A 56,665-nucleotide genomic window follows, 5' to 3' on the forward strand; every position below is an offset into this window, starting at 1 on the left:
CTCAACGAGCGGATGACGGCTTACCTGGAGGAGCGGGGCCGGGCTCCCGGCATCCGCTACCAGGCGGAGGGGCGGCTGGCGCAGACCGCCGCGATGCAGCACTTCCTGCTCGGCCGCAGCCTGGACGCCATCTCCAAGGGCCGCGGTCTCCAGCTCACCACGGACAACATCCACCTGAACAGCAGGGGCGCCGCCATGATCGCCGACCTGATCGAGGGCTTCGCGGCCCGCTCGATCGCACCCCACTAGCCCCGTTCCGCCTGGGGGAGCTCTTGGCGGGTGGGTTATTCGGCGGCCGCGAGCTGGCCGCAGGCGCCGTCGATCTCGCGGCCGCGCGTGTCTCGTACCGTCACCGGCACGCCGTGGAACTCCAGCCGCCGCACGAACGCCCGCTCGTCCTCAGGCCGGGAAGCCGTCCACTTCGATCCCGGGGTCGGGTTGAGCGGGATCAGGTTGACGTGCACGAGCTTGTTCCGGACCAGCTTGCCGAGCAGGTCGGCCCGCCACTCCTGGTCGTTGATGTCCTTGATCAGCGCGTACTCGATCGAGACCCGCCGCTTGGTCTTCGCCGCGTACGCCCACGCCGCGTCGAGGACCTCGGACACCTTCCACCGCGTGTTGATCGGCACCAGCGTGTCACGCAGCTCGTCGTCGGGCGCGTGCAGCGACAGCGCCAGCGTGACGGGCAGCCCCTCGTCGGCGAGCTTGCCGATCGCGGGCACCAGCCCGACGGTGGAGACGGTGACGCCCCGGGCCGAGATGCCCAGCCCGTGCGGCGCGGGCTCCACCAGCCGCCGCACCGCCCCGATGACCTGCTTGTAGTTGGCCAGCGGCTCTCCCATGCCCATGAACACGACGTTGTTCACCCGGCCGGGCCCGCCGGGCACCTCGCCGGCCGCCAGCGCCCGGGCGCCGGCGACGACCTGCTCGACGATCTCGGCGGTGGACATGTTGCGGGTGAGGCCGGCCTGGCCGGTGGCGCAGAAGGGGCAGTTCATGCCGCAGCCGGCCTGCGAGGACACGCACATCGTGACCCGGTCGGGATAGCGCATGAGCACCGACTCGACCAGCGCCCCGTCGAACAGCCGCCACAGCGTCTTACGCGTGGTGCCCCGGTCGGTGGTCATCTCCCTGACCGAGGTCAGCAGGTCGGGCAGGAGCGCGGCCAGCTTCTCGCGGGAGGCCGCCGGCAGGTCGGTCATCGCGCCGACGTCGGCGGTGAGCCGCTCGAAGTAGTGGCGCGAGAGCTGGTCGGCGCGGAACGCCTTCTCCCCCAGCTCGGTGACCGCGGCCCGCCGGTCGGCCATCGACAGGTCGGCCAGGTGCCGTGCGGGCTTGGCCCGCCGGGGCGCGACGAAGGTGAGCTGGCCTGGGGGCTGGGACACGTTCCTGCCTTTGCTTTGAGTGGCTGTCAATCAGGGTAATGAACGTTCGGATCGGAGGTGGCATTCCTGGTTACGGTACGGCTCGCATCGTGGCTGCCACCGGATCTACAGTCATCACGTATGGCGATTTTTCGGTCGGCATCTGGCGAGGGTGGCGCCGAGGTCGTTCTCGCCGCCGGTAACCCGTACGGCAGCCGGACGCTCGTGGTCGAGCGTGACGAGGACTCCTCGGTAGCTTACCTGTGCTCGCCCGACGGCACGGTGCACGGCGCCGTCTGGCTGGCCAACCATCGCCCCGCCCCGGCGGTGGTCGACCTGGCCCGCATCAACGCCGGCCTGCCGCCGCTGATGCCCAGGGCCAACACCCTCCACCCGGACGGCCGCAGGCCGCTCGGGCAGCTCACCGCGCTGTGGTTCGAGGAGGGGGACGGGGTCGCCCTGTACGAGGACGAGGAGCTGCTGGCGGTCATCCCCGGCTGGGCCGACATGAGCAGGGGCATGCCCGGCTACGCCCGCGACGCGGTGGGCGAGTCGCCGTTCGCGTGGGCGCTGTCTGAGGCTCTCGAAGGGCTGCAGCCCCGCCTCTCCAACGCCAGGTCCTACTGGGGCTGGCGGCACAGCGAGGGGTCGTGGCCGTCGTTCCAGCAGTTCGTGATGGGCCATCTGGACGGGGCGCTCGGTCCCGCGGGACGCTATTGGGACGCCAGCGGCGAGCGGCTGCCGACCGTCGGCATCACCGAACGGCCGCCGCATCAGGGCCGCGCCTACACCGTGCTGTCCACGGTGGGGATGAGCTGCCAGCGCATGCCCACGGTCGAGCAGTGGATCGACAAGCCGGGCGCGTACGCCAGGATCGAGCTGGCCGTGGCCACCCGCGAGGACCCGCGCGACGCGGCGCTGCTGCTGGTGTGGCTGTCGCAGTATCCGTGGCACTCGGTCACGTGGCTCGGCCACGGGCACACGGCGAAGTGGTATCACGAGCCTTCGACGTTCCCGTTGGGGCCGCGGTATTCGGGGGTCCTGATGCTGGCCAACGCACCCCACATGCCAGACATGTCAGGATTCGCGTTCGGGGGTGAGGCCGTACGGTGGCTCTGGCTCTCACCGGTCACCACCGAGACGCTGGAGGCGCAGCAGCGGTAGCTAGAAGAACAGCGTCATCAGCAGCCAGACCGGCACCAGCGTCGTCACCAGCGAGTCGAGCCGGTCCATCAGACCGCCGTGGCCGGGCAGGATCGTGCCCAGGTCCTTGATGCCGAGATCCCGCTTGATCATCGACTCGATCAGGTCGCCCACGGTGGCCAGCACCGCCGCCAGCGCGCCGATCAGCGCGCCCTGCCAGATGGCGCCGTGCATGAGCCAGACCACCAGCCACGCCCCGACGGCCGTGCACGCGATCACCGACCCGGCGAGCCCCTCCCAGGTCTTCTTCGGGCTGATCGCCGTCATCTTGTGCCGGCCGAACAGCACGCCCGCGAAGTAGCCGCCGATGTCGCTGGCCACGGTCACCGCGATGAAGATCAGCACCCGGTGGTCGCCGTCGTGGAGCCGCAGCATCATGGGCACGAACGCCGCGAGCATGGCGGGATAGAACAGCGTGAGCACCGAGGCCGACGCGTCCCGTACGTAACCGTCGGTCCCGTCGCTGAACATGCGCCAGACCAGGAGCACCAACGCGAACACCGCGAACGTGGCCAGCAGCCACGTCGGCCCGCCCCAGTACGCGCCCGCATGCATCGCCACCAGGCCCGCGAGCACCGGCACGGCGGGCACCTTGATCCCACGCGTGGCGAAGGCCTTGATCAGCTCCATCGCGCCGACGCCCACGGCAGCGGCGACCACCGGGAGGAACAGCTCCTTGATCGTGTAGATCGTGCCGATGACCAGCGCGCCCAGCACCACACCGACCGCGATCGCGGCGGGCAGGTTCCTTCCGGTACGGCCGCCGCCGCTCGAGCTGGTGTCAGCCGTACGTTCTTCCACAGAGTTTCTCCAAGAGCCACGGCCCCCGCCACTCGGGGCGAGGGCCGTTCAAGACCCGCTACCTGCGGCGGCCAGCCCAACGCGACCGCCGCAGGCCCAAGCCGCTACCCGCGACGACCGCCGCAGGCACGAACCCCTTACCCACGACAACCCGCCGCAGGCGCGAACCGCCGCCTACGACGACCCGCGGAAGTGCGAACCACCGCCTGCGACGACCCGCCGTAGGTGCGAACCGCCGCCTGCGGCGGCCGGCCCAACGCGACCACCGTAGGCCTGCTGCCTGCGGCGGCCCATCGAACGCGGTCCGCCGTGCGGCGTGCCGCTCAGACTTCGAGCAGCTCGGCTTCCTTGTGCTTGAGCAGCTCGTCGATCTTCGCGACGTGCTTCTGGGTGAGGTCGTCGAGCTCCTTCTCGGCCCGCCTGACCTCGTCCTCCCCCGCCTCGCCGTCCTTGATCATCTTGTCGAGGACTTCCTTGGCGGAGCGGCGGATGTTGCGCACCGACACCTTGGCGTGCTCGCCCTTGTTCCTGGCGACCTTGATGTACTCCTTGCGCCGCTCCTCGGAGAGCTCCGGGAACGTCACGCGGATCACCTGGCCGTCGTCGGTGGGGTTGACACCGAGGTCGGAGTCGCGGATGGCCTTCTCGATGGCGCCCATCGAACTCTTGTCGAAAGGCTGGATGAGCACCATGCGCGCCTCCGGCACATGGAACGACGCCAGCTGCTGGATCGGCGTCGGCGTGCCGTAGTACTCGGCGTTGATCTTGTTGAACATCGAGGGGGTGACGCGGCCCGTACGGATGGTCGCGAAGTCCTCCTTCGCGACCGAGACGGCCTTGTCCATTTTTTCCTCGGCTTCGAGGAGGGTTTCGTCGATCACAGCGGCTCCCTGTCTTCTAGCTGGCGGTGTCGGGCTCGCTCCCTCATTTGCCTGCGGGACTCACCAGCGTGCCGATTTTCTCACCGCGTACCGCTCGCAGGATGTTGCCCTCGCCCATGAGGTCGAAGACCACGATCGGCAGGTCGTTGTCCTTGCACAGGCTGATCGCGGTGGCGTCCATGACAGCGAGGTCGCGGAGCAGCACCTCGCCGTAATCAAGGTGGTCGAACCTGACCGCATCCGGATTTTTGCGTGGATCGGAGTCGTAGATCCCGTCCACCTGCGTTCCCTTGAGCAGCGCCTCCGCGCCGATCTCCAGGGCCCTCTGGGACGCCGCGGTGTCGGTGGAGAAGTACGGCGAGCCGAGCCCCGCGCCGAAGATGACCACGCGCCCCTTCTCGAGGTGCCTGATCGCGCGGCGCGGCAGGAACGGCTCGGCTACCTGCTGCATGGTGATGGCGGTCTGGACGCGCGTCTCGACGCCCCGCCGCTCGAGGAAGTCCTGTAGGGCCAGGCAGTTGATGACCGTGCCGAGCATGCCCATGTAGTCGGCTCTGGCGCGGTCGATGCCTCCTTGCGACAGGGTGGCGCCGCGGAACATGTTGCCGCCGCCGACCACGACCGCGACCTGTACGCCTTCCTTGACGGCCTCGGCGATCGAATCGGCCAGATGATCGACGATCACCGGATCGATGCCCAGCGGCTCGCTACCGGCGAACGCCTCTCCTGACAACTTCAGCATCACCCGCTTCCATCTGAGCGGGTTGTGCGGATTTTGAGATGAGGAAGCCGCCGTCCGTGTGGATTCGTGGGCTGGCTCCCGGTGGTCCTGCACGGCGGCGGCCTCCTTCGTTCGGTGAATCAAGTTCAGGCTGTCGGCTTGCTTCTTGCCTTGGCCGGGCGGCCCGCCTTGAGCGGCGGGCCTGCCTGGCCGGTTGCTTGCCTAAGCCTAAGCCTGACCGACCTTGAAGCGGACAAAGGCCTGGACCTCGACGCCGTTCTCCTCGGCGTACTTGCCCACGCTCTTCTTGTTGTCCTTGACGAAGGCCTGCTGGAGGAGGGTGAAGTCCTTGTACCAGCCGTTCACGCGGCCCTCGACGATCTTGGAGATGGCAGCCTCGGGCTTGCCCTCCTCGCGGGTCATCTCCTCGAAGAGCTTGCGCTCCTTCTCGACCACGTCGGCCGGGACGGAGGCAGCCTTGAGGTACTGCGGGGCCATCGCGGCGGCGTGCTGCGCGATGTCCTTGGCGACCTCGGCGTTCGGCTTGTCGAGCTGGATCAGCACACCGACGGCCGGCGGCAGCGCCGGGTCGGTCTTGTGCATGTAAGCACCGATGTAGCCGCCCTCGAGGACCGCGAACCGGCGGATCTCGATCTTCTCGCCGAGCGCGGCGTTGGCGACGTCGAGGTGCTCCTTGACGCTCTTGCCGTCGAAGGACGACTCGAGCAGCGACGCCACGTCGGCGGGCTTGGTCTCGAGGATGTGCTCGACAACCTGGGCGGCCAGCTCCTGGAAGCGCTCGCCCTTGGCCACGAAGTCGGTCTCGCAGTTGAGCTCGAGCAGCGCGGCAGCGGAGTCGCCGTCCTGCTTGAGCGCGACCAGGCCGTTGGAGGCGGTGCGGGCCTCGCGCTTACCTACGTCCTTGGCGCCCTTGAGGCGCAGGAGCTCGATAGCGCGGTCGAAGTCACCCTCGGACTCCTCGAGCGCCTTCTTGCAGTCCATCATGCCGGCAGCGGTGATTTCGCGAAGCCGCTTGACATCGGCCATGTTCACGGAAGCCATTGCTTTTCCTTGTGGGATTTCGTCGTCGTCGTGGATCAGGTGGGCAACGGCACGCCTGCTCACCCTTGGTTCGTACGGCGGGCGCTTGCCGTACGGAAGCCTTTGTCTTGCGTCAGCCTCTGTCTTGCGTTTCGGGGCCCGGCTCGCCTGGCATACTGCCCAGCCTCGCCCTGGCTTACCATCCTGGACCATCACCAGCCAGCACCGACGCCACCCGGCCGGCCCGCCGCGCCCGGTTCGGGCAAGCCCGCCCTCTCCGGCCCGGCCGGCCACCCTGGCCCGCTGAACTACCCGGTCCAACCCGGCCCGGTCATCCGTCCCGGTCACCCGGAACGACCCGGCTCACCACCGGCCCGGCCTGCGACCCAACCCTGGATCGCAACCCAGACCTCGGCTCACAACCCCAGCCCGGGACTCAGACCTGAGGCCCCGGCCCGGGACCCAGACCTCAGGCCCCGGCCCGAACCTCGGCTCAGGGCCTCGGCCCCGGGCCTTGAACCGCGACCTCACGGACCCGGCCCTGAACCGCGGCCCTTGAACCGCGACCTCACGGGCCCAGCCCTGGACCACGGCCCTTGAACCGCGACCTCACGGGCCCAGCCCTGGACCACGGCCCTTGAACCGCGACCTCACAGGCCCGGCCCTGGACCGCGACCCAGGCCTTTGACCTACGGCCCAGATCCCGGCTCACAGCCTCAGCCTCGGCATCGGCCCTGAACCTTGAGCCTCGATCTCAGCCCGGCTCTTGGTCCTTGCCTGACTGGGAAACGTCCTCGCCTGGCGATCACTCACCCGGCGAGGCCGCGGCCCCTCGCTCAACCGTTCACTTGTCTTCGTGGCCCGTTCCTTGCCCGGTCACGGCAGGACCAGGGACATCCCTCGTCCTGCCGTTCCGTTCGCCGGAGCAAGGCGCGCGCCCTGCCTGGTGGACTCTTCACCCACCCGACCGGGACGGGCCCGTACCTGGGAAACCCCGGGTACCTGAGCGCTGACGTCAGGCCTGCGGCTCGGCGTCAGCCTCAGGAGCAGCCTCCTCCGCGGGGGCCGCCTCAGCCGCAGGAGCGGCCTCAGGAGCAGCCTCGGCCGCGGGGGCGGGCGCCTCAGCCTCGGCCGGCGCCTCAGCCGGCGCCTCGGCAGCGGCCTCGCCGGTGCCCTGCTCGATGAGCTCGCGCTCCCACTCGGCCAGCGGCTCGGCGGCGGCAGGCTTCTCGTCACCGCGGGCGGCGCCGGAGCGAGCCATCAGACCGGCCGCGACACCGTCGGCGACGACCCTGGTCAGCAGACCGACGGCGCGAATGGCGTCGTCGTTGCCCGGGATCGGGTAGTCGACCTCGTCGGGGTCGCAGTTGGTGTCGAGGATCGCGACCACAGGGATGCCAAGCTTCTTGGCCTCGCTGATCGCGATGTGCTCCTTCTTGGTGTCGACGACCCACACGGCGCTGGGCACGCGGCCCATGTCACGGATACCGCCGAGCGTGCGCTCGAGCTTGTCCTTCTCGCGACGGCGCATGAGGAGCTCCTTCTTGGTGAGCCCCGAGCCCGCGACGTTGTCGAAGTCGAGCTCCTCGAGCTCCTTCAGCCGCTGAAGCCTCTTGTGCACGGTGGAGAAGTTGGTGAGCATGCCGCCCAGCCAGCGCTGGTTGACGTACGGCATCCCGACTCGGGCAGCCTGCTCGGAGATGGCCTCCTGAGCCTGCTTCTTGGTGCCGATGAACAGGATGGTGCCGCCGTGGGCGACGGTCTCCTTGACGAAGTCGTACGCGCGGTCGATGTAAGAGAGCGACTTCTGCAGGTCAATGATGTAGATGCCGTTGCGCTCGGTGAAGATGAATCGCTTCATCTTCGGGTTCCAGCGCCGGGTCTGGTGACCGAAGTGAACGCCGCTCTCAAGCAGCTGTCGCATGGTGACGACGGGGGCCATGTGCTGGTCCTCCAGGTCTTGGCGCCCTGCGGAAGGGCGCGGTTCTCGGTTGTGCCGCAGCAGCGCGTCGTCTGCCGCCCTGATGCCCCGAAACCCCGCCAGCCGGGCCCATGGCCCGGACCGATGGCGCGGTCCGCAGTGGGGCATGCGAAGTCGGCCTGTGGTCACAGGCCACCGAAAAGTCTACCTCCCGTACCAGCCCAGCCTGACCGTCAACGGTCAATCAGACATCCAGCTCTCCACCCCCACACCCACCCCCATCGTGATCACTCAGTCATCAAGGCACCAAACACCATCAACATCTGACATGCACCGCGCCAACACCGGCCGCTTCCTGCAACTCGACCAACGCCCGGCAGCTCACCCCCACGAACCGCCCGACCAAACCCGCGGACCAGAGCACGATTCCGCACGTCAACACCGCCTCAACCAGGCCCTCCGCCCACTCTTGGCCCTCCACCCGCCCTTGCCGAGAACCAGAACACGGTCCCGCACGCCAACCACCACCTCAGCCGCGGACCAGAGCACAATCCCGCACGTCAACCTCTGCCTCAACAGGCCCTCCGCCCACCCTTGCCGGTTCCACATCAGCCGGCCGCATCGTGATCCTCGGTAGGCAGCCCCGGCGTCGGCCTCTTCGCGACCGGGAAAAGGTTCAGTTGCGCTTCGGCGATCCTGGCCCCGCTCGGCGCGGCCTTCTCATCGCGATTGGCAATGAGGTACGGCTCGACCAGCTTCTCGATCGACTCGTTGAGCTGAGCCAGCTCCTCCGGGTCGACCCTGATCCGCATCCGGTTGAACCGGGTGACATCCCGCCACTCATCAGGCTCAGCCTCAACGGCCGCCATAGCGCGATCCGCCTCTTCATGCGCTTCCCGGCGGAACGCCAGCATCAGAGCCACCTTGGCATCCCGTACGTCCGGCTGGTCGCCCGGCTTGACTCCGACGCTGATCGGCTTGTTCACGCTCTTCCACAGCCGTTCCCTGCCGTCGCCACGCGGCGGCGCGTCCTCCACGAACCCGTACTTGGCCAGCATGCGCAGGTGATAGCTCGCGGCGCTGGGCGTGATCCCCGCGATCTCCGCCACTTCAGTGGCAGTGGCACTGCCCTCGAGACCCAGCCGATTGAGGATCATCAGGCGCGCCGGGTGGGCCAGCGCCCGCATCGCCCTGGGATCACTGAGCCCCTCACTCATGCCGCCAAGATTACCCGCCCCAAGGTGTGAAGCATTGCCTTCATAACTATGAAGGGATATCTTCACAGTTATGAAGCGTTCCCTTCACAACTCCACCATGCCCTGCACCAGCCAGAACGCTCGTCAATCACCCCAAACCACGCCCACCCACAGCCAACCAATACGTCCAATGCCCCGTCCCCCACCCTCACAACACCAACGCCGAAGCCACTCCCACCACCCGCGATCAACCCACCGGCCCGACGCTCCCCCGGGCCCACGGCCTGGGCAGCCACAACCGACGACGACCCAGACCACATCCCCCGCAAGCCATAACCAGCCAAAAGGCCCAACGACCAGGCCAACCCCCGCTCAGCCCAGCACCACCAAACGTCAACCCCGCACATCAGCCCAAGTGCCCATAACCACCAACCCACCTGGCCCTTACCGCCGCGCACCCCAGTAACAGCCACGAGGCCGGCGCCTAAGCCCGACCCCAATCAGCTCAGTCCATCCCTCCAGCCAGCCACGTCCGAGGCTGCAGGCGCCATGACCGAGACCGCCACGTCATTGACCGAGGATCGAATGCCTGACCGCAACCTCACTAACGAAAACCGCGCCCCTCACGACAACCACGCCGCCAGTGCGCACCACATCCCCCGGCGCCACACCCCCGACCCCAAGCACGCTGCTCGTGACGGCACCTCCGACGACCCCACCACCGATTCGAGCCACCATCACGCAACTCCCGACAGCACCCCCAACTCAAACCACGCCAGCCACGCAGCTCCCGACGACACCTCCAACGACCCCAGCACGAGCTCGAATCACCCCAACCCCGTAGCTCGTGATCACACCTCCAGCTCGAACCGCCCCAACCACGCGGCTCCCAACGACACCTCCGACTCGAATCACCCCAACCACGATGACCGCAGCTCAGACGCGCCCATCCCACTCAGAAAACAGCGCGACTACCGCTTCCTCTGGGCCGCCCGAACGATCTCCGTCACCGGCTCGGAGGTATCCAAGCTGGCCATCCCCCTGACCGCGGTAACCCTGCTGGCCGCCTCCCCCTCCCAGATGGGCCTGCTGACGGCCGCCGCCTCGGTGCCCGCCCTCGTGTTCGGCCTCCAGTCAGGCGCCATCGCGGACCGGCTCACCCGGCACCGGCCCCTCATGATCGCCTGCGAACTCGTCTCATGCGCAGCCGCCGCCACAGTCCCCCTGGCCTGGCTCCTCGACCTCCTCAGCGTCGCATGGCTGATCACCGTGGCCCTGGTGATCGGCGCAGCCGGCGTACTCTTCAGGGCCGCGAACTTCCCCTACGTGGCAGCAGTCGCCGCCCCTCCCCAGCGAACCGAGGCGATGGCCGGATTGAACGCCTCCTACTCGGTGGCGTCGGTCGGCGGCCCCAGCCTGGCCGGTCTCCTGGTTCAGCTCTTCACGGCCCCGCTGGCCGTGTTGGCGGAGGCATTGTCGTTCCTGACCTCAGCCCTCTTGCTCCGCGCCATCCGCACCCCGGAGAAGAACGAGCCGGCAACCTCCCGAGGCATGTGGAACGACGTCATGGAGGGCCTGCGGACCAGCGTCACCCATCCCGTACTCCGCGCTCTCCTGGGCGCAGGCGTCACGATCAACTTCTTCGCCATGGCGTACACGGCCATCTACATGCTCTACATGGTGAACGCGCTCAACATCCCCAAGCCCCTGCTAGGCGCCCTCATCGCCCTGAGCGGCATCGGCGGCATGCTGGGCGCCTGGATCACGGCCCGCCTGTCCAAGCGCTACGGCGAGAACCGCATCCTGCTCGTCTCGGTGCTCTTCTTCCCCATCGAAATCCTCGCGGTAGGCCTGCTGACCGGCCCCCTTTGGTGGAAACTCTCGCTGCTCGCCCTAACCGGAACGATCACAGGCGGCATCGTCGTAGCCTTCGCCACCTGCATGGGCGCCATCACCCTGCGCGAAACCTCCCCAGAGCTCCGCGGCCGGGTGAACGCCACCATGACTTTCGCAGTACAAGGCGTCCTGGCCCTCGGCGGCATAACCGGCGGCATCCTCGCCGAATTCATCGGCCTACGCCCGGTCATCCTCATTTGCGCAGCAGGCATAGCCCTGAGCGCCATCTGGATCTGGACATCTCCCCTACGCCCTCACCGCCAACCACGCCCCACCCGCCTGGCGAAACCCAGCAGCGAGCCGCCTGCATCCCAAACCATGAACTCCTTGATCGCTTGCAAACGCCACGCCCCTCGCTGACCCGCCACCCCTCAGACGTAGCCCAACCCAAGTCCCGAAACCAACAGATGGCGGGCGAAAGTGCGGTCGAGCCAGAGGCGTTTGATCACTTCAAACCCCCGAAGAAGACCCGCAGATCCTTCGCCAGCATCTCCGGTGCCTCCATGGCCGGAAAGTGTCCACCTCGCTCATACTCCGTCCAGTGGGCCTCGGCGGGCGGGTTGACGAGCTTGCGGACGGTGGGATCGGCGCTGAACACCGCGAAACCCTGCGGCACGGCCGGCGGCGCACCCCACTCGGAAGAGTGGGCCTGTTCGTACAGGAATCGAGCGGCGGAGATGCCAGAGCCGGTGAACCAGTAGAGGCTGGCGATCGTGAGAAGCTGATCCCGGTCGTAGGGCAGGTCGGTCGACCGCTCGAAGCTCTCTGCGATCCAACCGAGCTGCCCGGCGGGCGAGTCGTTGAGCAGGTAACCGATGTTCTGGGGGCGGGTGTTCTGGATCGCCAGATAACCGGAGCCGTCGGCGCGGAACTCGGCCATCCGCTCCAGGGCCGCCTGGTCGACCGGGTCCGCCGGGTCGAGCCTGTCAGCCATGCCGGGAAGGAACGTGGCCGTGGCCGCCGCCGTGTACGGATCGGTCACCGCATGAACGCCCACGACATGCTCGCCATCAAGGCCTGCCACCGCACCGGAGACGCCGGCGCCGATGTCGCCGCCGTGGACACCGTATCGGTCGTAGCCGAGCCGCCGCATCAGCTCTATCCAGGCCCGAGCGGTACGAGCCATCGCCCAGCCCGTCTCGCCCACCGGCGTGGAGAAGGCGAAGCCGGGCAGTGACGGGACCACCACGTGAAAGTCCTGCCGCAGGTGCTCGATCAGCATGGTGAACTCGGCGAACGCGCTGGGGTAGCCGTGAGTGAGCACCAGCGGCAGAGCGTCGGGGTTGCCGGATCGGACGTGCAGGAAGTGGATCCGCTGCCCATTGATCTCGGTGATGAACTGCGGGTACTCGTTGAGCCGCGCCTCGGCAGCGCGCCAGTCGTAACTCTCGGCCCAATACGCAACCAGCTCCTTCAGAAACTCCAGCGGCACCCCACGACTCCACCCGATACCGGGTAGTTCGTCCGGCCAGCGAGTCCGGGCCAGCCGGACTTTCAGGTCATCGACGTCGGGCTGAGGGACAGCAATGGTGAACGGCCGAATCTCCATCTGACGCTCCTTGTCGGCTTGAGTGTTCACCACGCTAGGAGCCAATGCGGCACACTTCCTTCCGCAATCCGCCGACGATTCAGCACCTGCGATCCACCCAGCAATCGCCGGCTCGGCAAAGCCCCGCCGGTTCCCCACTCACGCGCCCCGACCAGACCGTCCGGCGCGTGTCCCCTCCCCACTGACCTGCACAAGGCCAGAACCGGCAGCCTCATCATCGCAGCGCTTCATCCCGCCCCGAGCCGCCATCGAGCCAGTTATCCACAACCCATAAACACCTCGCCCGCTTCATCCCCAGAACCCCGTTCGTCTCCCAACCACCCCGGCGCGCTCAACCAAACTCGCGCCATGACCTCTCTCCCTCCCACCCCGGCAACCCACCCACCAGCATCAACAACCACCCTCACAGCCCAAAGAAGGCCCACCCACTCCCCAGAGCCCGACACCCCCCACCCCATCAGCGCCGCCACCCTGGGCAGCCTCCACCAAACACTCCACCCCAGCAGAACGCCTTACCCACCCAAGGCAACACAGAGCACCCCACCACCGCCCACCCACCAGTTCCCCAAACCGACCCAAGCTGCCGCATCATCTCCACCCCACCGCCCCCTCAATCCACCCCGAAAAGACGAACCACCCCCCACTCACCAAGCCCCCATTCCCAGCCAAGAACCCACACCTCCCCGTACTGGCCAGGCCCCCACCCCCAGGCAAAAGGCCATGCCGCCCCACCCTCGCCAAACCCCCACTGGCCAAGCCCTCACACCCAGGCAAAAGGCCACACCACCCCGCCCTCGCCAAGCCCCCGCACCCAGCCAAGAACCCGCACCACCCCGTACTGGCCAGGCCCCCACCGCCGGGCAAAGAGCCATGTCACCCCACCCTCGCCATGCCCTCACGGCGGCCCAGGGCACCCTGACAACACTGCTCTTCGCTGCCGCCGCGATCCTTCTTCTCCCCGCTCCCCCGGCGAGAGCATCTCCACCCACATGGCGCTGGCCACTCGACGGACACCCCCACGTGCTGCGCCGCTTCACCCCACCGCCCGAGCCCTGGCTTGCCGGACACCGCGGCATCGACCTGGCCGCTGCCCCATCCACCCCAGTCCTGGCAGCCGGCCCCGGCACAATCCGCTTCGCCGGCCCCGTAGCCGGAAAAGGGGTGGTCACCGTCGAGCACGAGGGCGGCCTCCGTACGACGTATCTCCCTGTCAAGGCGTCCGTACGGCGAGGCCAACCCGTCGCCCCGGGATCCAGGCTCGGCGTCGTAGAAGCCTCACCAGGCCACTGCCGGGAATCTTGCCTGCACTGGGGCCTCCGACGCGGCACCCATTACCTCGATCCCCTCCTGCTCCTGGGCCAGGCGACCATCCGCCTCCTCCCCTTCTGGCACGAAGACGAGAACCCGCTCCCGCCCGTGCATGAGCACTCTCTACGGGATGTCGACGAGCACGAGCATTTCCTCCAACCGCCAGCCGAGGAGACCACCAGACCGCTCACCACACAGCCACAAAGATCCCCAGCCATCCTCGGCCCTGCACCACCAGCAACGCCAAGAGCCCTGGCCGCCACCCCACTCACCCTCACCTTGATCAAGTACGGGACCCACAGCCTGCCCCGGCACACCCCATCGCCAAGCCGTCACGACAGCACGCCAAGCCAGCGCCACCCCCTGGCAGCCGCCGGCTCCTTCACTCCCACCACCTCACGCCGGAGACACCACCCCGCTCTCGCCACCCCGACGCTCGACTTCCTGACCCGCTCGGCCTCGACCACCACCACCACATCGGCAATTGGCCTCGGCACCCTGCTAGGGATAGGTCTCCTGATCACAGCCCTGCGCAGCCACAGACGTACTCGAACAGACCACCGGACCCGAAGAAGGGGCCAGCACCGCGCTACTACGGGAGAAGAGCACGGGCCCGCGGACACCGGCGCCGGGCATCGTGGTGAGAAACACCCAGCGCCCAGCCGCCCCACAACCACCCACGCGAAGTCCGGCCGCCACCGCAAATCCGCACCCGACAGAAATTAGAAGATCATCCGACGACGCATCCAACCAACCATCGACGTACTCGCACGCTTGATCATCGCTATCCCTCGTCAGGCCCTCGGATGCGCCTGTCGGTAAGCCGCCCGCAGCCGCTCGATCGAGACATGCGTATAGATCTGCGTGGTGTTCAGAGACGCATGGCCAAGCAACTCCTGAACACTCCGTAGATCCGCACCACCCTCAAGCAAGTGAGTCGCCGCACTGTGCCGCAACCCATGCGGCCCCATGTCCGGAGCCCCCTCCACCTGAGCCAGCCGCGCATGCACGACCCGCCGAATAGTCCCCGCATCGATGCGGCCACCCCGTACCCCAAGGAAGAGCGCAGCCCCTGACCGCACCCGAACCCACAACGGCCGCCCATGAATGCACCACTTGTCCACCGCCCGAAGAGCAGGCAGCCCAAAGGGCACAGACCGTTCCTTGCGCCCTTTTCCCAGGACCCGGATGACATGCCGATCCCGATCCACGTCATCGACGTCGAGCCCGCACAACTCACTCACCCGCACACCGGTGGCGTACAGCAACTCAAGAAGGGCTTGATCTCGAAGTTCCTTCGGCTCCCCAGCCGAGGGCACCTCCAGGACAGCCTGCGCCTGCTCCGGAGCGAGAACAGCAGGCAACGGCCGAGCCGCCTTCGCGCTGCCCAGCAACAACCCCGGATCGGCCGCAAGCCAGCCGCGGCGGTAGCAGTAGGCGGTAAAGGTACGAACGCAAGCGGTCCGCCGCGCCAGCGTGGCCCGAGCCTTGCCGGCCCGATACTGCTCAGCCAGCCACTCACGAAGCACCCCGATATCAAGCCCTTCCAGCCGCCCATCCACATGATCAAGCAAGGAGTTCACGTCACTCAGATAGGCCCGCACCGTGTGCTGCGAAAGATCCCGCTCAATCCGCAGATGCCGCCCGAACTCCCCCACCACTTTTTCACGACCGACACCCCCACTCATCCCAGAACCCCCACTCCGATCCCTCCCACTGCCAAGCCATGACAGGCAGGAAAAACTTCACCCGCCACTCAAGCTCAACCCCATCCCAGGAACAACTCATAACCACCGGAGTCAGAACAACACCTCACCTCTCAACCAGGAGCCAACCCTGCCCGTGGTCAACCAGCACCTGGTTTGCCCTGTCTCAGGTCAATTCGCGTCAGGTTCGCCAGCCCCGGTGGTGCCCAGAACCCGATTCCGCGCCAGGCCAGGCCCTCGACCGGGGCCCGCAGCTGTCCATCCCGTTCCGCCACGAGCACGAACCCCGCGACCAGCGTCACGGGCAGCGCCCCGAGCTAGCGGCACCTCGGAGACCCGTTCGACGTCGGCCAGGTTGCGGGTTCTCGTAGGTGCCGTGGTGAACGGCTCCGGGGCCCTCCACCCTGGCATGGACCACCTCCACTCAACCCGGGGCGCACCAGCGACTCCACCGAAGTCGGGGCACACCAAGGCCTCCATCGAAGTCGGGGCGGTTCACGCTGCCTTCCCGCGTTGAGCCGACCCAGCACTATGGAGTGGAGTCACACCGCCTGGCCGCGCATCTTCGCCCTGGACCCTTTCGGCCATGACAGTAGTAGGCGCAGTGCCGCCTCAACTTGATCGTGGTTTGCACCATAGGACCAAGCGAATCGAACGACCGCTCACGAGCGTGGAGGTGGAAGTTCAAGAGCGAGGAGCTGGGAAATGGTGACGGCCATCGCTTGCTCCTTCGAGGGCCTAAGTCGAGACCGAAGGAGAGCAAAGCGATGGCCGCAGACATCAGTCTGCCCCGCGAGCGCTGGTTCGCGAAGGGGATCTGTAACCGGTGACCCCGACTTTGTCGCAGCCTATGATCAATGCTCTGACCAGCACAGACAAAGCCCTTCACATCCCTGATTTCACTGACATCTTCGTCGTTCCGCTGACATTCACCAGTTGAAGCGGCCGACATTTAAGCGTGGAGAAAACCTCCCTCAGCCCCACTGCGTCCACCGACTCCTGGACGCCGGGCGCACTCTCCGGCGGATCAGCGGACGCGCGGTCTGAGGATGTGGTTGAGGCCGCGAGGGAACGCAGCGATAGGTGCCGGCAAAGACTGAGAGCACTTCAGAAACGACGGACTCTGGAGCATCTATGCGCTCCTCGAAAACAAGAACGCCGGGCGCGGCGGGACTCGAATGCGTGGCGGCGGCCCGGGCGCGGGGTTACGTCCCGCGGAGGCTGACTTGCAGGAGTATGTTCACCTGCCTCCATGTCTCAGCGGCGGTGACTTATGGCATCGCCCGAACGGACACCCTCGCCTCGTACCAAACGGTCTTAGCCGGTCAGACAATTGTCCCCACCCACCGCCCAGCCCACTGCATGGACGAACTCGGCGGTCTTGTCCGGACCGGAGTTGTCCGTCAGACGGCGACACACCGTCCAGCCCCCGCCGGCCGCCGTCCAGCCGACGTCCAGCCCACCGCAAACCAGCCCACCGTCCAGCCGACGTCCAGCCCACCGCCGACCGCCGACCGCCGACCGCCGACCGCCGACCGCCGACCGCCGACCGCCGACCAGAGCATCGCGGGCCGCTACCCACGTGACAAGCCGTTGCCCAGTTCTCAAGGCTCCGTCGCGTCGGACGCCATCCCCGTACATCACAGCCGACTGTCGGCGCATGGTTGGCAGCCTGACAGGCCATTCCCGGCCCAAACTGGCGGGCCATTCCGAGCCCAAACTGGCGGGCCATTCCGAGCCCGAGCTGGCGGGCCATTCCCTGCCCGAGGGCCCTGTACCGATCGGGCAGCAGTTTCTCGGGCCGTAGCGGCCGTCGCATTGGCTCGGTCCGGGCGCTTTCAGAGGTGGATTGATTGTGCCTCAGCGCCAACCGTGCTGCTCGGGCTCGAGGGGGAAGTCGTCGTCTGGGAACGGGGGGTCGTCGGATGCGTCGGGCTCGGGGATGGCTGGGGGTTCTGGGGCTGCGGAATCGGGGGCTTTGGGGTAAGAGGCGAACTGTTTGCGGAGGCGCCAGCCGTTTGTGGTTCGTTCTATGTAGCCCGCGGCTGCTAGGCCGCCCAAGGCGCTCAGGGTGGCGTCCAGGCTTAGCCCTGCGGCGACCGCTATGGACGCAGGACCTGCGCCGCCTCGGCTGGGGATCGCGTCGAGGACTTTTCGGGTGGGTTCGTTAAGTTTGTCTCTGGGGACTGCAGGAGCTCGGGACTGAGAGGCCAGGTCGTCGCCTATTACGCCGACCAGGTCGATCATTTCCTCCGGAGAGGTTACGCATACGGCTTTGCGATCGCGGAGAAGCTTGTGGCAGCCGGCCGACATGCTCGAGGTGACCGGGCCAGGGACGGCCGCCAGGTGTCTGTTGAGCGATACGGCGTGGGCGGCTGTGTTGAGGGCTCCGCTGCGTAGGGCTGCCTCGACCACTACCGTCCCCCTCGACAGGGCGGCTATCAGGCGGTTTCTGATGAGGAAGCGGGCTCGGGTGGGGTGGACGCCGGGCGGGCATTCGCTGATCACGACGCCCCGATCTCTAACGGCGGCGAACAGGACTTCGTGGCTCGCCGGGTAACAGATGTCCACACCGCAGGCCAGGACTACGACCGTTGGTGCGTTGGCGGCCAGGGCTCCTCGGTGAGCCGCACCGTCCACACCGTGCGCACCGCCCGACACGACGGTCCAGCCCGACTCGCCGAGACCGACGCCGAACTCGGCTGCGATGTGGGTGCCGTACGACGTGGCGGCTCGCGCTCCGACGACCGCCACCGACTTGAGACAGGAGAAGCGCAGGTCGGCCGTGCCATGAAGCCACAGACCGAGGGGGCGGCCAGGGCCTAGTTGGTCGAGTTGGGTGGGCCATTCCGGGCTTCCCGGGGTGACCAATCGGGCTCCGGACCTTTCTCCGTTTTCGAGGTCTGCTGCTGGGTTGGCCGCTGCCAGGCGGGCGTGCCAGGCATTGAGACGGGCGGTGAGGTCAGGGGGACGATCTTGGTGGGCTTCCTGAGCCCGCTTGACTTCCTGGGCTACGAACTCTGGTGGCAGAGTGCGGGCGCGGATCGCCTCCACTACCGATGAGGCCCCGTACAGCATCACTAGACGGCCCATGATGGGGTCGCCGACGTCCGCCGCCCTCATGAGCGCGGCTCTGGCCTCAGTTTCGCTTCTGGCCGAGGTTGAGGCCGAGGTCGATGTAGTGGCCGATGTAGTGGCCGATGCAGCAACCCTGGCCGAGGGGGCAACCGTAGCCGAGGGGGTGATGGCGGGCGAGGTGGCGACCGCAGCCGAGGTACTGGTCGTGGGCGAGGTGGTGATCGCGGGCGAGGTGGTGATCGCGGCGGTGTTAGCGGTGGTGGTCGGGATGACGATCGTGGACGGTGCGGTGGCGACGTTGGCTGGAGCGGGGGATGTGGTGGCTGGCGCCGGAGCGGTGGATGGGGTGGAGATCGTGGCTGGGGCGGCGGTGGTGGATGGGGTGGCGGTAGTGGATGGGGTGGCCCTAGTGGATGAGGTGGCGGTAGTGGTTGTGGGCGAGGGCAACGGCGGCGGCGACGGCGCGGCAAGTCGGGGCGAAGTTGTGGATGTGGTCTGGGCGGTGGTCCTCCCCGTCTGAGGCCTGATCACGGGCTGATGCTTGGTTTCGCTTTCGGGCTTGGTTGCGGGCTCATGCTGCGTATCGCTGACCGTTGGGGTGGTGCTGGTGGGCTCAGGCGTTTCCCGCAGCTGATCGACGGGAGTAATGCCGGCGTCGACGGCGACGCCCTCGCCCATGCCAGTGGCGGTTTCTGTGGCAGTGCCAGCGCTAGTGCGGCTTGTGTAGGCGACTGTGGCGGTGCCATTGCCTGCGCTGATGGCGGGGGTGACACCCGTTTCGGCGGAGGTGGGGAGGCTCGTGCAGGCGACAGCGGCGGTACCCAGTTCCCCGAGCGTATCGGGGCTTGTGCAGGTGGTCGTGGCCATGGCGGTACCCGTGTTGGCGGCCGGAGCGGTCTCGGCGGCTGCTGGAAGATTGTTGGTCAAGGCTGTTTCGGTAGGCGCATGGGTCATGCCGTGGTCCGGATGGGGGCTTTGTGGAGCGTCTGACCGCGGTAGGCCAGGGGTAGCGGCTGGTGGGGGTACGAGGGGTCTGTCAGCTTCCGGGATTGAGCTGGGCATGAGGGCTCCTGGAGGGATGGGGTGGGCGATGGCGAGAGCTGAACGGGATGAAGACCTGGTCGTAGTGCGGGAGCAGGTCATGGTGCCGGAGCGCGTCGTAGTGCCAAAGCACGTCGCGGTGCCAAGCACGTCGTGTGCTGGAGCACGTCGCGGTGCTGCATGGGGCGCGTGTGGGGTGGTGGGGTTGGGTTTGGGGTGGGTGTTAGGACTTCACCCCTAGCCAGAAGCTGAGGGCGGCGTTGGTTTCGTCCTCCTCCGGGGTGTCCTTGTCGGCCAGGTCGGCGAGGGTCCATGCGACGCGTACGACGCGGTCCAGGCCGCGGGCGGTGAGGGTGCCGGAGTCGAGGCAGGACGTCATGGGTTTCATGGCCTCGTTGGACGGGCGGTAGTCGGAGTGGAGCAGGGAGGAGGGGATTTCGGCATTCGTGCGCCAGGGCGTGCCGGTCAGGCGTTTGGCGGCGCGTTCGCGGGCCAGGAGGACGCGTTCGGCTACTGTCTTGCTCGTTTCTACGAACTGGCGGTCGGCCAGGAGTTCGCGTCTGGACGAGCGGACCACGGTGACCTTCATGTCTATGCGGTCCAGGAGCGGGCCGGAGAGCCTGCCCAGGTAGCGGCGCTTGATCGTGGGGGTGCACTTGCAGGTATCCCCTTGGTCCTCGGCCTGGGCGCACGGGCAGGGGTTGGCGGCCATGACGAGCATGAACCTGGCCGGGAACGTGACCGAGCCCGCAGACCTCGACACCGTCACGCGGCCGGACTCCAGAGGCTGCCGGAGGGCGTCTAGCACGTGGCGGGGGAACTCGGGAGCCTCGTCCAGGAAGAGGACGCCTCTGTGGGCGAGGGAGACCGCTCCTGGACGTACGATCGCGCTGCCTCCGCCGATGATCGCGGCGGACGTCGCCGTGTGATGAGGGCTGACGAACGGGGGTCTGCTCATCATGGGAGCGTTCGGCGGCAGGGCGCCCGCGACGGAGTGGATGGCCGTGACCTCCAGGGCGTGGTCGAGCTCCAGGTCCGGCAGGAGGGTGGGGAGGCGTTCGGCCAGCATGGTCTTGCCGGTGCCCGGCGGGCCGAGCATCCAGAGGTTGTGGCCGCCTGCCGCGCACACCTCCAGAGCCCGTCGGGCGACCGGCTGGCCCACGACGTCCGCAAGATCCACCGTCGTGCCGTCGGTGGACTTGGGCAACTCGGCGCACTCCTCGACCCGGGGCTCGGGCTCGTCGTCTCCCCTGCGCAGCCACTCCACGAGCTGGCGGAGGTGCGAAATCGGGATCACTTTGACGTTGGGCACCAGGGCGGCCTCGGCTGAGTTCGCGGCGGGGACGACGACTGTGACGTCACCGTGTTTGGCCGCACCGAGGATGGAGGGCAGCACGCCGCGTACAGGTCTGATGCGGCCGTCGAGGCCGAGCTCACCCAGGAAGAACGGCTCTGCGATGCGCTCGGCCGGGATCACGCCAGCGGCGCCCAGAATGGCCACGGCTATGGCGAGATCGAACTGGGAACCGCGCTTGGGGAGGCTGGCCGGGAAGAGACTGACGATGATGCGGGCGTCGGGCCAGGGATAGGCGCTGTTGACCATCGCGGACCTGACCCGATCTCGGGCCTCGCTGAGCGCCGTGTCGGGGAGGCCGATGAGGTGGATGCCGGCCAGGCCGTTGCCCACGTCCGCCTCGACCTCGACGGTGCGGCCGGCGACTCCGATCACGGCCACGCTGCGCGTACGGGCCACGGCCATCTAGATCGCCCCCCGTACGTGACTCAGGGCGAAGTCACCGGCGAAACGCTCGAGGGCGACCACGTCCACCCGTACGGTGCGGAACGTGCGCGGCTGCGCGGCCAGCCACTTGGCCGCGAGCATCCTCAGCCTGGCCAGCTTGACTGGGCTCACGGATTCCAGGGCTGTGCCGTGAGATCTGCCCGATCGGGTTTTGACCTCGACAACGACCAGGGTGGCGCCTTCTTCGGCGATGATGTCGATCTCGCCGTGGCGGCAGCGCCAGTTGCGGGCGATTATCTGCATCCCCTCGGCCTCCAGGTAGGTCACCGCTACCTGTTCGCCTTGTTTGCCGAGGGCTTGGTCGTGTTTCGCGGCCATATGCCACCTCCGTCGTCGGTCTGGTGCTGGTCCGGGCACCGACTTTCGTGGATGAGGAGTGGTGGGGGTGGGGCCGAACGGGGTTCTGGGGATGGTGGGAGTGGGTCAGGGCTCGGTTGTGGATAGCGGGGTTGCGGACGGGCGGGGTTGCGGACGGGCGGGGTTGCGGACGGGCGGGGTTGGATGGCGCGGTTTTGGGTCCGGGGATGGGTGGGGGCTGAGGCTCGGCTGTGCTGGTCGGCGGGTGGCTCGGTCGCACGGGCCCACGCGGTGGGGGGCCACGGGTCCGCGGACGAGGCTCGGGTCAGGCAGGGGCCGACGGTCTGGGGGCCAGCGGTACCGGCCAGCGGTCTGGGGCCGTGGGTCCGGTTCGTCGGGCGAGGGTTTGCAGTGCCAATGGCTGCGGTGTCTGGCTTTCGGCCAGTTGGTCGCATGTGGGCATAGGTGGTGGTGGCTGTGGGCACGGTGCCATGGCTCGACGCGGTGCCGGGGGGCGGTGTGGTGCCGGGGGGCAGCGTGGTGCCGCGGATGACGCGGGCCGTGGGGGCTGTGGGCAGTCCTGCGGGTATATGTGGGTTGCCGCGGCTGTGCGTTATCGCGGCTTGTGGCGGTGGATTGCGTCGCTCATCGAGCGAGGGGCAGCACGGGCACGCAACGGCCGATGCAAGATGGCAGCTTGGGGGCCTGACTGATGACGCTCGTGGGAGTGGTCCGCGGCGTCAGTCGACCTGACCGGCGCACCAGGGTTGGCGGCTGGCTCACAGGGGTCGATGCGGGTGGCGGTTTGGGGGCTGTACGCCGCGTTGAGCCATCCGGGCGCCACAGCGCCGACATGAGGCCTTCTGGGACGCGATAGGGCGCAGTGGGCTCATGAGCGTGGGTACGCGGCGCTGGCCGCCTCGCATGGCGCACGGGACGGCTTGCCGGGGCAGTGCACGGTGACGGCTTGCCGGGACAGTGCACCGTAGCGGCTGACCGGTTCCAGCCCTCAGTAGCGGCTGACCGTTGCAGTCCCATGGTGACGGCTCGCGGTTACAGTCCACGGCGGCCGTTCCCCGGTGGGAAGCACGCGTGTGGCCCGCGAGAGGTGTCTGTGGCGCCTGGTGGTGAGGTTGTGGGGCGCGTGCTGGCTGAGCCCGTCCAGGGCCGTCCCGCCGGCGGCCGGTCAAGCTGCGAGAGGGTACGGCCCCCGCCTCGTTACCCCGAGAACCCCTCCTTGGGCATCTCGAGGTCCGCCTTGGCCAGTTCTTCCACATTCACATCTTTAAACGTGACCACCCGAACGTTCTTCACGAACCGCGCCGGCCGGTACATGTCCCACACCCAGGCGTCCTGCATCTTCACGTCGAAGAAGACGTCGCCGTTCTCCGCGGTACGGACGTCGAGGTCGACCGAGTTGGTCAGATAGAACCGACGCTCGGTCTCGACCACGTATGTGAACAAACCGACGACATCCCGGTATTCGCGGTAAAGCTGCAGCTCCATCTCGGTTTCGTACTTTTCGAGATCTTCTGCGCTCATCGCGGTCCTCCTGTCGTACCGGTCCCCCGGTTCGCCTGGTCAGGCAACCCCGGCCCCCATTTCATTTTCACCCATCCCCCTCGCCACCGTGACGAAGGAGTATCGGTGATCAGGACACGGCCCGTGCGTTTCCAGCGCCAGCCGGTGTCCTGGTGTGACATACCCCTTGTGCACGGCGAAACCGTACTGCGGGTAGCGCCCGTCGAGCGCGACCATGAGGCGGTCTCGAGTCACCTTGGCCACGATCGACGCCGCCGCCACGCATGCGGCCACCTGGTCCCCCTTCCACACGGCCAGTGACGGCGCCGGGAGGCCCGGCACCGGGAAGCCGTCCGTCAGGATGTACTCCGGGTCACAAGGCAACTGTGCGACAGCCCGCCGCATTCCTGAAACGTTGCATTTGTGAAGACCTTTAGCGTCGATCTCCCCCGGCGGGATGATCACCAATCCGATGTGGGAGACGCGGACGATCTGGTCGTACAGACGTTCGCGCACCGCCGGGGACAGCAGCTTCGAGTCGCCGAGGCCGTCGATCTGCCTGCGCAGGATCACGGCCGCGACGACGAGGGGCCCCGCGCAGGCGCCGCGGCCGGCCTCGTCGACGCCCGCGATGGGGGTGAGGCCGCGGCGGGCGAGCGCCCGCTCATAGGCGTAGAGTCCGGAATCGCGCCGGACGACGCTTGGCCGAGGGCGGAACGCAACTGTCATGACAGAGGCAGCGTACGCCCCAAACGCCGCGAACCGCGACCGAAAGCGACCGCTATTTGACCTTGTCGAAAGTGTCAGGACGGGAGAAGAGATACCCCCGGGACAGCGGCCAGTAGCGCACCACGGCCTTGCCGATCACGTCGTTCTCCGAGATGAACCCGCCTCCGGCCTCGTCCATGTGGGCCCGCGAGTCGGCCGAGGCGCTGCGGTGGTCGCCCATCAGCCAGAGCTTTCCGGCCGGCACGGTGACGCTGAACTTATCGCCGGAAGCGTAATCGCCGGGGTAGAGGTAGGAAGTCTCCTCCAGCGGCGTGCCGTTGACCGTGATGCGCTTCTTGGAGTCGCAGCACACCACCTTGTCGCCGCCGACGCCGATGACCCGCTTGATGGTGTCCTCGCCGGTGCTCCAGCCCTTGAAGACCACGATGTCGCCGCGCTCGGGCTTGCCCGCCAGCTTGTTGACGAAGACCCGGTCGTTGACCAGCAGCGTGTTCTCCATCGAGATGGACGGGATGTAGAACGAGCCGACCACGAACGCCTGCAGCAGCAGCGCGATGCCCACGCCCAGGACCAGCAGCAGCACCGTCTCGCGGAAACCGCCCTTCTTCTTCTCTTTCCCCACGCCCTCCGCCTTCTTGGTGACGGCCATCAGCGCCTCTTCCCCTTCCAGCGGCGACGAACCAGGACCAAGGGTACGGCGAGCCCGAACCCGGCGACCAGCGGTACGGAGCCACCGAGCGCCTGAAGCGCCGGTTGCGAGAACGTGTCCGGAATGTCGATCGAGGTCGCCCGGTTGAACGGCCAGACGATCACGAAGGCCCGCCCGATGACCTGGCTCACGGGAATGGAGCCACCACCCGCGTCACCGGTGTGGGATCGGGAATCGAGCGAGACCGACCGGTGGTCGCCCATCACCCACAGCCGCCCCTCAGGCACCGTGATGTTGAAGAACTTGTCGGACGGCACGTTGCCCGGATAGAGATAGCTCTCCTCGTCGATGGGCGTGCCGTTGACCGTGATGCGATTCTTGGAGTCGCAGCACTTCACGTGGTCGCCACCGACGCCGATGACCCGCTTGATGTAGTCCTTCTCGCCGGGCACGATGCCGAACGCCGTGCCGACCCAGCGGAAGAAGGCCGCGACCGGGTTGGACGGCTCCTCCATCTGGAACTCACCGTCCCAGGAGTCGACTCCCGAGAAGACCACCACGTCTCCGCGCTCGATGTCACGCGTGTGGTAGACGAGCTTGTTGACCAGAACCCTGTCGTTTTTCAACAGGGTGTTCTCCATCGACTCCGACGGAATGTAGAAGGCCTGGACCACAAACGTCTTGATGATCAGGGCCAGCACCAAGGCCACGACGACAAGAACGGGCAGCTCTTTCCAGAACGACCCCTTCTTCTCCTTTTTCTCGCCTTTTGCTGGCTTCTGAGTCTCTTCGGCGACCACGTCCACCTCGTCCTCGACAGGGCGGCGCGCCGCGCCGTGCTCCTGGCTCTCGCTAGTCATCGCTGACGAGCCTAGATGATGCTTCGGCTCGACAAGCCTCGACCGACGTTACACCCATGCACGAGTCGCTCCACATAAAGGAAACGGCCCTGTAAAGCCGAATGGCCCGCGCGAGTGCGCGGGCCACGAAAAGACCGGGCTACTTGGCGGCCGTCGTCTCGCGCTTCTCGCGGATACGGGCGGCCTTGCCGCGCAGGTCGCGCATGTAGTAGAGCTTGGCCCGGCGCACGTCGCCGCGGGTCACGAGCACGATCTTCTCGATGACCGGGCTGTGCACGGGGAAGGTGCGCTCGACGCCGACGCCGTAGCTGACCTTGCGGACCGTGAAGGTCTCACGGGCGCCGCTGCCCTGCCTGCGCAGCACGAAGCCCTTGAAGACCTGGATACGGGAGCGGTTTCCTTCGACGACTCGCACGTGAACCTCGAGCGTGTCACCGGGGCGGAAGCTCGGCACGTCGCTGCGCAGCGTCGCCTTCTCGAGCTCCTGGATCTTCGTGTGCATGAGAGCTGTCCTCAAGTCCTCGCGAGCACGCGGAGGTCCACCCGGCCGTGGCTCGCGGCGGACACGCCTGCTGATGTGATGAACCCGGGATCGTTTCCCGGGCATGACAGACCAACCAAATGACGGTTGGCAGCGATTCAGTTTGCCATATCTTCGCGCTCGACGCGAAACGACAGCTCCTCGAGGAGCTTCCTGTCGTGCTTGTCGAGCGTGTCGGGGTCGAGCGCCGCGGCCAGCTCCGGCCTGTTCCGTACGGTACGGCGCAGCGCCTGGTCACGCCGCCATCTGGCGACTTTTCCGTGATGCCCGGACAGCAGCACCTCAGGCACTTCATGCCCCCGCCAGACGGGCGGCTTGGTGTAGACGGGGCCCTCGACCAGATTCTGCATGGACCCGGGCGCGAACGAGTCGTCCACGGCCGACTGGGCGTTGCCCAGCACACCGGGCAGCAGCCGCCCGATGGCCTCGACCATGACCAGCACCGCGACCTCGCCCCCGGCCAGCACATAGTCACCGATGCCGACCTCGTCGACCCGCAGCCGGGAGCCGTACTCCTCCATGACCCGCGAGTCGATGCCCTCGTACCGCCCGCACGCGAACAGCAGCCACGGCTCCCCCGCCAGCTCCTGCGCCAGCTCCTGGGTGAACGGCCGCCCGCTCGGCGTCGGAACGATCAGCCGCGGCGCGCCGTCCCCGGCCACGTCGTCGATGGCCTCGCCCCACACCTCGGGCTTCATGACCATGCCCGGCCCCCCGCCGTAGGGGGTGTCGTCCACGGTCTTGTGCACGTCGTGGGTCCAGTCACGGAGCTGGTGTACGCGTACGTCGAGCGTGCCGCGCTCGCGGGCCTTGCCGATCAGCGAGACGTCGAGCGGCGCGAAGTATTCGGGGAAGATCGAGATGATGTCGAGCCGCATCACAGCAGGCCCTCTGGCGGGTCGACGACCAGCCGACCGCCCTCCAGGTCGATCTCGGGCACCAGTTCCTTGACGAACGGGATGAGCGCCTCGTCCGCCCCGACCCTGCGTACCACCAGGAGGTCCTGACCGTGGTGGAGAACGTCGGTGATCTCGCCCACGGGCTCCCCCGCGGCGGTCTCCACCGTCAGGCCGATGAGCTGATGATCGTGGAACTCGTCGGGGTCGTCGGACGGCACCACCTCGGCCGAGTCGATGACCAGCATGGTGCCCCGCAGCTCCTCCGCCACGTCGCGGTCGGTGACCCCCTCGAGGGTCAGCAGCAGGAAGCCCTTGTGCCAGCGGCGGGCCGCGACGACGAGCGGCCCCCTGTCGGCGGGGTCCGTGGCGATGGACGTGCCCACGGCGAAACGCAGCTCGGGATCGTCGGTGCGTACCTCCACGGACACTTCACCGCGCACCCCGTGCGGACGGCCGATCCGGCCGACGACCAGCTGCAACATGAACTCCTAACGCAAGCGCCCCCATCGGCCGGCAAAGCCGATGAGGGCGCGGAAACCTGACGCTAACGGACTGTTTCGTGCAGGTCGAGCAGGTCGACCCGTACGTACTTCCCGTCGGCCAGGGCGTTCACAACGGTGCGCAGCGCCTTGGCGGTGCGCCCGCCGCGTCCGATGACCTTGCCCAGGTCCTCGGGGTGCACCCGGACCTCCAGGACGCGCCCGCTGCGAATGCGGCGTGCGCGGACCCGGACATCGTCTGGATGTTCGACGATGCCCTTGACGAGGTGCTCGAGAGCCTCCTCGAGCACGTCAGGCCTCGCCCTCGGCCTGGGTCTCGGCGGGGGCCTCAGCCTCTTCCTTCTTCTTGGCCTTCTTCGGCGTGGTGGCGGCCGTGCCGGTGTCGCCACCGGACAGCGCCTCCTTGGCCGCGGCCTCGTAGAGGGCGTGACGGTCAGGCGCGGGCTCGGCGACCTTCAGCGGCGCAGGGGCGGGCTCGCCCTTGAACTTCTGCCAGTCGCCGGTGAGCTTGAGCAGCTTGAGGACGGGCTCGGTCGGCTGCGCGCCGACCCCCAGCCAGTAGGCCGCACGCTCGGCGTTGACCTCGATGCGCGAAGGGTCGTCCTTCGGGTGGTACAGGCCGATCTCCTCGATCGCCCGGCCGTCACGCTTGGTGCGGCTGTCGGCGACGACGATGCGGTATTGAGCGTTGCGGATCATGCCGAGCCGCTTGAGCTTGATCTTGACTGCCACGGGTGTGGTCTCTCCTGCATTCGAGCGTGGGTGAACGGCATCTCGCCGAGTGGGGCACGACGGGACGACGCTCCAGGGACAGGCGCGTCCGGCGGGAGATGAGAGGGCACCCGCATGGCCACGATGTTCCAACATGCCATTGTGCCAGATCCACGGCACTGCCATCGACGTTCCGTCACGGCGCGTCGCCTCCATCCGCGCCCGATCGGCGCCCGAAGGCTCGGCACCGCTTGCGACCTGGCCGCATGTACGGCGAGCGACCCGTTCATGGTATCCCGCCGGCGCATGATCTCCGGCCGCGCGAACGGGGAGCGACCGGTTCCGGGTGGGCGTGCGCAAGTCGAGGCGAGCAGCCGTACGAAAGAGCGGACGCAGGCGCTCAGGGAGACGGGGCTGCCGGGAGTCCACCAGCGGGAAGGCGGGGCCCGGGGCGCGCCACCGCCGGGAGCCCGAGGCGCGCCACCCCCGGAGACCGGAGTGCGGGTCGGCCGGGGTTGGCCGCCGGGAGAGCAGGGTCCCGGCGGTGGTTACTTCTGGCCGGGCAGGCGGAACTTGGAGGGGTCGAAGCCGGGCGGCAGCTCCACACCCGGAGGCAGCTTGCCCCCGAGGTTGCCCAGCAGGCCACCGCTCTTGGGCTCCGCCTCCGGAGCCTCGGCGGAAGAGGCCTTGCCGAGAGCCGCCTTGCGCGGGTCGCCGCTGACGCGCCGCCCCTTGGCCTTCTTCTGCGCCTTGCCCGCCTTGCCGCGACCGCCCGGCATGCCGGGAATGCCCATCCCGCCCGCCATCCGCTTCATCATCTTCTGCGCCTCGAAGAAGCGGGTGACGAGGTTGCTGACCGCGGTGACCGTGACGCCGGAGCCGGCCGCGATGCGGGCCCGGCGCGACCCGTTGATGATCTTGGGGTCCTGGCGCTCCCCGGGCGTCATCGAGCGGATGATGGCGGCGATACGGTCGAGGTCGCGGTCGTCGATGGAGTTGAGCTGGTCGCGCATCTGCCCCATGCCGGGCATCATGCCCAGCAGGTTTTTGATGGGCCCCATCTTCTGGACCATCATCATCTGCTCGAGGAAGTCCTCGAGCGTGAAGTTTTCGCCCGACGTGAGCTTGCCCGCCATCTTGGCGGCCTGCTCCTCGTCGAACGTCTTCTGGGCCTGCTCGATCAGGGTGAGGATGTCACCCATGTCGAGGATGCGGGAGGCCATCCGGTCGGGGTGGAAGGCGTCGAAGTCTTCGAGCTTCTCACCCGTGGAGGCGAACATGATCGGCCGGCCCGTGATGTGCCGCACCGACAGGGCGGCGCCACCGCGGGCGTCGCCGTCGAGCTTGGTCAGCACGACCCCGTCGAAGCCGACGCCCTCCATGAACGCCTGCGCCGTCGTGACGGCGTCCTGGCCGATCATGGCGTCGACCACGAACAGGACCTCGTCGGGCGAGACCGCGTCGCGGATGTCCGCGGCCTGCTTCATCATCTCCTGGTCGATGCCCAGGCGGCCGGCGGTGTCGATGATGACGATGTCGTGCAGCAGGCGCTTGGCCTCGTCGATCGACGTGCGGGCGACCTCGATCGGGTCGCCGGCGCCGTTGCCCGGCTCGGGGGCGTAGACCGCGACCCCGGCGCGCTCGCCCACGACCTGGAGCTGCTGGACGGCGTTGGGGCGCTGCAGGTCGGCGGCGACGAGCAGGGGCGTGTGGCCCTGCTCGCGCAGCCACCTGGCCAGCTTGCCGGCCAGGGTGGTCTTACCGGCGCCCTGCAGACCCGCCAGCATGATGACGGTCGGCGGCGTCTTGGCGAGGCGGAGCCTGCGCGTCTCGCCGCCGAGGATCCCGATCAGCTCGTCATTGACGATCTTGACGACCTGCTGCGCCGGGTTGAGCGCCTGGGAGACCTCGGCCCCGCGGGCGCGCTCCTTGACCTGGGCGACGAACGCCTTGACCACCGGGAGCGCGACATCGGCCTCCAGCAGGGCGATGCGGATCTCGCGGGTGGTGGCGTCGATGTCGGCATCGGACAGCCGGCCTTTGGACCGGAGGGAGGAGAAGACCGATGTCAACCGGTCGGATAGCGTCTCGAACACGTGGTTGGCCAGTCCTCGAAGCGAATGAACGTCTAAGACTCCAGCCTATCCGCTCCGCTAGCCGCTCCAGCCTGGCACGGCCATGCGGACCGAGAGCGCGTGCTCGACCAGGTTGATCAGCGCGGTCTTGACCGAGTCCTTGGACCTGGCGTCGAGGCGCACCATCGGGATGTGCGGCGCCAGGGTCAGGGCGTCACGCACTTCGGTGTCGCTGTGGGCGTACTGGCCGTCCCAGCCGTTCACCCCCACGATGAACGGCAGCTGCGCCTCCTCGAAGTAGTCGATCGCGGGGAAGCTGTCCGCCAGGCGGCGCGTGTCCACGAGCACGACCGCGCCGATCGCGCCGCGCACCAGGTCGTCCCACATGAACCAGAACCGGTGCTGTCCGGGCGTGCCGAACAGGTACAGGATCAGGTCGCGATCGAGCGAGACGCGACCGAAGTCCATGGCGACGGTGGTGGTCGACTTGAGCGGCGTCATGCCCAGATCGTCGATGCCCTTGGAGGCGTCGGTCATGACGGCCTCCGTGGTCAACGGCATGATCTCCGACACCGCGCCGACGAAGGTCGTCTTGCCCACCCCGAACCCACCGGCGACCACGATCTTCGTCGAGGTCAAACCGGGGCTAGAGCCTGCGAAGTCCACTGAGCACCCTTTCCAGCAGGTTGACGTCCGGCCTACCCGCTTCCAGCTGCGGCTGATGCACCCGAACCAAACCCTCTGCCGCCATGTCCGCGATCAGAACACGCACCACACCGAGCGGGATCCGCAGCAGCGCCGAGACCTCAGCCACCGACCTGACCTGCAGGCACAGCTGGCTGATCGCCTTGTATTCGGGGGTGATGTGCGAGAACTCCCGGTGCTCGGCGGTCGCCGAGGACACCAGGGCCTCCATGGCCAGCTTGACCTTGGGCGCGGTACGCCCGCCGGTCACGGCATACGGCCGTACCGGCGAGGCGGGGTCGTTGCTGGGCGGCGGCTGAGGGGGAGGCTGCCAGCTCCCACTGTTCTGGGAATCCCACGCACCGCTGTTATGGGAGTCCCAGCCGCCGCTGTTCCATCTGGGGTCTGTCACCTACATCACCTGGTCTGGCTGGCGCGCAACTCTGCGCGCACAGCCGGGGTAAGCACCTGGCCGGCGCGATCAACCATAAGCGTCATCTGATACGCCACCAGACCCATGTCACAGTCCGGGGCCGCCAGCACCGCCAGGCACGAGCCGTCACTGATCGACATGATCAGCATCAGCCCACGCTGCATCTCCACGATCGTCTGGTTGACCGGCCCGCCCTCGAACACCCTGGCCGCACCCTGCGTCAGGCTCACCAGGCCCGACGCGATGGCGGCCAGCTGGTCAGCCCGGTCGGCCGGGAATCCCGCGGAGGCCGCGAGCGGCAGCCCGTCTGAGGAGACGACCACCGCGTGCGCGACGCCAGGAACGGTGCTGACGAAATCGGTGATTAACCAGTCCACCCCACGTGCCGACTGGCTCAAGTCATTCATGCGCGCTCATCCCTGCTTTCAACACTTCTCGGACCGGAGGGGTACGTCCTGCCCTCGCTGATGTCGTCACGTGCCGCCCTGAACCCCTGCTGGAAGCTCGAAAGGCGGCTGCGCACCCGGTCCGGCGAGACCGCCGGCATGGGGGCGACGCCCTTGGGCGCCGAGACGGTGTCGGCCGAGCCGGGCACCAGGTTGGCCTTGGGCACCCGCTTGGGCAGCCCTGCCGCGGTCGCACCGTCGCGTACCGGCTCGACGACCGCCTCCGCGGCGCTCCAGCCCGCGTCGGCCTTGGCGGAACCCCAGGTGGCGGCGCCCTCGTTGCCGTGCTCGAACCAGGCCGACTCGACCGAGGCGAAGATCGGCAGGTATTCGTCGCCCGAAGAGGCGGGCTTCACGGCCGGGATGGGACCGGTCGCCGCCGACTCCGTTTCGGGGAAGTCGTACCTCGGCTGCCCCATGTCCATCTGGTCGCCGCCGAAAGGCCGCCTCGGCAGGGAGTTGCCGTTGTCCTGGCCCCACTCGCCCGGCCGGCTGTTGGAGTTGCGCGCCGGCACCCAGACGTCAGAGGTGTCGTAGCCGCCGCTGCTGCTGCGCGGGTCGGCCGGCCAGCCCACATCCACGCTCGGCTGGGCCGAGAAGGACGGCTGTGAGGGGAACGACGGGTGCCCCGGCCCGGGCTGGTAGCCTCCCGGACCCCACTGGGGGGTGGGCGGCGGCGGCACGGGCGGCATGGGGGGCTGCTGCATCGGCGGCATGGAAGGCATGGGCGAACGGGCGCCGAAGCTCTCGTCGAACGAGTCCAGCGTCCCCATGCCGGTGCCGCCGGGGGTCGCGTAGGCGGGAGCCTGCGAGCCGAGCAGCGCTTCCGGCATCAGGACCATGGCGGTCAGACCGCCGGTGCCGTGGGGGCGCAGCTGCACCCGGATGCCGTGGCGGTGGGCCAGCCGCGCGACCACGAACAGGCCCATGCGGCGCGACACGGACACGTCCACGGTGGGGGCGTCCATGAGGCGGTCGTTGGCGATGGTGAGCTCGTCCGGGGTCATGCCGATGCCGGAGTCGCTGATCGACAGCATGACGCCGCCGCCGTCGATCCGGCTGCCGGAGACGGTCACCCTGGTCTCGCGCGGCGAGAACGACAGGGCGTTCTCGATCAACTCGGCCAGCAGGTGGATGACGTCGTTGACGGCCTGGCCGGCCACGGCGACGCCGTCGGGCACCTGGAGGACGACCCGCTCGTAGTTCTCGACCTCGGACAGCGAGGCGCGGGCGACGTCGACCAGCTTGACGGGCTTGCTCCAGCGGCGGGGCGGTTCCTGGCCGGCGAGGACCAGCAGGTTCTCGCTGTTACGCCGCATACGGGTGGCCAGGTGGTCCAGCTTGAACAGGTTGCCGAGTCGCTGCTCGTCCTGCTCGCCCTGCTCCAGCCCGTCGATCAGGGTGATCTGGCGTTCCACCAGCGTCTGGCTGCGGCGGGACAGGTTCACGAACATCGCGTTGACGTTGCTTCGCAGGCGGGCCTCCTCGCCCGCCAGCCGGACCGCTTCGCGGTGGATCTCGTCGAACGCCCGCGCGACTTCACCGATCTCGTCCTGAGAGGCGACGCCGATGGGCTGGACGTCGACGCTCTCGACCGACTCGGACTCACGGAGCTGGCGCACGGTGTCGGGCAGGCGGCGACCGGCGATGAACAGCGCCTCCCTGCGCAGCCTGCGCAGGGGGCCGCTCAGCGAGCGTGCCATGAAGACGGTGACCAGCAGCACGAGGATGAGCAGGATCAGGATGCCGACCGCGACGATGACGGCGCTCTGCTGCTCGGACCCTTCCAGGGTGCGGCTGCGGAGCACGATCGAGTCGGCCACGCGCTGCTCGACCTTGCGCATCCCGTCGACGGTCTCGCTGATGGCGGCGAACCAGTCCTTGCCGTCACGGGTGAGCCCGAGCTTCGGGTCCGACACGTTCCGTGGTTGCCCCAGGCTCTGCAGGAACAGGGCTCGGGCGGCCAGGATCTCCGCGCGGTCGACGGCCTTGCCGCTGACGGTGTCGTCGTACGCCTGGCGCAGCTCGAGGGGGACCTGCGCCCGGAAGGTGGCCAGCTCGCTGTTTTTCTGGGCGCGCGCGGCGATGAAGGAGTCAAGCTCCACCCGACCGAATTCCCGGGTGGCCAGGGCCGCCACGAGCAGCGCGCGCTGCGTGGAGACGTACTGCTTGGCCCGGGAGAGGGCGGCGAAGCCGGAGACGCTCGCCGAGAGCTCCTTGTCGACCGCACCTTGGTCGATGGTGTCGTTCAGGGAGAGGAGGTCTGTGATGAACCGGTCGTAGAGCTCGATGACGGAGTTCACGTCGAGCTGGGAGTCCATCGCGTTCTTACGCGCGGTGTCGAGCTCGTTGAGACGGTTCTTGATGCGCAGGGCCTCGGGCGCCTGAGGGCTGTCGGAGGTCGCCAGCGCGTCGACGCTGCCCTTGACCTCGGCGACGAGCTTGTTGACCGGCTCGTACTGATCGGTCACTTCGGTCCGGCCGGCCTTGCGCCCGAGGGCGACGAAGCGCGCGGTGTAGTCACGCTCCACCTCGACCTCGTGCGCGAGCGCGGTCAGCCGGCTCGCCAGCACGGCGACCTCGTTGACCTGCGCGTAGTCGCTGGCGCTCGCGATCGAGGTGGTGACACGCAGGCCACCGAGCACGAGCGCGGCGAGGGTCGGGATGACGACCAGGACCAGCAGCTTGGAGCGCACACGCCAGTTACGCAGGGAGAAACGCGATCCCGTCCGAGCCTTTCCGGCTTCGCCCGCAACGCCAGGGGCGACCGGCTGGGGTCCCCCGGACGCATGTCGGGGGGCTTCCTCTATTAAGCCCGGATCCCCGCCCACAGAGGGGACAACACTCTTCACTTGCCTCCGCAACCTCTCCTCGGACGGTTGGTGCACGAAGATCACGTTATGCAGGTGTTTGCGGTGTGACGCCGACGCACCCTTGGGGCGAGAGCTTATTGGAGCACATCAACACGAGATCGGCCAATAGCGCAAAGATCACGGTCGACACACAGCTGCACATTTTACGCAAATCACAACACCTGCCACAGGCCCTAGAAGTCAAGCCAGGCCCGAGATATTAATCGGACAAAAGGGATATATCGCCACATATGGTGATATATCTTGTTAATTTTAGGGGTTCCCGGTGCATCGGGAACTACGGCCTGCGCTAGGGTTCGACCGTCGCTGACACCCTCAGTTACCAACACCCCCACCCCCATGGGTTCATAAGGAGACGCGTAATGCGGTTCGGTGCATTAGGGCGTAGTGCCCTGATTGGGCTTGTGAGCACCCTCGTCATCACCGGGTGTTCAAGTTCCGGCGACAAACCAGAAAGCGCGAGTTCCGCCGCCGGTGGCATGAAAACCGACCTGTTGGTCGGACAGTATCCGGGTGCGGACTCTGCGCCACTGTTCATCGCCATGGAGCGCGGCTTCTTCAAGGAAGAGGGCCTCAACGTCAAGCAGGAGCCCATCCAGGCTCCGCAGGCGGTGCTCCCCAAGCTCGCCAACGGCCAGATGGACGTGGTGCTGGGCAGCTACGCCACCATCCTGACCATCCAGCAGGCCGGCACTGAGAAGTTCAAGTACATCGCGGACTCCTACCAGGGCGCGCCCGGGGCCTTCGGCATCATGGTCAAGAAGGACTCCCCCATCAAGCAGGTCGCCGACCTGAAGGGCAAGAAGATCGGCGTCAACATCGTCGGTGGTCTGGGCACGCTCACGATGAGCCCCCACTTCAAGATCGCCGGTCTCGACCCCACCCCCGGCAAGGACATCACCTACGTCGTGATCCCGACGACGGAATGGATCTCCTCGCTGGACAAGGGCAGCGTCGACGCCGTGTGGATGACGGACCCGTACGTCAGCCAGGCGAAGAAGGAGATCGGCGCCACCATGCTGCTGGACACCATGTCCGGCCCGACCGACGGTCTGCCCATCACCGGCTGGGCGGCCACGGAGAAGTGGACGCAGAACAACCCCAAGACCCTGGCCGCCTTCCAGCGGGCCATGGCCAAGGCGCAGCAGATCGCCGCCACCGACCGGAGCGCGGTCACCAAGGTCCTGCCGACCTTCACCAAGATCCCGGCTGAGACCGCCGCCACGATCAACCTCGGCGCCTACCCGACCTCGCTGAACTCCCAGCGCATCCAGCGGGTGGCCGACCTGATGTTCGACTCCGGCCTGCTCAAGCAGAAGATGGACGTCAACTCGATGATCTACGCAGCACCTCAGGGATGATGACCACGATCAACCCGGCGCGGCGCGGGCAGCACCCGCTCGCCCGCGCCAAGCTGGCCAAATACACCCGCCACGCCATCGGCGTGGCGGGTTTTCTGCTTGCCTGGCAGCTTCTCGGCATGACGGGCCTGTTCAAGTGGATGCCTCCGGCCGCGGAAACCCTGGCCAGGACGTTCTCCCTGGCCGTGGACCCGGAGTTCCTCGGGGACATCGGGGGCACGCTCACGGCCGCGGTCATCGGGTTGCCGCTGGCCGTCCTGATCGCCGTCCCGATCGGGCTGCTGCTGGGAACGGTCCCGGTGGTCGAGGAGATGACCCGGGTGTTCGTGGAGTTCCTGCGACCCATCCCCTCGGTGGCGCTGATCCCGCTGGCGCTGTTCTTCTTCCAGCCGGAGATCAACGCCAAGGTGGCGCTCATCGTGTTCGCCGCCTCCTGGCCGATCCTGATCAACACCCTGTACGGCGTGCGTGACGTGGACCCGCTGGGCAAGGAGACGCTGCGCTCGTTCGGGTTCGGCCCCGGCGCGGTGATCTGGCGGGTCGCCCTGCCGAGCGCGGCGCCCTTCATCGCGACGGGCGTCCGGCTGGCCGCCTCCATCACGCTCATCCTGGCCATCAGCGTGGAGTACATCGTGGGCGGTTCGGTCGGCGTCGGAGGCTTCCTCATCGAGGCGAGCACCGGCATCGGCATGGACGCGCTGATCGATGTCGTCGCGGTCCTGATCTGGGCCGGCGTGATCGGTCTCGTCGTCAACATCCTGCTCGCGCGCGCCGAGCGCCGGCTGTTCAGGTGGCGGAACACATGATTCTCACCCTGGTCAAGCGCCTGTGGCTGGTCCCGGTCATGTTCTTCGGCTGGGAGCTGCTCGCGGGGGCGCTCGCCACTCCGTTTCTCCCCGGACCGACCCTGATCCTTTCTCGGATGTACGAGATGTGGCTCTCCGGGCCTTACGTCTTCACCGAAGAGGCGGTCCACAACTTCCTGCCCAGCCTGATCAGGGTGGTCGGTTCCTGGGCCATCGCCGTGGTCGTGGGCGTGGGCCTCGGCGTGGCGATCGGCAGGACCCCCTGGCTGGCCGACATCGTCGAACCGCTGATCGAGTTCGGCCGGGCCGTACCGCCTCCCGTGATGCTGCCGATCTTCCTCGTGCTCTTCCAGATCGGCCCGCAGGTGCAGGTCGCGACCATCGTGTTCGGCATCGTCTGGCCGATCCTGCTCAACTCCATCGACGGCGCCCGCAACCTCGACATGCTGAAGGTCGAGACCGCGGCCGTCTTCGGCGTGCCGGCCCACCTGCGGTTCTTCCGGATCATCCTGCCCGCCGCGGCACCGAAGATCTTCGCGGGCCTGCGCCTGAGCGTCTCCCTGGCGCTGATCCTCATGGTCATCTCCGAGCTCAAGGCCAGCACCGAGGGATTCGGCTATCTCCTCAACATGGCCGTCAGCGCCGCCGACATGCCCGCCATCTGGGCCAACGTGGTGCTGCTCGGCGTGCTGGGCTTCGCATTCAACTCACTGTTCCTCACGGTGGAGCGGCGCGTGCTGTCCTGGCACCGCCACGCCTACCGCCTCGCATAGGAAAGACCACTGCTGTGACCGACCTGTTGTTGAAGAACGTGAAGGTTGTCACCCACGAACACGACGACCCCGTGGAGGCGGACATCGCCATCGCGGACGGCCGCATCGTACGGGTGGAGCCGGGCCAGTCCGCCGCCGGCGAGGTGATCGACGGCGGCGGCAAGCTGGCCTTCCCCGGAGTCGTCGACGCCCACCAGCACTGGGGCATCTACAACCCGCTGCCCGAGGACACCGAGTCGGAGAGCCGGGCCAGCGCCCAGGGCGGCGTGACGACGGCGCTCACCTACATGCGGACCGGCCAGTACTACCTCAACAGGGGCGGCTCCTACGCCGAGTTCTTCCCGGAGGTGCTCAGGCAGGCCGAGGGCCGGGCCTACGTCGACTACGGCTTCCACCTGGCGCCCATGTCGAGCGGGCACATCGGCGAGCTGCCCGACCTGGTCGAGCGGTTCGGGGTGCCGTCGTTCAAGATCTTCATGTTCTACGGCGGGCACGGGCTGCACGGGCGCTCCGACGACCAGCGGGCGTTCCTCATGCTGCCGGAGGGCGAGCGCTACGACTACGCGCACTTCGAGTTCGTGATGCGCGGCGTGCAGGCGGCCAGGGAGCGGATGCCCGAGCTGGCGGGCGAGATCTCGTTGTCGCTGCACTGCGAGACGGCCGAGATCATGACCGCGTACACGAAGCTCGTGGAGGAGGCCGGGGACCTGAGCGGCCTGGCCGCCTACAGCGCCTCGCGCCCGCCGCACTCCGAGGGGCTGGCCGTCTTCATCGCCTCCTACCTCGCCCACGAGACGGGCCTGGCCAACGTCAACCTGCTGCACCTGTCCTCCGCCAAGGCCCTGGACGCCGCCGTCCGCATGGCGGCGACGTTCCCCCACATCGACTTCCGCCGCGAGGTCACGATCGGTCACCTGCTCGCCGACATCGACACGGCCAGCGGCATCGGGGCCAAGGTCAACCCGCCGATCAGGCCCCGCGAGGACGTCGAGGCGCTGTGGGGACACGTGCTCGACGGCACCGTGGACTGGGTGGTCAGCGACCACGCCTGCTGCCGCGAGGAGCTCAAGTTCGGCGAGCCGAGCGACAACGTCTTCGTGGCCAAGGCAGGGTTCGGCGGCGCCGAGTACCTGCTGCCCGGCCTGGTCACCGAAGGCCGCCGCAGGGGCCTGCCGTACGGCAGGATCGCCGCGCTGACCTCATGGAACCCCGCCAAGCGGTACGGCCTGCGCACCAAGGGGACCATCGCCCCCGGTTTCGACGCCGACATCTGCCTGGTCGACCCCGGGCAGACCTGGACGGTTCGCGCCCAGGACTCGGAGTCGGCGCAGGAGTACACGCCGTTCGAGGGGTTCGAGCTGACCGCCAAGGTCACCGACACGTTCGTACGCGGCAACCACGTGCTCGACGCAGGCAAGATCGTGGGCCGGCCGGTGGGCCGCTACGTGTCCCGGCCCGCCTGAAAGCGCGTGCGCCTGCAAAGACGATCATTCCTCGGGTACGCTCACGCAAAGTAACGTGTCTCGCTCTCCCAAATCCCAGTAGGAGACCCCCCCATGGCACGCACTCTGCGCTGTCACGTACTCGCGCTCGGCTCCGTCGCCGTCCTCGCACTCACCGGCTGCAGCGGGGGCGGCGCGTCCCCGGCCTCGACGGGACCCAACGGCCTGGAGAAGGCCACCATCAAGGTCGGGGCGCTGCCGATTCCCGACCCGGTCGCGCTCTACATCGCCCAGACCAAGGGCTTCTTCAAGGAAGAGGGCCTGACGGTGGAGCCGGTCACGATCACCGGCGGCGCCGCCGCGCTGCCGCAGATCGAGAGCGGCGCCCTGGACATCACGCAGACCAACTACGTGTCCTCGATCCTGGCGGCCGGCCAGGGCAAGAAGATCAAGCTGGTGGCCGACATGTACCGGGCGGCCCCCAACACCTTCGAGATCATGGTTCCCAAGGACTCGCCGATCCAGCAGGTCGCGGACCTGAAGGGCAAGACGGTCCTGGTCAACAACCTCAGGAACATCGCCACGCTGGCGGTCACGACCCAGCTCAAGGCGGCCGGGCTCAGCGAGACGGACGTCAAGTTCGCCGAGAAGCCGTTCCCCGAGATGGGCAACGCGATCACCGCGGGGCAGGGCGACGCGGGCTGGATCACCGAGCCGTTCATCACGGCCAACAAGAACGCGCTCGGCTTCCGCACGATCGCCGACACCATGACGGGCCCGACCGCCGAACTGCCCATCGCGGGCTGGATGGCCACCGACGAATGGGTGCGGCAGAACCCCAAGACGCTGGCCGCCTTCCAGCGGGCGATCTCCAAGGCGCAGCAGCTCGCCTCCGGTGACCGCAAGGAGATCGAGGCGGCGCTGCCGACGTACACGAAGATCGACGCCAAGACGGCCGCGGCGATCACCCTGGGCACCTACCCGAGCACCCTGGAAGCGGCCCGGCTGCAGAAGGTGGCCGACCTCATGCTCGAGTACAAGTACATCAACGGCCCGATCGACGTGAAGTCGCTCATCGCGGCGAGCCCGGGCGGATGACGGGTGCCCGCCTGCTCCGCGGCGCCGTCGGCGCCGCGGGGTTCCTCCTGGCCGGAGAGCTGTTCATCCGCTTCGGCCTGGGCGAGAACCTCCTCTTTCCACCGCCTTCGACCGTCCTGTACGAAGCCGTGCGCCTCCCGGCCGACGCCACGTTCCTGGCCGGGGTGGGCACCACCCTCGCGAACTGGGCGCTCGGCCTGCTGACCGCCGTCGCGGTGGCCGTGCCCGCGGGCGTGCTGCTCGGCGCGCTGGCGCCGGTGGAGCGGGCGATCAGGCCCGTGCTGGAGTTCATGCGCCCGATCCCCTCCGTGGCCATCATCCCGCTCGCGATCCTGCTGGTCCCGGTGGACGAGCTGATGAAGGTCTCCGTCATCGTGTACGCGTCCGTCTGGCCGATCCTCATCAACACCCTGTACGGCATGCGCGACGTGGACCCGCTGGCCAAGGAGTCCCTGCGCAGCTTCGGGTTCGGCCCGCTGGCCGTGCTCGCCAGGGTGAGCCTGCCCAGCGCGGCCCCGTTCGTGGCGACCGGCGTCAGGATCGCCGCCGGGATCGCGCTCGTCCTGGCCGTCAGCGCCGAACTCGTGGCCGGCGGCGTGAACGGGATCGGCGTCTACGTGACCGTGGCCGGCAACGGCAACCGGACCGATCTCATGATGGCCGCGACGTTCTGGGCCGGTCTCTTCGGCGTGATCGCGAACATGGCGCTGCTCGCCGCCGAGCGCCGCCTGTTCCGCTGGCACCACGCGCGGACCGGGGCGGTTTCGTGAAGGCGCCGGCCCGGCTCTGGGTGGTCCCCGTGGTGCTGGCCGTCTGGGAGATCGCCGGGCGCGCGATCGGGGACACCGATTTCCCGCCGCCCACGACGATCCTGGCGCGCATGCGCGAACTGTGGTTCTCCGGCCCGCCCGCTCGTGGCTTCCTGACGAACGACGCGATCGCGAACATCCTGCCCAGCCTCGGCCGCATGTTCGGCGGCTGGCTGCTGGCCGCGCTGATCGGGATCGCGGCGGGCATGCTGCTCGGGCGTTCGCGCTCGGCGACCGACTACGTGGACCCGCTGATCGAGTTCGGCCGGGCCATCCCGCCTCCGCTGCTGCTGCCGCTGTTTCTGGTGTTGTTCAAGGCGGGCCTGACCACTCAGCTGGCCACTATCGTGTTCGGAGTGATCTGGCCGGTGCTGCTCAACACGATCGACGGTGTCAGGTCCGTCGATCGCACCTACACCGACACGGCCACGGTCTTCAACCTGTCGAGGCCGCAGCGCCTGGGCCTGGTCGTCCTCCCCGCCGCCGCTCCCAAGATCTTCGCCGGGCTGCGGCTGAGCCTGTCGCTGGCGCTGATCCTCATGGTGATCTCCGAGCTCGTCGGCGGCACTGACGGCATCGGCTACCAGTTGCTGACGGCCATGCGCAGCTTCGACGGCGCCGGGGTGTGGGCGGCGATCGCCCTGCTGGGCGTCCTCGGCTACGTCGTTAATTCCCTGTTCGTGCTGGCCGAGCGCCGGGCGCTCGTCTGGCACAGGCAGGCCACCGGAAATTCGTGAACTCTCAGGACCGAGAAAGGCATTGGCGATGAAGCTGGCCAGGTTCGTAGTCGCGGGTATGACGATCGCGCTGACGCTCAGCGCGTGCGGCGGCGGAGGAGGGAGCCAGACGGGCACGAGCAGCACCTCGGCCGCAGGTGGGCTGGAGAAGACCCAGCTGCTGGTCGGCGTGGTGCCGGTCCCGTCGTCGGCGCCGCTGTTCATCGCGGAGAAGCGTGGCTTCTTCAAGGAGGAGGGCCTGACCGTCAAGACGGAGATCATCCAGGCGCCGCAGGCGGTCATGCCGAAGATCCTCAACGGCAGCATGGACGCGTTCCTCACGAGCTACGTGTCGCTGATGGCCATCAACGACTCGGGCGCCGCCAAGCTCAAGCTCTTCCAGCACAGCCAGGAGGCCGCCCCCAACATCGCCGGCGTCGTCGTGGCCAAGGGCTCCCCCGTCAAGACGCCGGCCGATCTCAAGGGCAAGACCATCGCGGTCAACGTGCTCAAGGCGCTCGGCCAGACGCTGACCAACGCCCACCTGCAGGAGGCCGGGCTCAAGCCCGAGGACGTCAAGTACGTCCAGGTGCCGTTCGCCGACCAGATCTCCGCGCTGGGCTCGGGCAAGGTGGACGCGGCCTGGCTGGTCGAGCCGTTCCTGACGGCGGCGAAGAAGAGCGGCGCCACGCAGATCATCGACACCACCGACGGCGTGACGGCCGGCGTGCCGATCGACGGGTGGGGCGTCACGGAGGACTGGCTGGCCAAGAACCCGAAGACGGCCGCCGCCTTCCACCGCGCCCTGGCCAAGGCCCAGCAGATCGCGGGCTCCGACAGGAAGGCGATCGACGAGGTGGTGCCGACGTACACGCAGATCCCGGCGGACGCGGCGGCGGCGATGACGCTCGGCAAGTTCTCGATGGAGGCCGACAAGGCCGGTGTCCAGAAGCTGGCCGACCTGCTGCACGGCTATGGCTACCTCAAGTCCAAGGTGGACGTGGCGCAGCTGTTCGCGCCTGTGAGCGGATGATCGAACACCGGATCGGGCGGGCGGTGCTCGGGGCCCTCGGGCTCGCCGTGTTCATCGCCCTCGCCGAACTGGCCGGGCGGCTCGGGCTGGCCCCGGCCGGATGGCCGTACGTGTCGTCCGTGCTGGCCACGGCGGCGGAGCTGCCGCTGGAGCCGCAGTTCAGGGCCGACGTGCTGGCCACGCTGGGCGCGTGCGCGAGCGGGCTGGTGATCGCGGTCGCGGTCGCCGTGCCCGCGGGGCTGCTGCTCGGCACGGTCCCGTTCGTGGAGCGGTCGGTGCGGCCGCTGGTGGAGTTCCTGCGGCCGATCCCGTCGGTATCGCTGATCCCTATCGCGATGTTCCTGTGGACCGAGAGCCAGGACGCCAAGACGGCGCTGGTCGTCTACACCTGCACGTGGCCGGTGCTGATCAACACGCTGTACGGCCTGACCGACGTCGATCCGCTGGCCAAGGACACGCTGCGGAGCTTCGGCTTCGGGCCGGTCGCCGTGGCGCTGCGGGTGAGCCTGCCGAGCGCGGCGCCCTTCATCGCGACCGGCGTGCGGATCGCGGTGTCGGTCACGCTGATCGTGGCCGTCAGCGCGGAGCTGCTGGCGCCGGGCGGGGGCGGGATCGGCGCGTTCCTGTCGCTGGCGGGCAGCGCGAACCGGCTCGATCGCATGCTGGCGGCGCCGCTGTGGGCGGGGCTGATCGGGCTGGCCGCCAACCTGCTGTTCACGGCCGCCGAACGGCGCGTGTTCCGCTGGCACCGGGAACGGACTGGGGACGCCTCGTGAATTCTCTGCGCAGGCTCATGTGGTACTGGCTGCTGCCCGTGGCCGTGCTCTGCTGGGAGCTGGCCACGCGGTCCGCGCAGGCCGCGTACTTCCCGCCGCCGTCACGGATCGTGGCCAAGCTGCACGAGCTGTGGTTCTCGGGGCCGTGGACGCGGGCGTTCCTGACCGACGAGGCCGTCGCCGACCTGCTGCCCAGCCTGGCCAGGCTGTTCGCGGGCTGGGCGGTGGCCTGCGCGGCCGGGATGGCGATCGGGGTCGCGCTCGGACGTTCGCGCTGGTTGTCGGCCCTGGTGGAGCCGCTGCTGCACTTCGGCCGCTCGGTACCGCCCAGCACGCTGGTGCCGGTCTTCCTGGCGCTGTTCAAGATCGGCACCCCGATGCAGCTGGCCGCGATCGTGTACGGCGTCGTCTGGCCCGTACTGATCAACTCCATGGACGGCGCCCGCAACGTGGACCGGCAGTACATCGAGACCGGGGTCGTCTACCGGCTCGGCCCCTGGCAGCGGCTCACCCGGATCATCCTGCCCGGCGCCTCCCCCAAGATCTTCGCCGGACTGCGGCTGAGCGTGTCGCTGGCCCTGATCATGATGATCATCTCGGAGCTGGTCGGCAGCACCGAGGGCATCGGGCACCGGATGCTGGAGGCGCAGAGCCAGTTCGACATCCCGGCCATGTGGGCGGGGATCGTGCTGCTCGGGCTGCTGGGCATCCTGCTCAACGCCGGGTTCCTGGGGTTCGAGCGCGTGGTGCTGTCGTGGCACCGAGGGGCGAGAGGCTGAGTCAGCTCACGCGGCGCTCGTTGATCAGGGTGCGCTTCACGCACACGCCGTCCTTGATCCACTGCCAGACGCGGTTGCGGGACTTGCCGTCCTCGCTGAGCACGATCATCTCGTAGAGGCGCAGGTCCTCGTCCTCGGCCTTGTACTGCCAGCTGAGGTAGATGGTGCTGCCGTCCAGCTCCCAGAACTCACCCTTGATCCGCTCGGTGTCGAACCCGCAGCGCCCGCCGCCCAGGTACGTGCCCGGGAACTCGTGCACCTCGGTGCGCCCGTCGTCCCAGATGTAGCGGTTGGTCTGGTGGTAGACGGTGTCGTCCAGGATCGCGCAGGTCATCTGGACGCGGTGCCGGTCGATCGGGTTTCCCTCTCGGTCGAGGTGGAGGTACTCGCCCTCCCACTCGCCCTCGTGGCGGGCCAGCAGCGGCATGTCCGCGCGAAGTCCCATCCGCGGCTACTCCTTCGTCGTGTGCCACCAGGGGTCGGCGGCGTCGGAACGGTTGACCAGGAAGGCCCTGCGGCGTACGAACCGGCGGATGGAGGCGGCGCCCATCCGCGAGCCGCCGAGCCCCGACAGGCGGAAGGAGTGCTTCTCGCCCTCGTGCACGAGCGCGGTCAGCGAGGCGTCGTTGACGCTGATCGCGCCGGCCCTCAGCCGCGCCGCCACCGCCATGGCCTGCTCCTCCGTGGCGGCGAAGACCGCTGCCGACAGCCCGTAGACCGAGTCGTTGGCCATCGCGACCGCCTCGTCGGGCCCGTCCACGGCCATGACCGGCAGCACCGGTCCGAACGTCTCCTCCGTCATCACCAGCATGCCGTGGTCGACGCCGGACAGCACGGTCGGGCGGCACCAGTGGCCGCCGCCGTGCCGCTCGATCCGGCCTCCTGTGTGCACGGTCGCGCCCTTGAAGACGGCGTCGGCCAGGTGCGCGGCGATGACGTCCTCCTGGCCCGGGCCGATGATCGGCCCGATCGGGCCGCCCTCGCAGGTCAGGCCCACCTTGGCGGCCCGCTCCACCAGCAGCGCCAGGAACTCGTCGTGGACCTCGCGGGCCACGTAGACGCGCTCGATCGACTGGCACGACTGCCCGGCGTTGGCGGTGCCGCCCCACAGGACGGCCGACGCCGCCCGCTCCAGGTCGGCCCCGGCCAGCACGATCGCCGGGTCCTTGCCGCCCAGCTCCAGGAACGCGGGCACGAACGCGCGGGCGGCCGCCTCGGCGACCACCTGTCCTGTCTCCACGCTCCCGGTGAAGACCACGGCGTCCACCAGATCCACCAGGGCCGCGCCGGTATCGCCGTCGCCCTCGACGATCTCCAGCGGCAGCCCGTCCGGGATCAGCCGCATCAGCGGCTCGATGAACCTGGGGGTCACCTCGCTCGGCTTGACCAGCACCGCGCATCCCGCGGCCAGCGCGGGCACGGCGTCGATGAGGCCCAGCAGCAGCGGGAAGTTCCACGGGCTGATCACCCCGACCAGCTCGTACGGAACCACGTCGCCGCCCACGAAGACGCCGGGCAGGGAGGCGGGGGTCTCGGCCGGGGGTGCGAGGAGGGCGGGCGCCTGGCGTACCCACCGATCGATGAGACCGGCGACGATCTGCCGCTCCAGGACCGACTCCCCCACCCTGCCGGTGTCGGCCACCAGCGCGGCGAGCAGCTCCTCGTCGGCGGCCAGCGCGGCGGCGAACCTGGAGAGGACCTCGCCGCGGTCGGCCTCCAGCCAGCTCCGCTGCCTTTCGCGCAGACCGGCCGCCAGGGCGGCGAGCCGGTCGGGCGGCACAGGGGCGAGCAGCCTGTCGGCCTGCCCGGTGATCGGGTTCCTCACGTTCATGTGGTGCGGCCACGGGACATGATGCTCCTGCGATGCTCGGCGGGAGCCATTGTGATCAGGAGAGGGCCGCGGCTGTCAACGCGCCCACGCGGGCGAAAGCGGCGCGAAAGTGGAGCTAACCACCCCAGCCTGGTACGGCCATGCGGACCGAGAGCGCGTGTTCGACCAGGTTGATCAGCGCGACCTTGACCGAGTCCTTGGACCTGGCGTCGAGCCGCACCAGCGGGATGTGCGGCGCCAGCGTCAGGGCGTCGCGTACCTCGGCGTCGCTGTGCGGATACTCACCGTCCCAGCCGTTGACGCCCACCACGAACGGCAGCTGGGCCTCCTCGAAGTAGTCGATCGCCGGAAAACTGTCGGAAAGCCGGCGCGTGTCCACGAGCACGACCGCGCCGATGGCGCCGCGTACCAGGTCGTCCCACATGAACCAGAACCGGTGCTGCCCGGGAGTCCCGAACAGGTAGAGGATCAGGTCACGGTCCAGGGAGACCCGGCCGAAGTCCATGGCGACGGTGGTGGTCGACTTCAGCGGCGTCATGCCCAGATCGTCGATCCCCACGGAGGCGTCGGTCATGACGGCCTCCGTGGTCAACGGCATGATCTCCGACACCGCGCCGACGAAGGTCGTCTTCCCCACCCCGAAACCTCCAGCCACCACGATCTTCGTCGAGGTGAGACCGGGGCTAGAGCCTGCGAAGTCCACTGAGCACCCTTTCGAGCAGATTGACGTCCGGCCTGCCCTCGTCCAGCTGTGGCTGATGCACACGGACGAGACCTTCGGCAGCCATGTCAGCGATCAGCACGCGCACCACGCCGAGGGGGATCCGCAGCAGGGCCGACACCTCTGCCACGGACCGCACCTGCCGGCACAGTTGACTGATCGCCTGGTACTCCGGCGTGATGTGCGAGAACTCCCGGTGCTCGGCGGTCGCCGAGGACACCAGGGCCTCCATCGCCAGTTTTACCCGCGGCGCCGTCCGTCCACCTGTCACGGCGTAAGGACGGACGGGCGACGCGGGGTCGGGATTCAGCTGCGGCTGGGACTGGGGCACAGGCGGGGGCGCCCAACCGCCGCTGTTCCATCTCGGGTCTGACACCTACATCACCTGGTCTGGCTGGCACGCAACTCTGCGCGCACAGCCGGGGTCAGCACCTGACCGGCGCGATCAACCATCAGCGTCATCTGATACGCCACCAGACCCATGTCACAGTCCGGAGCCGCCAGCACCGCCAGGCACGAACCGTCACTGACCGACATGATCAGCATCAGCCCACGCTGCATCTCCACGATCGTCTGATTGACCGCACCGCCCTCGAACACCCTGGCCGCACCCTGCGTCAGGCTCACCAGACCCGACGCGATGGCGGCCAGCTGGTCAGCCCGGTCAGCCGGAAAGCCCGACGAGGCCGCCAGTGGCAGCCCGTCGGACGAGACGACCACCGCGTGCGCGACGCCAGGCACCGTGCTGACGAAGTCCGTGATCAGCCAGTCGACACCACGTGCCGCATGGCTCAGATCGCTCATGCGCCCTCCTCCGTCGGTCGCATGAGCGACAATCGGCTGTGTCTAATTGATCGCTCGCTTCGCTCACTCATGCTCCCTCCTCCCTGTCATTGTTCCTGGGGCCAGAGGGGAACGCCCTGCCCTCGGTGATGTCGTCACGCGCCGCCCGGAAGCCCTGCTGGAAGCTCGAGAGCCGGTTGCGTATACGGTCCGGCGACACCGACGGCATCGGTGTCACGCCCTTCGGGGTCGAGGTGTCGGCCGAGCCGGGCACCAGGTTGGCCTTGGGCACCCGCTTCGGCAGCCCCGCCGCCGTCTGGCCGTCACGTACCGGTTCCACCACTGCCTCCGCCGCGCTCCATCCTTCGTCCGCCTTGCTCGAACCCCAGCTCGCCCCGCTGTCGCGGCCGAACCAGGCCGACTCCACCGCGGCGAAGATGGGTAAGTAGTCGTCTCCCGCCGAGGCGGGCGGTGCGGCCGGGATGGAGCCCGGGTTGGCCGACTCGGTCTCGGGGAAGTCGAACCCCGGCCGCTGCGGCGGCATGGTGTCGCGGCCCCAGCCGCCCGGCGGGGGCTCGGGGACGGGTCGTCTGGGCAGTGCGCGGTCGCCGTTCCAGGACGGGCTGCGGGGTGGGGTCCACACGTCGGAGCTGTCGTAGCCGCTGCCGATGCGCGGCTCCGACGGCCACGCGTTCGCGTCCGGCTGCCACTGCTGCGTCGGCGGCCAGTTGCCGCTCATCTCCGGGTGCGACGGGAATGACGGGTGGCCGGGCCCCATCTGGCCGGGCCCCATCTGGCCGGGCCCCATCTGGCCGGGGCCCATCTGGTACGTGGGCGGCGGCTGCGGCCAGTCCGTGGCCGGAGGGGCGGGGTGCGGCCCCGAGTACGGCTGCTCGCCCGGGCCGCCGGCGGCCGAGCCCGCGAGGGCCGGAGGCTGGTTGCCCGAGAAGGACGGCATGCCGGAGAAGTTGGGGGCCTGGGAGCCGAGCATGTTCTCCGGGATGAGCACCATCGCGGTCAGGCCGCCCGAGGCGTGCGGGCGCAGCTGCACCCGGATGCCATGCCGGTGCGCCAGGCGCGCGACCACGAACAGGCCCATGCGGCGCGACACCGACACGTCCACGCTCGGCGCGTCCGTGAGGCGGTCGTTGGCCTGGACCAGCTCCTCCTGGGTCATGCCGATGCCGGCGTCGGTGATCGACAGCATCACGCCGCCGCCGTCGATCCGGCTGCCGGAGACGGTCACCCTGGTCTCGCGCGGCGAGAACGACAGGGCGTTCTCGACGAGCTCGGCCAGCAGGTGGATGACGTCGTTGACGGCCTGACCGGCCACCGAGACGCCGTCCGGAACCTGGAGCACCACCCGCTCGTAGTTCTCCACCTCCGAGAGGGAGGCACGGGCCACGTCCACCAGCTTGACCGGCTGGCTCCAGCGGCGCGGCGGGTCCTGGCCCGCGAGGACCAGCAGGTTCTCGCTGTTACGCCGCATGCGGGTGGCCAGGTGGTCCAGCTTGAACAGGTTGCCGAGCCGCAGTTCGTCCTGCTCGCCCTGCTCCAGCCCGTCGATCAGGGTGATCTGGCGTTCCACCAGCGTCTGGCTTCGGCGGGACAGGTTCACGAACATCGCGTTGACGTTGCTCCGCAGGCGGGCCTCCTCACCCGCCAGCCGGACCGCCTCACGGTGCACCTCGTCGAACGCCCGCGCGACCTCGCCGATCTCGTCGTGCGTGTCCACGCCGATGGGGATGACGGGGCCGGCCGCGCCCTCGCCGCTCTCGCGCAGCTGCTGCACGGTCTCCGGCAGGCGGTGGCCGGCGATGTCGAGGGCCTCGCCGCGCAGCTTGCGCAGCGGCCTGATGAGCGAGCGGGCGATGAGCGAGATGATCGCGGTGACCACGATCATCAGGAGCAGGATGAGGCCGCCGGAGATCAGGGCCGAGCGGTTGGCGGCTTCCTCCAGGGCACGGGCGCGCAGGATGACGGAGGAGGACAGGTCCTTCTCCACGCTGCGCAGCGCGTCGATCTTGCCGGTGCTGACCTCGAACCAGGTGGAGACGTCCTTGTCCGGCCGTACACCGATGCTCAGCTCCTTGCCCTCGGCGGACTGCGCCATGGCCCGCAGCCTGAACAGGTCGGTCTGGTCGACGTCCCTGCCCACGACCGTGTTGCGGTAGAGCTCGAGCTGGTCGAGGGTGGCCAGGGTCGCGAACAGCGTCTCCTCGCTCTCCTCACGCGACTTGGCGTCGGTGAGCGCGTCGAGCTCGCCGCTGTCGAAGCCCTTCTTGTCCAGCGCGCTGGCCAGGACGCCGCGCTGTTTGGAGGCCTGCTCCTTGCCCCGGGCGATGGCGGCCATCGCGCTGGCGCTGTGCGAGACCTCGTCGTCCACCGCCACCTGGCCGACCTGGTCGTGGAACTGGAGCAGGGCCGCGATGATCTGCGAGTACTTCTGGATCATCGGGAGGGGCTGGATCTTCCCCTTGACGGCCGTCTCCCGCAGCGTCGGGATCTCGTCCAGTCGCCGGAGCACGGGTCGTACGGCGTCGGCGTGGGTGTCCGTGAGCGCCCGCGCTCGCCGTTTGGCCTCGTCGATGAGGTTGTTCACACCGCTGTAGGTCGTACGGAGCTGGGCCTCTCGATTGCCCGGGCGGCCCTGGGCGATGTAGAGAGCGGTCTGGTCGCGTTCGAAGGACAGCTCATGGGTGACGGCGCCGAGCTGCTCGCTGAGCTCGGCCACCTCTCTGAGGGTCTGATAGGTGTTGGCGTCCCTGAGCGAGGTGAACACGTTCAGTCCGCCCAGAGCCACGGCCACGGCCGTGGGGACGACGATCAGCGCGACAAGGCGCGATCGCACGTGCCAGTTGCCCAGCCCGAACCTGCGTGAAGGAGGGTTGGGCAGCCGTCGCTTCTGATGCCCGTGCGGCTCGCGGTCGGCGGAAGCTTCAGCGCTCTGCGTTCTCACTTGCCTTCGCAACCTCTCGCCCCTGGAGGGGAATTCTCGGTGACCATGCAGGTAAATGCACGTGGGGCAATATCTACGTCTAGATAGGCGTCATTTGAGCACAGCAGTTGGCGCGGGCCAACCACTACTAGTGCCCCATTGAGGCGTTTATCCCCGATTGTCCAAATATTTCGGCAGAATCGGTAAGGCTGCCCTCTAACTGGTGAAACAGGCAACGGAAGGGTGCCCAGCGAGCCTCCTCGGGACTCGTGGAATATTCGACTGACTGGCCTCATCAGTAACAGTCGTCCCGCCAATCCCCTCCTTTCACAAACCGGACAAACACCGATCTCTTACCGGTCATCAAATTTTCACGATAGAACGAGAACCCGACATTGCAACCACAGGCGTCGTTTTCGCGATAATGACTACGGATTTGGTGTTACGGTCTATCCCTGTTGTGCGTCAGGCACACAGCCCCCGGGAGCAGAAGCCACCCGGTCCCCCCGCCTGGCTCCATCTGAAGGGAGTCCCTGACATGAGGCTTGGCCGTCCCGCCAGGGCCGCCATCATCGGGTTAGCTTTGACACTCGGCGCCGTTGCGTGCAGCACGGGCGGCTCCACGACACCCAGCGCGGCACCGTCCGCATCCGCCGGCGGCCTGGAGAAGACGAAGATCAAGGTCGCCACCCTGCCCGCCATCGACAGTGCCGCCATCTACGTCGCCATCGACCAGAAGCTCTTCGAGAAGGAAGGGCTGGAGGTCACCCCGCAAGTGGTCCAGGCCGCACCGGAGGCCATCCCCATGCTGGTCAAGGGCGAGATCGACGCGATGTTCGGCAACTACGTGTCGATGTTCCAGGCGCACGACAAGCAGGCGCTGAAGCTGCGCATCCTGGCCGAGGGCTCTCGCGCGGCCCCCGACTCGCTGAGCATCATGGCCCTGCCGAACTCCCCCATCAAGACCGCCAAGGACCTCGAAGGCAAGACGATCAACGTGAACGTCCTGCACAACTTCCAGGAGCTGGCGCTGACGCAGGTGCTCAAGGCCAACAACGTCGACCCGTCCAAGATCAAGTACGTCCAGGTGACGTTCCAGAACATCATGCCCTCGTGGAAGGGCGGGCAGATCGACGCCGCGTACCTGGGCGAGCCCATGGTCACGGCGGCCACGTCCGCGATGGGCGCCCGCAAGATCCTCGACCCGGCGTCGGGTCCGGCCGCCGAGTTCCCGATCTCCGGGTACGTCAGCACGCAGGACTGGTACGACAAGAACCCGAAGACGGCGGCCGCCTTCCAGCGAGCCATCCACAACGCGGCCAAGCTCATGGAGAACAACCGCGAAGTGGTGGCCAAGGTGCTGCCGAACTTCACCCAGATCGACGCGGCCACCGCGGCCACCGTCACGTTCCCGTACTTCTCCAGCAACGACAACCCGGTCCGCCTCCAGCGGGTGGCCGACTGGATGCTGGAGGCCAAGTGGCTCACGAAGGCGATCGACGTCAAGTCGCTGATGTCGCCCACCACGTCCGGGTGAGCACTCAGACCCTGGCCCCCGCCCGCCCGGCGTCCGCCGCGACACGCTGGTCACGCCGGGCGGGCGGAGCCCTCGCCTTCGCCGCCCTGATCGAGCTGCTCAGCCGGACCGGGCTGGTGGATCCGGAGACCCTGCCGCCCGCGACGGCGATACTCGGGCGGGCTGCGACGCTGATGGCCGACCCGGCCTTCCGCGCCCACGCCCTGACGAGCCTGCTCGCCTGGGCGATCGGCCTCGGCCTCGCGGCGGTGATCGCGGTGCCGCTCGGGCTGCTGCTCGGCAGCGTGCCGATCGTCGACGCCGCCACGCGCTCGGTCGTGGAGTTCCTGCGGCCGATCCCGTCGGTGGCGCTGATCCCCCTGGTGTCCCTCCTGATCGGCACGGGCCTGCAGGTACGCGTCACGCTCGCGGTCTACGCCTCGTTGTGGCCGATCCTCTACAACACGATGTACGGCCTGCGCGGCGTCGACCCGCTCGCCAAGGAGTCGCTGCGGTCGTACGGCTTCGGGCCCCTGGCGGTGCTGCTGCGCGTGTCGCTGCCGTCGTCGGCGCCCTTCATCACCACCGGGTTCCGGCTGGCCGCGGGAGTGGCGCTCATCCTGATCGTCAGCACCGAGATCGTGGCCGGGCGGGGCGAGGGCATCGGCGTGTTCATCTTCTTCGCCGGCATCGCCGTACCCGCGCGGATGACCGACATCCTGGCCGCGGTGTTCTGGGTCGGGCTGTTCGGGGTGCTGGTGAACGCGCTGCTCGTGGCCGCCGAACAGCGGGCGTTCCGCTGGCACCACGCGCGTCTGGGAGAGACGGCATGAGGACCAGGGGCATGCGCGGGGCGGCGTTCCGGTCGCTGGTGCTGGTCGGGCTGATCCTCGCCTGGGAGGTGGCCACGCGGCTGGCGGGCAGCACGTTCTTCCCCCCACCCAGCACGATCGTGGTCAGGATGCACGCGATGTGGTTCTCGGGCCCGCCGGGCACGCTGTTCCTGACCGAGGACGCCATCGGGAACATCCTGCCGAGCCTGGGCCGGATGGCCGCCGGGTTCGCGGGGGGCGCGCTGGCCGGAGTCGTGCTCGGGCTCGCGCTGGGGCTGTCCGCGCGGGCGTACGACTACCTCGACGGGGTGCTGCAGTTCCTGCGGGCCATCCCGCCGCCCGCGCTGGTCACGGTCTTCGTGGTGGTGTTCGGGTTCGGGCTGCGGATGCAGCTGACGTTCATCGTCTTCAGCATCGTCTGGCCGGTACTGCTCAACACCGCCGACGGCGCCCGCTCGGTCGAACCGCTGCTCCTGCAGACCGCCCAGGCGTTCCGGCTGTCGAGGGCCGAGCGGCTGTTCCGGGTGATCCTGCCGTCGGCGCTGCCCAAGATGTTCGCGGGGCTGCGGCTCGCGCTGTCGCTCTCCTTGATCGTCATGGTCTTCTCCGAGCTGCTGCCGGGCACCGTGAACGGCATCGGGTTCCAGCTCACCGCCGCGTACCAGACCTTCGACCTGCCCGCCATGTGGGGCGGGATCGTGCTGCTCGGAGTGCTGGGCTACGCCCTCAACGAGCTCTTCCTGGTCGTCGAACGACGGGTGCTGGCCTGGCACCACGCCGCCCAGCAACTTTCCAGCACGTAAGAGTAAGATCACACGCGTTTACAAGTATGCCGATTCCGGCTCGGATAGAGTATTTCCGGCTCCGAGTTGTCCATGGTCTCGCCCCTGAGGAACTCCATTGCTCGAGATAGACAACCTCTCCCACGTCTACGGCGGCGGTACCCCCAACGCGCACCACGCCATCGAGGGCCTCAACCTGAGCGTCGCCGCGGGTGAACTGCTGTGCATCGTCGGCCCCTCCGGGGCGGGCAAGTCGACCCTGCTGCGTTCGATCGCCGGGCTGCTCACGCCGACGGGCGGCCAGATCAAGGTCGAGGGCAACCTCGTACGCCAGACGCCGGACAACCTCGCCGTGGTCTTCCAGGACTACAGCCGCTCCCTGTTCCCGTGGATGTCGGTGGCCGACAACGTGGCGCTGCCGCTGCGCCGTAAGAACATGGACAAGCGCCAGCGCCGCGAGGCCGCCCAGGAGGCCTTGGAGTCGGTCGGCCTGGCGGGCGCGGAGCGCAAATACCCGTTCCAGCTGTCGGGGGGCATGCAGCAGCGGGTGGCGATCGCGCGGGCGCTGGCCTACCGTCCGGCCCTGATGCTCATGGACGAGCCCTTCGGCTCGGTCGACGCGCAGACCCGCGAGGACCTGGAGGACCTCGTTCTCAAGGTACGCGGCCACCACCAGATGACGATCGTGCTCATCACGCACGACATCGACGAGAGCGTCTACGTGGGCGACCGCGTGGTGGTCCTGTCCAAGGCCCCGGCCCACGTGGTCGGCGACCTCAAGGTCGAACTGCCCGGGCCGCGCGACCAGATCACGACCCGCGAACACCCGGACTTCGTCCACCTACGCGCCGAGGTCGGCCGCCTGGTCCGCGGCAGCCACGCCACGGTGTAGGCGGGCCTGGCTCCCCCACCCGTTGCCCATCTGGGTGGTGGGCCTGCTGACACCCACCCCGAGCCAAAGGACCTCGCTCCGCTCGGGCTGCCCTTCCTAAGCGCCTTCGGCGCACCCCACGCGCCTTCGGCGCCATCGGGCCCACCCCTTGACCGACAAGGCGGTGGGCCGACTGATGCCCACCCTGCCTGCTGGATCAGGCAGTATCTTGCCCGGCTTCACCGCCGGTGTCGTCCTGCTCGCCGGTCTCGCCATCCTGATCGCGCTCAAGGCGATGGCGCCAGTCACCCGAGGCGCTCATCGACCACCTTTACTTTCGCCCGCAAAACGGACGAGACCCAGGCAAGCAGTTTCACCGACGGCTCCGCACGATCTCATCGATCGCACTCATAAGTTCAGCATCGTCGGCAAGAGGCGGACTGTTCACGTCGCTGCAGCAAGCAGGCTTGGCTTGGCCGCGACCCGCACCGTGGCCTGACCGATCGGGCAGGTTGAAGGCATTTTCAAGGAAGGTGTACGGGTCGGTGCGGTTGTCATGTTTGTCCAGGACCAGGAAGGCGACGGTGTCGATCTCTGGGAAACTCATCACCAACCGCCAGCTCTCGGGAAGCTGAACGACGCAGAATCGGGGCCAGTATCCCGGACCCGAGAGTCGGTAGTGGGCAGCGGCACACCCGCGCTCGGCCGTTTCGCGGTGGACGGCGACAAACGCCTGCCTCACCCTTCGTGACGTCCCGGTGTCGCGGACGGTGGCATCGACCTGTTTGGCCACGATGATGCGGAAACGGGCTGCACGGGGGGACTCGCCGGAACGGCGCGCGCGGCTCATCAACGGAGCAACCTCTCCAGATCGCCCTCGTCGTACTCCACGAAGTCGGGGCTCCCCGCCAGCGTTTCCTGTGCCTGTTGCAGCAGGTCCCGGTCACGGAGCGCAGCGATCACCTTGGCGAGTCTGCGTCCAGGATCGTCCTCGCCGATCTCGCGAAGGACAACCACGACCCGGGCCAGTGAGGTCGCCGTCACACGAGCGACACCCTCGCCAGGAACCGCTTCGAGCACTCCGTGACTCATCCACGAGCGAACAGTGGGAACTGTCACGCCGAGAACTGAGGCCGCCGTGGACAACCGTACAGCGCTCGGCTGCGGCCCACGGTCGTGCCGTTGAGCCATGCGCCGGATCGCCGCGTGAAGAGCCCGATCGGCGGTTCGCCCCTGCGCGAGGGACATGAGGTCAGCCAGATCCTCGACTACGAGCCGAGCCTGCTCATCCTGCACAACCATAGCTCCACCCTACCCCGACTTCTTTCAAAAATAGGCGTGATATTAAAAGTTGCGGCGATCACCGGGCCTCGCCGCGCAGAATCTGCTCGAAGGTGCGCCTGGCGGCAGCGGTCAATGTCCACGAGGTTTCGTGGACGGTTCGCTTGTCGCGGTCGGTACGGCGGACGAAAGCCTGACCGGCGGCGGCGCACAGCTCGTACGTCGTCGGCCGGCATTCGCACGTCCACGAGACGACGCGGATGCGCAAAGCCCGGCGGTCTGGTTGGTACCAGGCCGCTATCAGGTGGCCCGGCTGGGGCGGTGCGGCGTGCGGGCCGTGGAAGTCGGAATCTCGCGCGCCATGTCACCACACCCTTCCTTCGAAGATCTCGACGAGGTTCTTGAGTGCGAGGTCGACACGGGCCATGACGAGTTCGCGGATGTGATCACCGCCCGGAGGTAGCCGGTATCCATGCTTCTCGAGCACGGCATGGATCTCAGCCGCCAAGGGTTCGAATCGTAGATCTGTGGTTGAACCTGCCATGGGCCGGACCTCCGGCATCAGTTCGCGTGGCATTGAACGTCATAGCCACAGTAACAACGCTCGTTCCAGTCAGTACCTAGCTTGTTCTAATCCATCTAAGACAACGACTAGTCCTAGCAAGGGATGTAGTCGCCGATGGTGGCATGTATCGGTACAACTACGATTCCGACGTGCTCAACCCTCGTGGACCCGTGCCGCTCTACAACCAACTCGCCGATGTGCTGCGCAAGCGGATCGACGACGGCGC

General features: G+C 68.0%; 56 protein-coding genes (2 of these 56 cut by a window edge). 20 read left to right on the plus strand and 36 right to left on the minus strand.

Annotated elements, in window-relative coordinates:
- Window positions 1-249: the 3' end of an SGNH/GDSL hydrolase family protein gene (locus ACWEPL_RS05565; protein WP_363962960.1), read on the plus strand. 465 nt of this gene lie to the left of the window's left edge; the window shows 249 of its 714 coding nt (coding positions 466-714); its start codon lies beyond the left edge, outside the window; it ends in the stop codon at window positions 247-249.
- Window positions 250-284: 35 nt separating this feature from the next.
- Here the strand turns inward: ACWEPL_RS05565 and rlmN are convergent, their stop codons facing one another.
- The gene (gene rlmN / locus ACWEPL_RS05570) at window positions 285-1,385 is read right to left on the minus strand and encodes a 23S rRNA (adenine(2503)-C(2))-methyltransferase RlmN (RefSeq protein ID WP_452435313.1); all 1,101 of its coding nucleotides are present in this window, start codon (window positions 1,383-1,385) and stop codon (window positions 285-287) included.
- 120 nt (window positions 1,386-1,505) lie between these two features.
- Between rlmN and ACWEPL_RS05575 the strand changes: the two genes are divergently transcribed.
- Window positions 1,506-2,528 (plus strand): suppressor of fused domain protein, encoded by a 1,023-nt coding sequence (locus ACWEPL_RS05575; RefSeq protein ID WP_363962956.1) that lies wholly within the window; start codon window positions 1,506-1,508, stop codon window positions 2,526-2,528.
- Here ACWEPL_RS05575 and ACWEPL_RS05580 read toward each other — a convergent pair whose 3' ends face one another.
- The 6 genes from ACWEPL_RS05580 to ACWEPL_RS05605 form a co-directional block, all read right to left on the minus strand.
- The gene (locus tag ACWEPL_RS05580) at window positions 2,529-3,368 is read right to left on the minus strand and encodes a phosphatidate cytidylyltransferase (protein ID WP_350739047.1); all 840 of its coding nucleotides are present in this window, start codon (window positions 3,366-3,368) and stop codon (window positions 2,529-2,531) included.
- Window positions 3,369-3,691: 323 nt separating this feature from the next.
- Window positions 3,692-4,249: a ribosome recycling factor gene (gene frr, locus ACWEPL_RS05585; RefSeq protein ID WP_192790776.1), complete on the minus strand. Its 558-nt coding sequence runs from the start codon at window positions 4,247-4,249 to the stop codon at window positions 3,692-3,694.
- A gap of 43 nt (window positions 4,250-4,292) precedes the next feature.
- Window positions 4,293-4,991, minus strand: a complete 699-nt coding sequence (gene pyrH / locus ACWEPL_RS05590; protein WP_219912434.1) for a UMP kinase — start codon at window positions 4,989-4,991, stop codon at window positions 4,293-4,295.
- A 207-nt stretch (window positions 4,992-5,198) separates the two neighbouring features.
- Window positions 5,199-6,032, minus strand: a complete 834-nt coding sequence (gene tsf, locus ACWEPL_RS05595) for a translation elongation factor Ts (RefSeq protein ID WP_350739053.1) — start codon at window positions 6,030-6,032, stop codon at window positions 5,199-5,201.
- A gap of 994 nt (window positions 6,033-7,026) precedes the next feature.
- The gene (gene rpsB, locus ACWEPL_RS05600) at window positions 7,027-7,953 is read right to left on the minus strand and encodes a 30S ribosomal protein S2 (protein ID WP_363962951.1); all 927 of its coding nucleotides are present in this window, start codon (window positions 7,951-7,953) and stop codon (window positions 7,027-7,029) included.
- A gap of 587 nt (window positions 7,954-8,540) precedes the next feature.
- Window positions 8,541-9,149, minus strand: coding sequence for an ArsR/SmtB family transcription factor (locus ACWEPL_RS05605; protein ID WP_350739058.1), 609 nt, complete (start codon window positions 9,147-9,149; stop codon window positions 8,541-8,543).
- 528 nt (window positions 9,150-9,677) lie between these two features.
- Between ACWEPL_RS05605 and ACWEPL_RS05610 the strand changes: the two genes are divergently transcribed.
- The gene (locus ACWEPL_RS05610; RefSeq protein WP_452435314.1) at window positions 9,678-11,384 is read left to right on the plus strand and encodes an MFS transporter; all 1,707 of its coding nucleotides are present in this window, start codon (window positions 9,678-9,680) and stop codon (window positions 11,382-11,384) included.
- Between the two features lie 85 nt (window positions 11,385-11,469).
- Here the strand turns inward: ACWEPL_RS05610 and ACWEPL_RS05615 are convergent, their stop codons facing one another.
- A complete protein-coding gene (locus ACWEPL_RS05615; RefSeq protein WP_452435315.1) occupies window positions 11,470-12,573 on the minus strand; it encodes an epoxide hydrolase family protein in 1,104 nt (367 codons plus the stop codon).
- Window positions 12,574-13,443: 870 nt separating this feature from the next.
- On the opposite strand from ACWEPL_RS05615, the gene ACWEPL_RS05620 reads away from it, so the two are divergent.
- Window positions 13,444-14,607, plus strand: a complete 1,164-nt coding sequence (locus ACWEPL_RS05620) for a murein hydrolase activator EnvC family protein (RefSeq protein WP_452435316.1) — start codon at window positions 13,444-13,446, stop codon at window positions 14,605-14,607.
- Window positions 14,608-14,675: 68 nt separating this feature from the next.
- Here ACWEPL_RS05620 and ACWEPL_RS05625 read toward each other — a convergent pair whose 3' ends face one another.
- Window positions 14,676-15,569: a tyrosine recombinase XerC gene (locus ACWEPL_RS05625; protein WP_452435317.1), complete on the minus strand. Its 894-nt coding sequence runs from the start codon at window positions 15,567-15,569 to the stop codon at window positions 14,676-14,678.
- Between the two features lie 1,878 nt (window positions 15,570-17,447).
- Window positions 17,448-18,710 carry a DNA-processing protein DprA gene (gene dprA, locus ACWEPL_RS05630; RefSeq protein WP_363962943.1) on the minus strand — a complete coding sequence of 421 codons (1,263 nt, stop codon included), beginning with the start codon at window positions 18,708-18,710 and terminating at the stop codon, window positions 17,448-17,450.
- Here dprA and ACWEPL_RS05635 point away from each other — a divergent pair.
- Entirely contained in the window at window positions 18,709-19,185 is a 477-nt protein-coding gene (locus ACWEPL_RS05635; protein WP_452435318.1) for a hypothetical protein, read from the plus strand. The genes dprA and ACWEPL_RS05635 overlap by 2 nt on opposite strands.
- Window positions 19,186-19,929: 744 nt before the next feature.
- Here the strand turns inward: ACWEPL_RS05635 and ACWEPL_RS05640 are convergent.
- The 16 genes from ACWEPL_RS05640 to ACWEPL_RS05715 form a co-directional block, all read right to left on the minus strand.
- Complete coding sequence (locus ACWEPL_RS05640; protein WP_363962939.1) at window positions 19,930-21,465, minus strand: YifB family Mg chelatase-like AAA ATPase; 1,536 nt, start codon at window positions 21,463-21,465, stop codon at window positions 19,930-19,932.
- Window positions 21,466-21,825, minus strand: coding sequence for a YraN family protein (locus ACWEPL_RS05645; protein WP_452435319.1), 360 nt, complete (start codon window positions 21,823-21,825; stop codon window positions 21,466-21,468). It lies immediately after the preceding gene.
- A gap of 1,197 nt (window positions 21,826-23,022) precedes the next feature.
- Window positions 23,023-23,346: a DUF2469 domain-containing protein gene (locus ACWEPL_RS05650; protein ID WP_026215037.1), complete on the minus strand. Its 324-nt coding sequence runs from the start codon at window positions 23,344-23,346 to the stop codon at window positions 23,023-23,025.
- Between the two features lie 39 nt (window positions 23,347-23,385).
- Entirely contained in the window at window positions 23,386-24,054 is a 669-nt protein-coding gene (locus ACWEPL_RS05655) for a ribonuclease HII (RefSeq protein ID WP_350730342.1), read from the minus strand.
- A 52-nt stretch (window positions 24,055-24,106) separates the two neighbouring features.
- Window positions 24,107-24,703: a signal peptidase I gene (lepB, locus tag ACWEPL_RS05660; protein ID WP_363962935.1), complete on the minus strand. Its 597-nt coding sequence runs from the start codon at window positions 24,701-24,703 to the stop codon at window positions 24,107-24,109.
- Window positions 24,703-25,563, minus strand: coding sequence for a signal peptidase I (gene lepB / locus ACWEPL_RS05665; protein WP_449949858.1), 861 nt, complete (start codon window positions 25,561-25,563; stop codon window positions 24,703-24,705). The genes lepB (ACWEPL_RS05660) and lepB (ACWEPL_RS05665) overlap by 1 nt, the downstream gene beginning before the upstream one ends.
- 139 nt (window positions 25,564-25,702) lie before the next feature.
- Window positions 25,703-26,065 carry a 50S ribosomal protein L19 gene (gene rplS, locus ACWEPL_RS05670; protein ID WP_185071559.1) on the minus strand — a complete coding sequence of 121 codons (363 nt, stop codon included), beginning with the start codon at window positions 26,063-26,065 and terminating at the stop codon, window positions 25,703-25,705.
- A gap of 137 nt (window positions 26,066-26,202) precedes the next feature.
- Window positions 26,203-26,982: a tRNA (guanosine(37)-N1)-methyltransferase TrmD gene (trmD, locus tag ACWEPL_RS05675; protein ID WP_350730336.1), complete on the minus strand. Its 780-nt coding sequence runs from the start codon at window positions 26,980-26,982 to the stop codon at window positions 26,203-26,205.
- Window positions 26,982-27,482 (minus strand): ribosome maturation factor RimM, encoded by a 501-nt coding sequence (rimM, locus tag ACWEPL_RS05680; RefSeq protein WP_363963114.1) that lies wholly within the window; start codon window positions 27,480-27,482, stop codon window positions 26,982-26,984. The genes trmD and rimM overlap by 1 nt, the downstream gene beginning before the upstream one ends.
- Window positions 27,483-27,547: 65 nt before the next feature.
- Window positions 27,548-27,793: an RNA-binding protein gene (locus ACWEPL_RS05685; RefSeq protein ID WP_113699978.1), complete on the minus strand. Its 246-nt coding sequence runs from the start codon at window positions 27,791-27,793 to the stop codon at window positions 27,548-27,550.
- A 1-nt stretch (window position 27,794) separates the two neighbouring features.
- Window positions 27,795-28,235 (minus strand): 30S ribosomal protein S16, encoded by a 441-nt coding sequence (gene rpsP, locus ACWEPL_RS05690; protein ID WP_449949856.1) that lies wholly within the window; start codon window positions 28,233-28,235, stop codon window positions 27,795-27,797.
- Between the two features lie 527 nt (window positions 28,236-28,762).
- A complete protein-coding gene (gene ffh / locus ACWEPL_RS05695) occupies window positions 28,763-30,310 on the minus strand; it encodes a signal recognition particle protein (protein ID WP_350730332.1) in 1,548 nt (515 codons plus the stop codon).
- A gap of 57 nt (window positions 30,311-30,367) precedes the next feature.
- On the minus strand, window positions 30,368-30,928 hold the full coding sequence (locus tag ACWEPL_RS05700) for a GTP-binding protein (protein ID WP_350730330.1): 561 nt from the start codon (window positions 30,926-30,928) through the stop codon (window positions 30,368-30,370).
- Window positions 30,929-30,935: 7 nt separating this feature from the next.
- Window positions 30,936-31,244: a DUF742 domain-containing protein gene (locus ACWEPL_RS05705; RefSeq protein ID WP_319719344.1), complete on the minus strand. Its 309-nt coding sequence runs from the start codon at window positions 31,242-31,244 to the stop codon at window positions 30,936-30,938.
- 146 nt (window positions 31,245-31,390) lie between these two features.
- Window positions 31,391-31,813 carry a roadblock/LC7 domain-containing protein gene (locus tag ACWEPL_RS05710; RefSeq protein WP_185071550.1) on the minus strand — a complete coding sequence of 141 codons (423 nt, stop codon included), beginning with the start codon at window positions 31,811-31,813 and terminating at the stop codon, window positions 31,391-31,393.
- The gene (locus ACWEPL_RS05715) at window positions 31,810-34,548 is read right to left on the minus strand and encodes a sensor histidine kinase (protein ID WP_363962930.1); all 2,739 of its coding nucleotides are present in this window, start codon (window positions 34,546-34,548) and stop codon (window positions 31,810-31,812) included. Before ACWEPL_RS05715 ends, ACWEPL_RS05710 begins: the two co-directional genes overlap by 4 nt.
- A 656-nt stretch (window positions 34,549-35,204) precedes the next feature.
- Between ACWEPL_RS05715 and ACWEPL_RS05720 the strand changes: the two genes are divergently transcribed.
- From ACWEPL_RS05720 to ACWEPL_RS05765, 10 genes are all read left to right on the plus strand, one after another.
- A complete protein-coding gene (locus tag ACWEPL_RS05720; protein WP_355207017.1) occupies window positions 35,205-36,086 on the plus strand; it encodes an ABC transporter substrate-binding protein in 882 nt (293 codons plus the stop codon).
- On the plus strand, window positions 36,083-36,892 hold the full coding sequence (locus tag ACWEPL_RS05725) for an ABC transporter permease (protein WP_350730324.1): 810 nt from the start codon (window positions 36,083-36,085) through the stop codon (window positions 36,890-36,892). The genes ACWEPL_RS05720 and ACWEPL_RS05725 overlap by 4 nt, the downstream gene beginning before the upstream one ends.
- The gene (locus tag ACWEPL_RS05730; protein ID WP_363962928.1) at window positions 36,889-37,665 is read left to right on the plus strand and encodes an ABC transporter permease; all 777 of its coding nucleotides are present in this window, start codon (window positions 36,889-36,891) and stop codon (window positions 37,663-37,665) included. The genes ACWEPL_RS05725 and ACWEPL_RS05730 overlap by 4 nt, the downstream gene beginning before the upstream one ends.
- Window positions 37,666-37,679: 14 nt before the next feature.
- Entirely contained in the window at window positions 37,680-39,128 is a 1,449-nt protein-coding gene (locus tag ACWEPL_RS05735) for a dihydroorotase (protein WP_452435320.1), read from the plus strand.
- A 93-nt stretch (window positions 39,129-39,221) separates the two neighbouring features.
- Entirely contained in the window at window positions 39,222-40,205 is a 984-nt protein-coding gene (locus ACWEPL_RS05740) for an ABC transporter substrate-binding protein (protein ID WP_452435321.1), read from the plus strand.
- A complete protein-coding gene (locus ACWEPL_RS05745; RefSeq protein ID WP_452435322.1) occupies window positions 40,202-40,975 on the plus strand; it encodes an ABC transporter permease in 774 nt (257 codons plus the stop codon). The genes ACWEPL_RS05740 and ACWEPL_RS05745 overlap by 4 nt, the downstream gene beginning before the upstream one ends.
- Window positions 40,972-41,751, plus strand: coding sequence for an ABC transporter permease (locus ACWEPL_RS05750; protein ID WP_452435323.1), 780 nt, complete (start codon window positions 40,972-40,974; stop codon window positions 41,749-41,751). Before ACWEPL_RS05745 ends, ACWEPL_RS05750 begins: the two co-directional genes overlap by 4 nt.
- Window positions 41,752-41,809: 58 nt before the next feature.
- Window positions 41,810-42,763, plus strand: coding sequence for an ABC transporter substrate-binding protein (locus tag ACWEPL_RS05755; RefSeq protein WP_397368747.1), 954 nt, complete (start codon window positions 41,810-41,812; stop codon window positions 42,761-42,763).
- A complete protein-coding gene (locus tag ACWEPL_RS05760; protein WP_350730312.1) occupies window positions 42,760-43,539 on the plus strand; it encodes an ABC transporter permease in 780 nt (259 codons plus the stop codon). Before ACWEPL_RS05755 ends, ACWEPL_RS05760 begins: the two co-directional genes overlap by 4 nt.
- Window positions 43,536-44,318 (plus strand): ABC transporter permease, encoded by a 783-nt coding sequence (locus ACWEPL_RS05765; protein ID WP_350730310.1) that lies wholly within the window; start codon window positions 43,536-43,538, stop codon window positions 44,316-44,318. Before ACWEPL_RS05760 ends, ACWEPL_RS05765 begins: the two co-directional genes overlap by 4 nt.
- Before the next feature lies 1 nt (window position 44,319).
- On the opposite strand, the gene ACWEPL_RS05770 is transcribed toward ACWEPL_RS05765, so the two are convergent.
- The 6 genes from ACWEPL_RS05770 to ACWEPL_RS05795 all read right to left on the minus strand — a co-directional run bounded on the left by ACWEPL_RS05770 (window position 44,320) and on the right by ACWEPL_RS05795 (window position 50,504).
- Complete coding sequence (locus tag ACWEPL_RS05770; protein ID WP_449900273.1) at window positions 44,320-44,763, minus strand: hypothetical protein; 444 nt, start codon at window positions 44,761-44,763, stop codon at window positions 44,320-44,322.
- 6 nt (window positions 44,764-44,769) lie between these two features.
- Window positions 44,770-46,143, minus strand: a complete 1,374-nt coding sequence (locus ACWEPL_RS05775; RefSeq protein WP_363962920.1) for an aldehyde dehydrogenase family protein — start codon at window positions 46,141-46,143, stop codon at window positions 44,770-44,772.
- Between the two features lie 121 nt (window positions 46,144-46,264).
- Window positions 46,265-46,852 (minus strand): GTP-binding protein, encoded by a 588-nt coding sequence (locus ACWEPL_RS05780; RefSeq protein ID WP_350730304.1) that lies wholly within the window; start codon window positions 46,850-46,852, stop codon window positions 46,265-46,267.
- Window positions 46,833-47,201, minus strand: a complete 369-nt coding sequence (locus ACWEPL_RS05785) for a DUF742 domain-containing protein (RefSeq protein ID WP_192790731.1) — start codon at window positions 47,199-47,201, stop codon at window positions 46,833-46,835. Before ACWEPL_RS05785 ends, ACWEPL_RS05780 begins: the two co-directional genes overlap by 20 nt.
- Window positions 47,202-47,251: 50 nt before the next feature.
- The gene (locus tag ACWEPL_RS05790; RefSeq protein WP_350730302.1) at window positions 47,252-47,674 is read right to left on the minus strand and encodes a roadblock/LC7 domain-containing protein; all 423 of its coding nucleotides are present in this window, start codon (window positions 47,672-47,674) and stop codon (window positions 47,252-47,254) included.
- A gap of 67 nt (window positions 47,675-47,741) precedes the next feature.
- Window positions 47,742-50,504: a nitrate- and nitrite sensing domain-containing protein gene (locus tag ACWEPL_RS05795; RefSeq protein ID WP_452435324.1), complete on the minus strand. Its 2,763-nt coding sequence runs from the start codon at window positions 50,502-50,504 to the stop codon at window positions 47,742-47,744.
- Between the two features lie 625 nt (window positions 50,505-51,129).
- On the opposite strand from ACWEPL_RS05795, the gene ACWEPL_RS05800 reads away from it, so the two are divergent.
- From ACWEPL_RS05800 to ACWEPL_RS05815, 4 genes are all read left to right on the plus strand, one after another.
- Window positions 51,130-52,128: an ABC transporter substrate-binding protein gene (locus ACWEPL_RS05800; RefSeq protein WP_350730298.1), complete on the plus strand. Its 999-nt coding sequence runs from the start codon at window positions 51,130-51,132 to the stop codon at window positions 52,126-52,128.
- A complete protein-coding gene (locus ACWEPL_RS05805) occupies window positions 52,125-52,940 on the plus strand; it encodes an ABC transporter permease (RefSeq protein ID WP_452435325.1) in 816 nt (271 codons plus the stop codon). The genes ACWEPL_RS05800 and ACWEPL_RS05805 overlap by 4 nt, the downstream gene beginning before the upstream one ends.
- Window positions 52,937-53,743 (plus strand): ABC transporter permease, encoded by an 807-nt coding sequence (locus ACWEPL_RS05810; RefSeq protein ID WP_363962916.1) that lies wholly within the window; start codon window positions 52,937-52,939, stop codon window positions 53,741-53,743. The genes ACWEPL_RS05805 and ACWEPL_RS05810 overlap by 4 nt, the downstream gene beginning before the upstream one ends.
- 97 nt (window positions 53,744-53,840) lie before the next feature.
- On the plus strand, window positions 53,841-54,614 hold the full coding sequence (locus ACWEPL_RS05815) for an ABC transporter ATP-binding protein (RefSeq protein WP_319718892.1): 774 nt from the start codon (window positions 53,841-53,843) through the stop codon (window positions 54,612-54,614).
- 352 nt (window positions 54,615-54,966) lie between these two features.
- Here ACWEPL_RS05815 and ACWEPL_RS05820 read toward each other — a convergent pair whose 3' ends face one another.
- The 4 genes from ACWEPL_RS05820 to ACWEPL_RS05835 all read right to left on the minus strand — a co-directional run bounded on the left by ACWEPL_RS05820 (window position 54,967) and on the right by ACWEPL_RS05835 (window position 56,361).
- Window positions 54,967-55,443 carry a hypothetical protein gene (locus tag ACWEPL_RS05820; protein ID WP_452435326.1) on the minus strand — a complete coding sequence of 159 codons (477 nt, stop codon included), beginning with the start codon at window positions 55,441-55,443 and terminating at the stop codon, window positions 54,967-54,969.
- On the minus strand, window positions 55,443-55,637 hold the full coding sequence (locus tag ACWEPL_RS05825; RefSeq protein WP_452435327.1) for a hypothetical protein: 195 nt from the start codon (window positions 55,635-55,637) through the stop codon (window positions 55,443-55,445). The genes ACWEPL_RS05820 and ACWEPL_RS05825 overlap by 1 nt, the downstream gene beginning before the upstream one ends.
- Window positions 55,638-55,953: 316 nt before the next feature.
- Window positions 55,954-56,142, minus strand: a complete 189-nt coding sequence (locus tag ACWEPL_RS05830; protein ID WP_452435328.1) for a hypothetical protein — start codon at window positions 56,140-56,142, stop codon at window positions 55,954-55,956.
- A 96-nt stretch (window positions 56,143-56,238) separates the two neighbouring features.
- Window positions 56,239-56,361, minus strand: a complete 123-nt coding sequence (locus ACWEPL_RS05835) for a hypothetical protein (RefSeq protein WP_449949814.1) — start codon at window positions 56,359-56,361, stop codon at window positions 56,239-56,241.
- A 248-nt stretch (window positions 56,362-56,609) separates the two neighbouring features.
- On the opposite strand from ACWEPL_RS05835, the gene ACWEPL_RS05840 reads away from it, so the two are divergent.
- A protein-coding gene (locus ACWEPL_RS05840; protein WP_452435329.1) for a GntR family transcriptional regulator crosses the window boundary here: on the plus strand, window positions 56,610-56,665 show its beginning. 406 nt of this gene lie beyond the right edge of the window; 56 of the gene's 462 nt are visible here — the first part of the coding sequence; it begins with the start codon at window positions 56,610-56,612; the stop codon falls past the right edge of the window.

It is taken from the genome of Nonomuraea sp. NPDC004186 (genome assembly GCF_053603495.1).

Excerpts from the sequence above, each read along its gene's own strand:
- ACWEPL_RS05575 (WP_363962956.1), top strand. The coding sequence starts at position 1,506 with ATGGCGATTTTTCGGTCGGCATCTGGCGAGGGTGGCGCCGAGGTCGTT.
- pyrH (WP_219912434.1), bottom strand. The coding sequence starts at position 4,991 with ATGCTGAAGTTGTCAGGAGAGGCGTTCGCCGGTAGCGAGCCGCTGGGC.
- tsf (WP_350739053.1), bottom strand. The coding sequence starts at position 6,032 with ATGGCTTCCGTGAACATGGCCGATGTCAAGCGGCTTCGCGAAATCACC.
- rpsB (WP_363962951.1), bottom strand. The coding sequence starts at position 7,953 with ATGGCCCCCGTCGTCACCATGCGACAGCTGCTTGAGAGCGGCGTTCAC.
- ACWEPL_RS05605 (WP_350739058.1), bottom strand. The coding sequence starts at position 9,149 with ATGAGTGAGGGGCTCAGTGATCCCAGGGCGATGCGGGCGCTGGCCCAC.
- ACWEPL_RS05610 (WP_452435314.1), top strand. The coding sequence starts at position 9,678 with ATGACCGAGACCGCCACGTCATTGACCGAGGATCGAATGCCTGACCGC.
- ACWEPL_RS05615 (WP_452435315.1), bottom strand. The coding sequence starts at position 12,573 with ATGGAGATTCGGCCGTTCACCATTGCTGTCCCTCAGCCCGACGTCGAT.
- ACWEPL_RS05620 (WP_452435316.1), top strand. The coding sequence starts at position 13,444 with ATGTCACCCCACCCTCGCCATGCCCTCACGGCGGCCCAGGGCACCCTG.
- ACWEPL_RS05625 (WP_452435317.1), bottom strand. The coding sequence starts at position 15,569 with ATGAGTGGGGGTGTCGGTCGTGAAAAAGTGGTGGGGGAGTTCGGGCGG.
- ACWEPL_RS05635 (WP_452435318.1), top strand. The coding sequence starts at position 18,709 with ATGAGCGCGGCTCTGGCCTCAGTTTCGCTTCTGGCCGAGGTTGAGGCC.
- dprA (WP_363962943.1), bottom strand. The coding sequence starts at position 18,710 with ATGAGGGCGGCGGACGTCGGCGACCCCATCATGGGCCGTCTAGTGATG.
- ACWEPL_RS05640 (WP_363962939.1), bottom strand. The coding sequence starts at position 21,465 with ATGGCCGTGGCCCGTACGCGCAGCGTGGCCGTGATCGGAGTCGCCGGC.
- ACWEPL_RS05645 (WP_452435319.1), bottom strand. The coding sequence starts at position 21,825 with ATGGCCGCGAAACACGACCAAGCCCTCGGCAAACAAGGCGAACAGGTA.
- ACWEPL_RS05650 (WP_026215037.1), bottom strand. The coding sequence starts at position 23,346 with ATGAGCGCAGAAGATCTCGAAAAGTACGAAACCGAGATGGAGCTGCAG.
- ACWEPL_RS05655 (WP_350730342.1), bottom strand. The coding sequence starts at position 24,054 with ATGACAGTTGCGTTCCGCCCTCGGCCAAGCGTCGTCCGGCGCGATTCC.
- lepB (WP_363962935.1), bottom strand. The coding sequence starts at position 24,703 with ATGGCCGTCACCAAGAAGGCGGAGGGCGTGGGGAAAGAGAAGAAGAAG.
- lepB (WP_449949858.1), bottom strand. The coding sequence starts at position 25,563 with ATGACTAGCGAGAGCCAGGAGCACGGCGCGGCGCGCCGCCCTGTCGAG.
- rplS (WP_185071559.1), bottom strand. The coding sequence starts at position 26,065 with ATGCACACGAAGATCCAGGAGCTCGAGAAGGCGACGCTGCGCAGCGAC.
- trmD (WP_350730336.1), bottom strand. The coding sequence starts at position 26,982 with ATGCGGCTCGACATCATCTCGATCTTCCCCGAATACTTCGCGCCGCTC.
- ACWEPL_RS05710 (WP_185071550.1), bottom strand. The coding sequence starts at position 31,813 with ATGAATGACTTGAGCCAGTCGGCACGTGGGGTGGACTGGTTAATCACC.
- ACWEPL_RS05720 (WP_355207017.1), top strand. The coding sequence starts at position 35,205 with ATGAAAACCGACCTGTTGGTCGGACAGTATCCGGGTGCGGACTCTGCG.
- ACWEPL_RS05725 (WP_350730324.1), top strand. The coding sequence starts at position 36,083 with ATGATGACCACGATCAACCCGGCGCGGCGCGGGCAGCACCCGCTCGCC.
- ACWEPL_RS05730 (WP_363962928.1), top strand. The coding sequence starts at position 36,889 with ATGATTCTCACCCTGGTCAAGCGCCTGTGGCTGGTCCCGGTCATGTTC.
- ACWEPL_RS05740 (WP_452435321.1), top strand. The coding sequence starts at position 39,222 with ATGGCACGCACTCTGCGCTGTCACGTACTCGCGCTCGGCTCCGTCGCC.
- ACWEPL_RS05745 (WP_452435322.1), top strand. The coding sequence starts at position 40,202 with ATGACGGGTGCCCGCCTGCTCCGCGGCGCCGTCGGCGCCGCGGGGTTC.
- ACWEPL_RS05755 (WP_397368747.1), top strand. The coding sequence starts at position 41,810 with ATGACGATCGCGCTGACGCTCAGCGCGTGCGGCGGCGGAGGAGGGAGC.
- ACWEPL_RS05760 (WP_350730312.1), top strand. The coding sequence starts at position 42,760 with ATGATCGAACACCGGATCGGGCGGGCGGTGCTCGGGGCCCTCGGGCTC.
- ACWEPL_RS05770 (WP_449900273.1), bottom strand. The coding sequence starts at position 44,763 with ATGGGACTTCGCGCGGACATGCCGCTGCTGGCCCGCCACGAGGGCGAG.
- ACWEPL_RS05790 (WP_350730302.1), bottom strand. The coding sequence starts at position 47,674 with ATGAGCGATCTGAGCCATGCGGCACGTGGTGTCGACTGGCTGATCACG.
- ACWEPL_RS05800 (WP_350730298.1), top strand. The coding sequence starts at position 51,130 with ATGAGGCTTGGCCGTCCCGCCAGGGCCGCCATCATCGGGTTAGCTTTG.
- ACWEPL_RS05810 (WP_363962916.1), top strand. The coding sequence starts at position 52,937 with ATGAGGACCAGGGGCATGCGCGGGGCGGCGTTCCGGTCGCTGGTGCTG.
- ACWEPL_RS05820 (WP_452435326.1), bottom strand. The coding sequence starts at position 55,443 with ATGAGCCGCGCGCGCCGTTCCGGCGAGTCCCCCCGTGCAGCCCGTTTC.